The 55,447-nt window shown below is 63.4% G+C and carries 59 protein-coding genes and 1 tRNA gene (2 of these 60 running past the window's edge); 28 read left to right on the top strand and 32 right to left on the bottom strand.

The genetic code is table 11. The annotated features are described in order from the left end of the window. Window positions 1–1,456, bottom strand: the 5' portion of a protein-coding gene (locus NCR93_RS01690) for a monovalent cation:proton antiporter family protein (protein WP_008351676.1). Its footprint begins 542 nt before the window's first position; the window shows 1,456 of its 1,998 coding nt (coding positions 1–1,456); it begins with the start codon at window positions 1,454–1,456; its stop codon lies off the left edge, out of view. 160 nt (window positions 1,457–1,616) lie between these two features. Here NCR93_RS01690 and kdsD point away from each other — a divergent pair, with 160 nt between their 5' ends. The 11 genes from kdsD (at window position 1,617) to NCR93_RS01635 (ending at window position 11,095) form a co-directional block, all read left to right on the top strand. Continuing rightward, complete coding sequence (gene kdsD / locus NCR93_RS01685; protein WP_008351678.1) at window positions 1,617–2,600, top strand: arabinose 5-phosphate isomerase KdsD; 984 nt, start codon at window positions 1,617–1,619, stop codon at window positions 2,598–2,600. Continuing rightward, window positions 2,600–3,139: a KdsC family phosphatase gene (locus NCR93_RS01680; protein ID WP_034470545.1), complete on the top strand. Its 540-nt coding sequence runs from the start codon at window positions 2,600–2,602 to the stop codon at window positions 3,137–3,139. Before kdsD ends, NCR93_RS01680 begins: the two co-directional genes overlap by 1 nt. A 4-nt stretch (window positions 3,140–3,143) precedes the next feature. Beyond that, the gene (gene lptC / locus NCR93_RS01675) at window positions 3,144–3,746 is read left to right on the top strand and encodes an LPS export ABC transporter periplasmic protein LptC (protein WP_008351682.1); all 603 of its coding nucleotides are present in this window, start codon (window positions 3,144–3,146) and stop codon (window positions 3,744–3,746) included. Window positions 3,747–3,776: 30 nt separating this feature from the next. After that, on the top strand, window positions 3,777–4,463 hold the full coding sequence (lptA, locus tag NCR93_RS01670) for a lipopolysaccharide transport periplasmic protein LptA (protein WP_033536543.1): 687 nt from the start codon (window positions 3,777–3,779) through the stop codon (window positions 4,461–4,463). 11 nt (window positions 4,464–4,474) lie between these two features. Then, window positions 4,475–5,242 carry an LPS export ABC transporter ATP-binding protein gene (lptB, locus tag NCR93_RS01665; protein WP_085955336.1) on the top strand — a complete coding sequence of 256 codons (768 nt, stop codon included), beginning with the start codon at window positions 4,475–4,477 and terminating at the stop codon, window positions 5,240–5,242. Between the two features lie 153 nt (window positions 5,243–5,395). Continuing rightward, window positions 5,396–6,913, top strand: a complete 1,518-nt coding sequence (locus tag NCR93_RS01660) for an RNA polymerase factor sigma-54 (protein WP_034470542.1) — start codon at window positions 5,396–5,398, stop codon at window positions 6,911–6,913. A 184-nt stretch (window positions 6,914–7,097) separates the two neighbouring features. Further along, the gene (hpf, locus tag NCR93_RS01655) at window positions 7,098–7,457 is read left to right on the top strand and encodes a ribosome hibernation-promoting factor, HPF/YfiA family (RefSeq protein WP_008351690.1); all 360 of its coding nucleotides are present in this window, start codon (window positions 7,098–7,100) and stop codon (window positions 7,455–7,457) included. A gap of 414 nt (window positions 7,458–7,871) precedes the next feature. Then, window positions 7,872–8,327: a PTS IIA-like nitrogen regulatory protein PtsN gene (gene ptsN, locus NCR93_RS01650; RefSeq protein WP_008351691.1), complete on the top strand. Its 456-nt coding sequence runs from the start codon at window positions 7,872–7,874 to the stop codon at window positions 8,325–8,327. Window positions 8,328–8,501: 174 nt separating this feature from the next. Continuing rightward, a complete protein-coding gene (hprK, locus tag NCR93_RS01645; RefSeq protein WP_008351692.1) occupies window positions 8,502–9,470 on the top strand; it encodes an HPr(Ser) kinase/phosphatase in 969 nt (322 codons plus the stop codon). Between the two features lie 63 nt (window positions 9,471–9,533). Beyond that, the gene (rapZ, locus tag NCR93_RS01640; RefSeq protein ID WP_008351693.1) at window positions 9,534–10,406 is read left to right on the top strand and encodes an RNase adapter RapZ; all 873 of its coding nucleotides are present in this window, start codon (window positions 9,534–9,536) and stop codon (window positions 10,404–10,406) included. A gap of 56 nt (window positions 10,407–10,462) precedes the next feature. Continuing rightward, entirely contained in the window at window positions 10,463–11,095 is a 633-nt protein-coding gene (locus NCR93_RS01635; protein ID WP_008351694.1) for an LON peptidase substrate-binding domain-containing protein, read from the top strand. On the opposite strand, the gene mutY is transcribed toward NCR93_RS01635, so the two are convergent. Together mutY and mutM are read right to left on the bottom strand one after the other, a co-directional pair. Next, window positions 11,092–12,153: an A/G-specific adenine glycosylase gene (gene mutY, locus NCR93_RS01630; RefSeq protein ID WP_008351695.1), complete on the bottom strand. Its 1,062-nt coding sequence runs from the start codon at window positions 12,151–12,153 to the stop codon at window positions 11,092–11,094. The two genes, NCR93_RS01635 and mutY, sit on opposite strands and share 4 nt — an antisense overlap. Before the next feature lie 6 nt (window positions 12,154–12,159). Continuing rightward, window positions 12,160–12,990 (bottom strand): bifunctional DNA-formamidopyrimidine glycosylase/DNA-(apurinic or apyrimidinic site) lyase, encoded by an 831-nt coding sequence (gene mutM, locus NCR93_RS01625; RefSeq protein WP_250456616.1) that lies wholly within the window; start codon window positions 12,988–12,990, stop codon window positions 12,160–12,162. Window positions 12,991–13,075: 85 nt separating this feature from the next. Between mutM and NCR93_RS01620 the strand changes: the two genes are divergently transcribed. The 8 genes from NCR93_RS01620 (at window position 13,076) to hisC (ending at window position 20,165) form a co-directional block, all read left to right on the top strand. Next, the gene (locus NCR93_RS01620; protein WP_008351697.1) at window positions 13,076–14,935 is read left to right on the top strand and encodes a tetratricopeptide repeat protein; all 1,860 of its coding nucleotides are present in this window, start codon (window positions 13,076–13,078) and stop codon (window positions 14,933–14,935) included. Next, entirely contained in the window at window positions 14,932–15,561 is a 630-nt protein-coding gene (lolB, locus tag NCR93_RS01615; protein ID WP_008351698.1) for a lipoprotein insertase outer membrane protein LolB, read from the top strand. Before NCR93_RS01620 ends, lolB begins: the two co-directional genes overlap by 4 nt. 30 nt (window positions 15,562–15,591) lie before the next feature. Continuing rightward, window positions 15,592–16,473: a 4-(cytidine 5'-diphospho)-2-C-methyl-D-erythritol kinase gene (gene ispE, locus NCR93_RS01610; RefSeq protein WP_250532142.1), complete on the top strand. Its 882-nt coding sequence runs from the start codon at window positions 15,592–15,594 to the stop codon at window positions 16,471–16,473. Between the two features lie 53 nt (window positions 16,474–16,526). Continuing rightward, window positions 16,527–16,603, top strand: a tRNA-Gln gene (locus tag NCR93_RS01605). Window positions 16,604–16,653: 50 nt separating this feature from the next. Beyond that, window positions 16,654–17,607 (top strand): ribose-phosphate pyrophosphokinase, encoded by a 954-nt coding sequence (locus tag NCR93_RS01600; RefSeq protein WP_008351701.1) that lies wholly within the window; start codon window positions 16,654–16,656, stop codon window positions 17,605–17,607. A gap of 151 nt (window positions 17,608–17,758) precedes the next feature. After that, window positions 17,759–18,376: a 50S ribosomal protein L25/general stress protein Ctc gene (locus NCR93_RS01595; RefSeq protein ID WP_034470532.1), complete on the top strand. Its 618-nt coding sequence runs from the start codon at window positions 17,759–17,761 to the stop codon at window positions 18,374–18,376. Between the two features lie 105 nt (window positions 18,377–18,481). Beyond that, complete coding sequence (pth, locus tag NCR93_RS01590) at window positions 18,482–19,084, top strand: aminoacyl-tRNA hydrolase (protein WP_250481454.1); 603 nt, start codon at window positions 18,482–18,484, stop codon at window positions 19,082–19,084. 13 nt (window positions 19,085–19,097) lie between these two features. Then, window positions 19,098–20,165: a histidinol-phosphate transaminase gene (hisC, locus tag NCR93_RS01585; protein WP_250481453.1), complete on the top strand. Its 1,068-nt coding sequence runs from the start codon at window positions 19,098–19,100 to the stop codon at window positions 20,163–20,165. Here the strand turns inward: hisC and NCR93_RS01580 are convergent. The 3 genes from NCR93_RS01580 to rsmD form a co-directional block, all read right to left on the bottom strand. Then, window positions 20,162–20,422 (bottom strand): YfhL family 4Fe-4S dicluster ferredoxin, encoded by a 261-nt coding sequence (locus NCR93_RS01580; RefSeq protein WP_008351708.1) that lies wholly within the window; start codon window positions 20,420–20,422, stop codon window positions 20,162–20,164. The genes hisC and NCR93_RS01580 overlap by 4 nt on opposite strands. 77 nt (window positions 20,423–20,499) lie before the next feature. After that, a complete protein-coding gene (gene coaD / locus NCR93_RS01575) occupies window positions 20,500–21,006 on the bottom strand; it encodes a pantetheine-phosphate adenylyltransferase (protein ID WP_008351711.1) in 507 nt (168 codons plus the stop codon). Window positions 21,007–21,105: 99 nt separating this feature from the next. Continuing rightward, window positions 21,106–21,732: a 16S rRNA (guanine(966)-N(2))-methyltransferase RsmD gene (rsmD, locus tag NCR93_RS01570; RefSeq protein WP_250481452.1), complete on the bottom strand. Its 627-nt coding sequence runs from the start codon at window positions 21,730–21,732 to the stop codon at window positions 21,106–21,108. 232 nt (window positions 21,733–21,964) lie between these two features. Between rsmD and ftsY the strand changes: the two genes are divergently transcribed. Next, window positions 21,965–23,200 (top strand): signal recognition particle-docking protein FtsY, encoded by a 1,236-nt coding sequence (gene ftsY, locus NCR93_RS01565; RefSeq protein ID WP_034470527.1) that lies wholly within the window; start codon window positions 21,965–21,967, stop codon window positions 23,198–23,200. Window positions 23,201–23,232: 32 nt separating this feature from the next. Here the strand turns inward: ftsY and NCR93_RS01560 are convergent, their stop codons facing one another. The 3 genes from NCR93_RS01560 to NCR93_RS01550 are packed head-to-tail and all read right to left on the bottom strand — an operon-like array spanning window position 23,233 to window position 25,200. Continuing rightward, window positions 23,233–23,850, bottom strand: a complete 618-nt coding sequence (locus NCR93_RS01560) for a LysE/ArgO family amino acid transporter (protein ID WP_008351716.1) — start codon at window positions 23,848–23,850, stop codon at window positions 23,233–23,235. After that, window positions 23,847–24,491, bottom strand: a complete 645-nt coding sequence (maiA, locus tag NCR93_RS01555; protein WP_008351718.1) for a maleylacetoacetate isomerase — start codon at window positions 24,489–24,491, stop codon at window positions 23,847–23,849. The genes NCR93_RS01560 and maiA overlap by 4 nt, the downstream gene beginning before the upstream one ends. A 10-nt stretch (window positions 24,492–24,501) precedes the next feature. Continuing rightward, window positions 24,502–25,200 carry a fumarylacetoacetate hydrolase family protein gene (locus tag NCR93_RS01550; protein ID WP_239294308.1) on the bottom strand — a complete coding sequence of 233 codons (699 nt, stop codon included), beginning with the start codon at window positions 25,198–25,200 and terminating at the stop codon, window positions 24,502–24,504. A gap of 326 nt (window positions 25,201–25,526) precedes the next feature. Between NCR93_RS01550 and ybiB the strand changes: the two genes are divergently transcribed. Further along, the gene (ybiB, locus tag NCR93_RS01545) at window positions 25,527–26,519 is read left to right on the top strand and encodes a DNA-binding protein YbiB (protein ID WP_008351722.1); all 993 of its coding nucleotides are present in this window, start codon (window positions 25,527–25,529) and stop codon (window positions 26,517–26,519) included. Window positions 26,520–26,936: 417 nt separating this feature from the next. Beyond that, window positions 26,937–28,589, top strand: coding sequence for a 2-isopropylmalate synthase (gene leuA, locus NCR93_RS01540; RefSeq protein ID WP_008351725.1), 1,653 nt, complete (start codon window positions 26,937–26,939; stop codon window positions 28,587–28,589). Window positions 28,590–28,605: 16 nt separating this feature from the next. Here leuA and NCR93_RS01535 read toward each other — a convergent pair whose 3' ends face one another. After that, on the bottom strand, window positions 28,606–28,989 hold the full coding sequence (locus tag NCR93_RS01535; protein WP_008351729.1) for a nuclear transport factor 2 family protein: 384 nt from the start codon (window positions 28,987–28,989) through the stop codon (window positions 28,606–28,608). Window positions 28,990–29,034: 45 nt separating this feature from the next. After that, on the bottom strand, window positions 29,035–29,601 hold the full coding sequence (locus NCR93_RS01530) for an acyloxyacyl hydrolase (RefSeq protein WP_034470522.1): 567 nt from the start codon (window positions 29,599–29,601) through the stop codon (window positions 29,035–29,037). Between the two features lie 363 nt (window positions 29,602–29,964). Between NCR93_RS01530 and rpoH the strand changes: the two genes are divergently transcribed. Then, on the top strand, window positions 29,965–30,900 hold the full coding sequence (gene rpoH, locus NCR93_RS01525; protein ID WP_008351733.1) for an RNA polymerase sigma factor RpoH: 936 nt from the start codon (window positions 29,965–29,967) through the stop codon (window positions 30,898–30,900). A 131-nt stretch (window positions 30,901–31,031) separates the two neighbouring features. Here rpoH and nagE read toward each other — a convergent pair whose 3' ends face one another. From nagE to NCR93_RS01500, 5 genes are all read right to left on the bottom strand, one after another. Beyond that, complete coding sequence (gene nagE, locus NCR93_RS01520; protein WP_034470518.1) at window positions 31,032–32,822, bottom strand: N-acetylglucosamine-specific PTS transporter subunit IIBC; 1,791 nt, start codon at window positions 32,820–32,822, stop codon at window positions 31,032–31,034. Window positions 32,823–32,909: 87 nt separating this feature from the next. Beyond that, window positions 32,910–35,498, bottom strand: coding sequence for a phosphoenolpyruvate--protein phosphotransferase (gene ptsP, locus NCR93_RS01515; RefSeq protein WP_250481450.1), 2,589 nt, complete (start codon window positions 35,496–35,498; stop codon window positions 32,910–32,912). 12 nt (window positions 35,499–35,510) lie between these two features. Then, window positions 35,511–36,518, bottom strand: coding sequence for an SIS domain-containing protein (locus NCR93_RS01510; RefSeq protein ID WP_008351738.1), 1,008 nt, complete (start codon window positions 36,516–36,518; stop codon window positions 35,511–35,513). Beyond that, a complete protein-coding gene (gene nagA, locus NCR93_RS01505; protein WP_250532141.1) occupies window positions 36,511–37,614 on the bottom strand; it encodes an N-acetylglucosamine-6-phosphate deacetylase in 1,104 nt (367 codons plus the stop codon). The genes NCR93_RS01510 and nagA overlap by 8 nt, the downstream gene beginning before the upstream one ends. A gap of 162 nt (window positions 37,615–37,776) precedes the next feature. Next, the gene (locus NCR93_RS01500) at window positions 37,777–38,511 is read right to left on the bottom strand and encodes a GntR family transcriptional regulator (RefSeq protein WP_250532140.1); all 735 of its coding nucleotides are present in this window, start codon (window positions 38,509–38,511) and stop codon (window positions 37,777–37,779) included. 198 nt (window positions 38,512–38,709) lie between these two features. Between NCR93_RS01500 and NCR93_RS01495 the strand changes: the two genes are divergently transcribed. Continuing rightward, on the top strand, window positions 38,710–39,753 hold the full coding sequence (locus tag NCR93_RS01495) for a bifunctional helix-turn-helix transcriptional regulator/GNAT family N-acetyltransferase (RefSeq protein ID WP_250532139.1): 1,044 nt from the start codon (window positions 38,710–38,712) through the stop codon (window positions 39,751–39,753). 58 nt (window positions 39,754–39,811) lie between these two features. On the opposite strand, the gene NCR93_RS01490 is transcribed toward NCR93_RS01495, so the two are convergent. Then, the gene (locus NCR93_RS01490) at window positions 39,812–40,624 is read right to left on the bottom strand and encodes a MetQ/NlpA family ABC transporter substrate-binding protein (protein ID WP_034470515.1); all 813 of its coding nucleotides are present in this window, start codon (window positions 40,622–40,624) and stop codon (window positions 39,812–39,814) included. Window positions 40,625–40,825: 201 nt separating this feature from the next. Between NCR93_RS01490 and NCR93_RS01485 the strand changes: the two genes are divergently transcribed. After that, a complete protein-coding gene (locus tag NCR93_RS01485; protein WP_034470513.1) occupies window positions 40,826–41,125 on the top strand; it encodes a YciI family protein in 300 nt (99 codons plus the stop codon). Between the two features lie 34 nt (window positions 41,126–41,159). Here the strand turns inward: NCR93_RS01485 and NCR93_RS01480 are convergent, their stop codons facing one another. The 5 genes from NCR93_RS01480 to NCR93_RS01460 are packed head-to-tail and all read right to left on the bottom strand — an operon-like array spanning window position 41,160 to window position 45,263. Continuing rightward, window positions 41,160–41,750, bottom strand: coding sequence for an SCO family protein (locus NCR93_RS01480; protein WP_008351744.1), 591 nt, complete (start codon window positions 41,748–41,750; stop codon window positions 41,160–41,162). Next, complete coding sequence (cyoE, locus tag NCR93_RS01475) at window positions 41,747–42,652, bottom strand: heme o synthase (protein ID WP_008351745.1); 906 nt, start codon at window positions 42,650–42,652, stop codon at window positions 41,747–41,749. Before cyoE ends, NCR93_RS01480 begins: the two co-directional genes overlap by 4 nt. Window positions 42,653–42,661: 9 nt before the next feature. Further along, complete coding sequence (locus NCR93_RS01470) at window positions 42,662–43,786, bottom strand: COX15/CtaA family protein (RefSeq protein ID WP_250532138.1); 1,125 nt, start codon at window positions 43,784–43,786, stop codon at window positions 42,662–42,664. Between the two features lie 43 nt (window positions 43,787–43,829). Further along, entirely contained in the window at window positions 43,830–44,480 is a 651-nt protein-coding gene (locus NCR93_RS01465; RefSeq protein WP_250481448.1) for an SCO family protein, read from the bottom strand. A 30-nt stretch (window positions 44,481–44,510) separates the two neighbouring features. Beyond that, window positions 44,511–45,263, bottom strand: a complete 753-nt coding sequence (locus NCR93_RS01460) for an SURF1 family protein (RefSeq protein WP_250481447.1) — start codon at window positions 45,261–45,263, stop codon at window positions 44,511–44,513. A 125-nt stretch (window positions 45,264–45,388) separates the two neighbouring features. Between NCR93_RS01460 and NCR93_RS01455 the strand changes: the two genes are divergently transcribed. Beyond that, a complete protein-coding gene (locus tag NCR93_RS01455) occupies window positions 45,389–45,598 on the top strand; it encodes a twin transmembrane helix small protein (RefSeq protein ID WP_008351753.1) in 210 nt (69 codons plus the stop codon). Window positions 45,599–45,804: 206 nt separating this feature from the next. Here the strand turns inward: NCR93_RS01455 and NCR93_RS01450 are convergent, their stop codons facing one another. The 8 genes from NCR93_RS01450 to NCR93_RS01415 form a co-directional block, all read right to left on the bottom strand. After that, window positions 45,805–46,662 carry a cytochrome c oxidase subunit 3 gene (locus tag NCR93_RS01450; RefSeq protein WP_008351755.1) on the bottom strand — a complete coding sequence of 286 codons (858 nt, stop codon included), beginning with the start codon at window positions 46,660–46,662 and terminating at the stop codon, window positions 45,805–45,807. 85 nt (window positions 46,663–46,747) lie between these two features. Further along, window positions 46,748–46,951 (bottom strand): DUF2970 domain-containing protein, encoded by a 204-nt coding sequence (locus tag NCR93_RS01445; protein ID WP_008351758.1) that lies wholly within the window; start codon window positions 46,949–46,951, stop codon window positions 46,748–46,750. 5 nt (window positions 46,952–46,956) lie between these two features. After that, window positions 46,957–47,529, bottom strand: coding sequence for a cytochrome c oxidase assembly protein (locus NCR93_RS01440; RefSeq protein ID WP_008351760.1), 573 nt, complete (start codon window positions 47,527–47,529; stop codon window positions 46,957–46,959). A gap of 9 nt (window positions 47,530–47,538) precedes the next feature. Beyond that, complete coding sequence (locus tag NCR93_RS01435; protein ID WP_008351762.1) at window positions 47,539–47,679, bottom strand: cytochrome oxidase small assembly protein; 141 nt, start codon at window positions 47,677–47,679, stop codon at window positions 47,539–47,541. A gap of 63 nt (window positions 47,680–47,742) precedes the next feature. Then, window positions 47,743–49,353, bottom strand: a complete 1,611-nt coding sequence (gene ctaD / locus NCR93_RS01430; RefSeq protein ID WP_008351764.1) for a cytochrome c oxidase subunit I — start codon at window positions 49,351–49,353, stop codon at window positions 47,743–47,745. A gap of 97 nt (window positions 49,354–49,450) precedes the next feature. Continuing rightward, window positions 49,451–51,064: a cytochrome c oxidase subunit II gene (gene coxB / locus NCR93_RS01425; protein WP_008351767.1), complete on the bottom strand. Its 1,614-nt coding sequence runs from the start codon at window positions 51,062–51,064 to the stop codon at window positions 49,451–49,453. A 42-nt stretch (window positions 51,065–51,106) separates the two neighbouring features. Then, a complete protein-coding gene (locus NCR93_RS01420) occupies window positions 51,107–51,580 on the bottom strand; it encodes a DUF2244 domain-containing protein (RefSeq protein WP_008351769.1) in 474 nt (157 codons plus the stop codon). Window positions 51,581–51,812: 232 nt separating this feature from the next. After that, the gene (locus NCR93_RS01415) at window positions 51,813–52,793 is read right to left on the bottom strand and encodes a methyltransferase domain-containing protein (RefSeq protein ID WP_250519303.1); all 981 of its coding nucleotides are present in this window, start codon (window positions 52,791–52,793) and stop codon (window positions 51,813–51,815) included. 149 nt (window positions 52,794–52,942) lie between these two features. Here NCR93_RS01415 and NCR93_RS01410 point away from each other — a divergent pair, with 149 nt between their 5' ends. Next, window positions 52,943–53,728 carry a ComF family protein gene (locus tag NCR93_RS01410; protein WP_175979761.1) on the top strand — a complete coding sequence of 262 codons (786 nt, stop codon included), beginning with the start codon at window positions 52,943–52,945 and terminating at the stop codon, window positions 53,726–53,728. Window positions 53,729–53,750: 22 nt separating this feature from the next. After that, complete coding sequence (trmL, locus tag NCR93_RS01405; protein WP_008351775.1) at window positions 53,751–54,221, top strand: tRNA (uridine(34)/cytosine(34)/5-carboxymethylaminomethyluridine(34)-2'-O)-methyltransferase TrmL; 471 nt, start codon at window positions 53,751–53,753, stop codon at window positions 54,219–54,221. Here trmL and NCR93_RS01400 read toward each other — a convergent pair. Continuing rightward, window positions 54,194–54,739, bottom strand: coding sequence for an O-acetyl-ADP-ribose deacetylase (locus tag NCR93_RS01400; RefSeq protein WP_250532137.1), 546 nt, complete (start codon window positions 54,737–54,739; stop codon window positions 54,194–54,196). The genes trmL and NCR93_RS01400 overlap by 28 nt on opposite strands. A gap of 12 nt (window positions 54,740–54,751) precedes the next feature. Continuing rightward, a protein-coding gene (locus NCR93_RS01395; RefSeq protein ID WP_250519286.1) for an NAD(P)H-dependent glycerol-3-phosphate dehydrogenase crosses the window boundary here: on the bottom strand, window positions 54,752–55,447 show its 3' portion. Its footprint extends 303 nt past the window's final position; 696 of the gene's 999 nt are visible here — the last part of the coding sequence; the start codon falls outside the window, past its right edge; its stop codon occupies window positions 54,752–54,754.

Below are 55,447 nucleotides of genomic sequence, written 5' to 3'. Positions count from 1 at the left end.
TCGCGTACGTGATCGCGACCGTCGCCGCGCGATGCAGGCCCGCCGCGAGCAGCGACTCGCGCCGCCCGGCATCGCCGAACACGACCGATTCGCCCGCCGCCGCTGCCGCCGCCACGCGATCCGGGTCGAGATCGAGCGCGACATACGAAATGCCCTCTTGCTCCAGCATGCGCGCGAGGTTCTGTCCGGCGCGGCCGTATCCGCAGATGATGACGTGGCCGCTCTGCTTCAGGCTCTGCGTCGCGATTTTCGTCATTTGCAGCGATTGCAGCATCCATTCCGTCGACGAGAGCCGCAGCACGATCCGGTCCGCGTTCTGGATGATGAACGGGGCGGCGAGCATCGAGAGCAGCATCGCGGAAAGAATGGCTTGCAGGATCGTGGAATCGACGAGATGCGAATCCAGAATCAGATTCAGCAGCACGAAGCCGAACTCGCCCGCCTGCGCGAGACCGAGGCCCGTACGCATCGCGACGCCCGGCGTCGCACCGAAGGCGCGCGCGAGACCGGTGATCATCACCGCCTTGAGCAGGATCGGCACGACGAAAAAGCCGAGCACGAGAAACGGATGCTCCCAGATCACGCGCGGATTCAGCAGCATGCCGGTCGTCACGAAGAACAGACCGAGCAGCACGTCGCGGAAAGGCTTGATGTCCTCTTCCACCTGATGCCGATACGGCGTCTCCGCGATCAGCATGCCCGCGATGAACGCGCCGAGCGCAAGCGACAGACCGAACTTGTCGGTGATGAACGCCGCGCCCAGCGTCACGAGCAGCAGGTTCAGCATGAACAGCTCTTGCGAGCGGCGCCGCGCGACGAGGTCGAACCAGCGCGTCATGAACTTCTGGCCGATGAAAAGCAGCACCGTCAACGCGATGACGATCTTCACCGCGGCGATGCCGAGCCACATCGCGAGCTGCGACGACTGGCCGTTGCCGAACGCCGCGATGATGATGAGCAGCGGCACGACCGCCAGATCCTGAAACAGCAGCACGCCGAAGATGTTGCGGCCGTGCTCGGATTCGAGCTCGAGCCGCTCGGCGAGCAGCTTGCTGACGATGGCGGTCGAGGACATGGACATCGCGCCGCCGAGCGCGAAGCTCGCCTGCCACGACATGCCGATCCAGAAATTGGCGATCCAGCCGAAGATCATCGCGAGCGCGATGGTCGCACCGACCTGGCTCGCGCCGAGTCCGAACACGATGCGCCGCATCGAGCGCAGCTTCGAGAGCGAAAACTCGAGCCCGATGGAGAACATCAGGAACACGACGCCGAATTCGGCGAGATGCTGCGCGCGGTCGGTGTCCGGCGCGATGCCCGCCGCGTGCGGCCCGACGATGATGCCGACCGTCAAATAGCCGAGCATCGGCGGGAGGTTGAAATAGCGAAATACGACGACGCCTGCCACGGAGCAGAGCAGCAGCAACAGCGTCATTTCGAGCGGAGAAATCGGCATCCGACTAGCGTCCTCGTTCGTCAGCGTTCCGAGGCGCGTGAATCGGGCGCTCCGGCATCTTAAAAAGGCCCCTGACGACAGGGCTTGCGGGGGCGGATAGACGGCGGCGCACCGGGCTCCGTACGGGGCGGCCCGGAATCGCCTTTGCTATACTCCGCGCATGATAGCGAAAATCAATGGCGACCGGGCGCTGGCGCTGGCTCGCAACGTAATTCAGATCGAAGCCGACGCCGTTCGCGGGCTCTCCGAACTCCTCGACGACAACTTCACGAACGCGGTCGAAACGCTGCTCGGCTGCCGCGGCCGCGTGGTCGTCTCGGGCATCGGCAAGTCGGGCCACGTCGCGCGCAAGTTCGCCGCGACGCTCGCCTCCACCGGCACGCCGGCGTTCTTCGTGCATCCGGCCGAAGCGAGCCACGGCGACCTCGGCATGGTCACCGCCGACGACATCTTCATCGCGCTGTCGAACTCGGGCGAAACCGAGGAGCTCGTCGCCATTCTGCCGCTCATCAAGCGGCTTGGGGCAAAGCTGATCGCGATCACCGGCCGTCCCGAATCGAGTCTCGCGCAACTGGCGGACATGCATCTGAATGCACGCGTCGAAAAGGAAGCGTGTCCGATGAATCTCGCGCCGACGGCCAGCACGACCGCCGCCATGGCGCTCGGCGATGCGCTCGCCGTAGCCGTGCTCGACGCGCGCGGCTTCGGTCCCGACGACTTCGCGCGCTCGCATCCGGGCGGCGCGCTCGGGCGGCGCCTGCTCACCTATGTGCGCGACGTGATGCGCGTAGGCGACGAAGTGCCGGTCGTTTCGCTCGACGCAACCGTTGCGGACGCGCTCTTCCAGATCACCGACAAGCGCATGGGCATGACCGCGGTCATCGACGAAAATCGTCACGTCCACGGCATTTTCACCGATGGCGACCTGCGCCGCATCCTGCAGCGCGACGGCGATTTCCGCGCGTTGAAACTCGCCGATGTCATGACCCGTAATCCGCGCACGATTGCGCCGGATCATCTCGCGGTCGAAGCCGTGGAACTGATGGAGCGCTTTCGCATCAATCAGATGCTGGTCGTGGACGCCGATGCGACGCTGATCGGCGCACTGAACATGCACGACCTCTTCTCCAAGAAGGTAATCTGATGGCGCAGAAGCCTCTCACCGCCGCCGAACGCGCGAGCCGTCTGAAGCTGATGGTGTTCGACGTCGACGGCGTTTTCACCGACGGCAGTCTCTATTTCACCGCCGAAGGCGACGCGATGAAGTCGTTCAATTCGCTCGACGGCCACGGCGTGAAGATGCTGCAGTCGGTCGGCGTGCAGACGGCGATCATCACGGGACGGCAATCGGGCATCGTCGCGGCGCGCGCGCGCGAGCTGGGCATCACGCATCTCTATCAGGGCGTCGGCGATAAAACCGTCGCGCTCGCCGAACTTCTCGAAGCCACCGGCATCCCGGCCGACGAATGCGGCTACATGGGCGACGACTGGCCGGATCTCGCGGTGATGCGCCGCTGCGGCTTTGCGGCCGCGCCCGCGAACGCGCATCCCGAAGTAATTCAGCGCGTGCACTGGGTCGCGGAAGCGCGCGGCGGCCACGGCGCCGTGCGCGAAGTCTGCGACGCGATCCTGCGCGCGCAACATCGCTACGACGAACTGCTCGCCGCAGCGCTCGGAGGCTGAGGCCATGCCGCGCCCCGGAAAGCTCGCCTCGCTCCTGCCGCTTCTCGCGGTGGCGGCGCTGGCCGGCATCACCTACTGGCTGCTGCAGGCCACGCTGCCTCCAGCACAGCAGGCGCCCGCGCCCGAGAAGCGCCACACGCCCGACTACTTCGCCAACAACTTTTCGGTTTCCGAACTCGACGCCACCGGCACGACGCAATATCGTCTGACGGCGAAGTCGATGGTGCATTACGAAGACGACGAGATCAGCGAGCTCACGCTGCCCGCGATGCGAATGTTCCAGCCGATGAAGCCGACCGTCACGGCGACGGCCCAGCGCGGCACGGTCAATGGCGACGTCTCGATCGTCGATCTCTACGACGACGCGCGCATCGTGCGCGCGGCCGGTTACGGAGATCCGCAGATGCAGGCGGATTCCCAGCATTTTCGCGTGCTGGTGAACGACGATGTCATCGAAACGGAAAAACCGGTTAGACTTCAGCGCGGCCCGTCGGTGATGACGGCCTCTGGCATGAACTACAACAACGTGACCCGGGTGATGAAGCTGTTCGGTAACGTGCGCGGCGCGATCGCAGCCACGGATATCAACGGCGGTTCGTCCAAGTAATCCCGGCACTCCCATCCGAATTGTGACTGCATGAACGAAAGGTTCCCTCGTCCCGATGGCGGCCCTGCGCGCGCAATGCTCGCGCGCCGTGCCACGCACGCCGTGCGGGCCGGGCTCGCTGCCGCCCTGACCATCGCGGTCGCGCTGGCCGCGCTGCCGGCGCACGCCGAAAAGGCCGACCGCGACAAACCGCTCAACATCGAAGCGGACAACATGTCGTACGACGATCTCAATCAGAAGAACATCTTCACCGGTCACGTAGTCGCGACGAAAGGCACGATCGTGATCAAGGCCGACCGCGTCGAGGTGACGCAAGACCCGCAGGGTTATCAGTACGCGACCGGCACGTCTACCGGCAACAATCTCTCGTATTTCCGCCAGAAGCGTGACGGTCTGAACGAGTACATCGACGGCAACGCGGTGCGAATCGATTACGACGGCAAGAACGACTTCACGAAGCTCACTACGCGCGCCGTCGTGCGCCGCCTGCAAGGCCTGACGACCGTGCAGGACGAAGTGCACGGCAGCGTGATCACCTATGACGGCCAGAAGGACTTCTACACGGCAAGCGCGGGCAAGGACCAGGCCGGACCCGGCAATCCGAGCGGCCGCGTGCGCGCGATGCTCGCGCCGCGTTCAGGCGGCGCCGCGCCGCTGAACGGTTCGCCTGCCACGCTTTCTCCGTCGAATACCATTCAAGGAACGCCGCAGCAGTGAATTCGCCCGCCATGCCCCACCGTAAGCCGGAAGGCGAGTCGAGTTCGCTCGTCGTCCGCAATCTGAAGAAGCGTTACGGCTCGCGCACCGTGGTGAAGGACGTGTCGCTCGATGTGAAGAGCGGCGAAGTGGTCGGGTTGCTCGGCCCTAACGGCGCGGGCAAGACCACGTCGTTCTATATGATCGTCGGCCTCGTGCCGCTCGATGCCGGCGAAATCGATCTCGACGGCAACTCGATCAGCCTTCTGCCCATCCACCAGCGCGCGCACCTCGGCCTGTCGTATCTGCCGCAGGAAGCATCGGTGTTTCGCAAGCTCACCGTCGAGCAGAACATCCGCGCGGTGCTGGAACTGCAAACCGATGCGTCGGGCAAACGCCTGTCAAAAGACGCGATAACACAGCGCGCCGAAGCCTTGCTCGACGAGTTGCAGATCGCGCATCTTCGCGAGAATCCGGCGCTGTCGCTGTCGGGCGGAGAGCGCCGTCGCGTCGAGATCGCGCGGGCGCTCGCGACCAACCCGAGCTTCATCCTGCTCGACGAACCCTTCGCGGGCGTCGATCCTATCGCGGTGCTGGAAATCCAGAAAATCGTGAAGTTTCTGAAGCAGCGCAACATCGGCGTTTTGATTACCGACCATAACGTGCGCGAGACGCTCGGCATCTGCGATCACGCGTACATCATCAGCGACGGCACCGTGCTCGCGGCGGGCGCGCCGAGCGAAATCATCGAGAACGAAAGCGTGCGCCGCGTCTATCTCGGCGAGCATTTCCGCATGTGAGCGCACCGTCGCAAAGGCCGCATTGATAGTGCGCCGCATCATGCGAAAGTTGCAAAACTTACGTGCCGCCCCCGTGGGCGGCATGCGCTTTTTTGGAATCCCCGCGAGGTTTCGCGCGCGTGGCAAACTCTCTACAATGATTAAAACTTTGCCATGAAAGCCAGCCTCCAACTCCGCCTCTCGCAGCATCTTGCGCTGACCCCGCAACTTCAGCAGTCGATCCGGCTGCTGCAGTTGTCGACGCTCGAACTGCAGCAGGAAGTCGCGATGGCCATCGCTCAGAATCCGCTGCTCGAGAACGACGACGACTGGATTGCGAGCCCTTTGCGCGTCGCCGCGGACGGTTCGCTGATCGCGGCGCCGGCCACATCGAGCGCGCCGCCCGATTCGATGATGAGCAACGGCTCCACGTCGAGCAGTTCCAGTTCCGAGCGTTCGGAAAACAGCGAGCCGCAAGGCGTCGACGAGTACAACGGCCTGGGCTCGGACAGCGGTCAGGACTCGAGTTCATGGAATCTGGAAGACTACGGCCGTTCTAACAACGCTTCCGACGACGACGATCTGCCGCCGCTGCAAATCCACGAATCGACCACGACGCTGCGCGACCATCTGACGGCGCAGTTGCGCATGACCGCGGCGAATCAGCGCGATCGGGCGCTCGTCACGTTTCTGATCGAGTCGCTGGACGAGGACGGGTATCTCACGGCATCGCTCGACGAAGTCCAAACCGATCTTCCCGAAGAACTCGAAGTCGATCTCGACGAACTGAGCGCGGCACTCGCGTTGCTGCAGAGTTTCGATCCGCCCGGCGTGGGCGGACGCTCGGCATCGGAATGCTTGAAGCTGCAGTTGCTGCGGCTCGATGGCTCGCCAACGCGCACGCTTGCGCTCGAGATCGTCACGAATCATCTGGAATTGCTCGCCGCGCGCGACTTCACGCGCCTGCGCAAACAGTTGAAGGCAAGCGACGACGCCCTCCGGGACGCACATTTGCTCATCAAGTCGCTGGAGCCGTTTCCGGGCGCGGCGTATGGCAAGAGCGAAGCAGACTACGTCGTTCCGGACATTCTCGTGCGCAAGACGTCGGGCGGCTGGACGGCTGAACTCAACCCGGAGATCGTGCCGAAGCTGCGCATCAACCATTTGTACGCGAACATCCTGCGCAACAATCGCGGCGATCCGGGCAGCGGTTCGTTGCGTCAGCAGCTTCAGGAAGCGCGCTGGCTCATCAAGAACATTCAGCAGAGGTTTGAGACGATCCTGCGTGTCGCGCAGGCAATTGTCGAGCGTCAGAAGAACTTTTTTGCACATGGCGAAATCGCCATGCGCCCCTTGGTTTTGCGGGAGATTGCTGATACGCTGGGTTTACACGAGTCGACGGTTTCTCGTGTGACCACAGGCAAGTACATGCTCACCCCATTCGGGACGCTTGAATTTAAGTACTTCTTTGGATCGCACGTTTCGACCGACACAGGAGGCGCGGCATCGTCAACGGCGATCCGGGCCCTCATCAAGCAACTGATAGGAGCGGAAGACCCCAAAACTCCTCTTTCAGACAGCCGCATCGCCGAACTGCTGGCGGAACAAGGATTCGTGGTAGCGCGGCGCACCGTAGCCAAGTACCGCGAAGCCCTCAAGATCCCGGCAGTGAATCTGCGCAAGTCTCTATGACCCGTCTCTGTAGTCCATCGCGTGTTGCGATGGGCGTTTACCGGCCGCAACGCGAAAGCGCGGACGTGCCGGCCGATGCGCCCCGTTTGTCAAGCGCGCCAGGATGACGCGCCGGCGGGACACATTGCCGACCGGTATCGGACGAGCCGACGTGGCCTAGCGGCCATTAGCTTGGAGAGCAACTATGAATCTGAAGATCAGTGGACACCACCTCGAATTGACGCCTGCGTTGCGCGAGTATGTGATCACGAAACTGGACAGGGTGCTCCGTCATTTCGATCAAGTGATCGACGGCAACGTGGTCCTCTCGGTCGACAATCATAGGGAAAAGGAAAAGAGGCAGAAGGCGGAAATCAACCTGCACCTGAAGGGCAAGGACATTTTCATCGAGAGTTGTGACGCTGATATGTACGCGGCCATCGACCTGATGGTCGACAAGCTGGATCGGCAGGTCATCAAGCACAAGGACAAGATCCAGGGCCACGCCCATGAGTCCGTGAAGTACCGCGGCGAGTCGCATGAGATGGAAGCGCCGTCGCCGTGAGCATGAAGCACGGCATGCACGAAGTCTGATCGCCGGATGACAGCAAAACCCGCCGCCACAGGACGGCGGGACTGATTGGAGGGAGTCCTCGAATATCCGGAAACGATGGATCGGCGCATGCACCGAACCGAAGCCGCCCCGACTGGCGGCTTTTTTGTTGGATTTCTGCCGCTAGGTGATACAAGCCATTGATTTTCAGGGCTTTGTCCTGCACATTGAATTGAAAACCGTGCCATTGCGCGGCGCACCATCGGGCAGTGCCCTGTTCTATAATGGTCCGGTAATTTTCGGGGTCGCACGACAGGCACGCTGCAGGCAACGCCGCCAGCGCACTTTCCGTTTCACCATCGCCGTGAGCGCTTTCAGACAGCGGCCACGATGAGGAGCTATCAGGCCACGCTTTCGCCTGCCAACATGAATCGTTTAGCCAAATTTCTTCCCATCGAGAACGTGGTTCTCGGACTGTCCGTTACCAGCAAGAAACGCGTATTCGAGCAAGCGGGCCTGATTTTCGAGAACCAGAACGGCATCGCTCGCAGCACCGTCACCGACAATCTCTTCGCGCGTGAGCGCCTCGGCTCGACCGGCCTCGGCGAAGGCGTCGCCATTCCGCACGGCCGCATCAAGGGGCTGAAGCAACCGCTCGCCGCCTTCGTGCGTCTCGCCGAACCCGTCGCGTTCGAATCCCCCGACGGCCAGCCGGTCTCTCTGCTCATCTTCCTGCTTGTGCCCGAACAGGCGACGCAGCAGCATCTTGAAATTCTGTCGGAGATCGCCCAACTGCTCTCCGACACCGAGGCGCGCGAGCGTCTGCACAAGGAAGAAGATCGTGACGCGCTCTATCAGGTGCTCACGCAATGGCAACCGTAATAGCCACCCGAACATAGCGTTGCGCGTCCGTGCCGCCTCCGCGCCGGGCGCGCCTCGCTTACGCAAGGCTTCTGGGGCACAATCGGTCAAACGCAGCGCCATGCAGCGTATCGAAGCGACCCGCTTCGTCGTGACGCAAAGGCTGCTCCCGGCTTCCAACGGAGTTCCGGTCTCATGGATACGTCCAGCATCAACGCCCAAAGCATTTTCGACGACAACGCCGCCGCTCTTAAGCTCAGCTGGCTCACCGGGCATGAAGGCTGGGAACGCGGCTTTTCGAGCGAGACGGTCGCCAACGCGACGTCGAGCGCCGACCTCGTCGGTCACCTGAACCTGATTCACCCGAACCGTATCCAGGTGCTCGGCGACGCCGAGATCAACTACTACCAGCGCCAGTCCGACGAAGACCGATCGCGCCACATGGCCGAGCTGATCGCGCTCGAGCCGCCGTTTCTAGTCGTCGCGGGCGAAGTGGGCGCGCCGCCGGAGCTCGTTCTGCGCTGCACGCGCTCGTCGACGCCGCTCTTCACGACGCGCATGTCGGCGGCGGCCGTTATCGACAGCCTGCGCGCGTACATGTCGCGCATTCTCGCGCCGCGCGCGACGCTGCACGGCGTGTTCATCGACATCCTCGGGATGGGCGTGCTGCTCACCGGCGACTCCGGTCTCGGCAAGAGCGAGCTCGGTCTGGAGCTCATCAGCCGTGGCCACGGACTCGTCGCCGACGACGCCGTCGATTTCGTGCGCCTCGGCCCCGATTTCGTCGAAGGCCGCTGTCCGCCGCTGCTGCAAAATCTGCTCGAAGTGCGCGGCCTCGGACTGCTCGACATCAAGACGATCTTCGGTGAAACCGCCGTGCGCCGGAAGATGAAGCTCAAGTTGATCGTACAACTCGTGCGCCGGCCGGACGGCGAATTCCAGCGCCTGCCGCTGGAAAGCCAGACCGTCGACGTGCTCGGCCTGCCGATCAGCAAGGTGACGATTCAGGTCGCCGCGGGCCGCAACCTCGCCGTGCTGGTCGAGGCCGCGGTGCGCAACACGATTCTGCAACTGCGCGGCATCGATACCTTGCGCGACTTCATGGATCGCCAACGCCTTGCGATGCAGGATCCCGACAGCCAGTTTCCCGGCAAGCTGATCTGAGCGCGCGCCGAAACGAATCGGGCGCAGGTGCTAAGCTTAGGAAAAGCGAATTTCCCGAGACCCATGCGTATCATCCTGATCACCGGCATCTCCGGTTCCGGCAAGTCCGTTGCGCTGAACGCGCTTGAAGACGGCGGCTACTATTGCGTCGACAACCTGCCGCCGCGCTTTCTGCCCGAACTCGCCGACTATCTCGCGAAAGAAGGCCAGACGCGCCTCGCCGTCGCGATCGACGCGCGTTCGAGTCTCTCGCTCGATGAAGTGCCGTCCATCATCGACAAGCTCTCGAAGGACTTCGATCTGCGCGTGCTGTTCCTCAACGCGAGCACGCAGTCGCTGATCCAGCGTTTCTCCGAGACGCGCCGGCGTCATCCGCTGTCGGGCCCGCCGATGCGCGAAGCCGATGTCGGCGTGCTGAACTCGCTCGCCGAAGCGATCGAACGCGAGCGCGAACTGGTCGCGGGCCTCGCGGAATACGGCCATCAGATCGACACGAGCAATTTGCGCGCGAACGTTCTGCGCGCGTGGGTCAAGCGCTTCGTCGAAACCGACGCCGCCGACCTCACGCTGATGTTCGAATCGTTCGGCTTCAAGCGCGGCGTGCCGCTCGACGCCGATCTCGTCTTCGACGTCCGGACGCTGCCCAATCCGTACTACGACCGCGAATTGCGCCCGTTCACGGGCCTCGACAAACCGATCATCGATTTCCTCACCGCGCAGCCGCTGGTCGGCGAGATGATCGACGATATCGGCGCGTTCGTCGGCAAATGGCTGCCGCGTTTTCGCGACGACAACCGCAGCTATCTCACTGTCGCGATCGGCTGCACGGGCGGCCAGCATCGCTCGGTGTTCATCGCGGAGGCGCTCGCCGCGCGCTTTTGCGAGACGGCAAATGTGATCGTGCGGCATCGTGACGCGCCCATCCCCGCCGGGTAGCGCGATCCACACGCGAACCTGATCGCCGCGCCGGCGGTCCATCCTGGAGGGACGCGATGTCCGCGAATCCTGTTCTGGCCGACTTGCCGCTGTTTCCGCTTCACACCGTGCTTTTTCCCGGCGGCCTGCTGCCGCTCAAGATATTCGAGGCACGCTATCTGGACATGGCGCGCGAGTGTCTGCGCGAGCAGACGCCGTTCGGCGTGTGCCTGCTCAAGAGCGGGCACGAAGTCGCCTCGCCGGGCGATCCGTCGGTGCCGGAAAGCATCGGCTGCCTGGCCGAAATCGCGGAATGCGATGTCGATACCTTCGGTCTCCTGCTCGTGCAGGCACGCGGAACCGATCGTTTCCGGCTCACCGATCATCGTGTCGAGCCGAGCAATCTGATCGTCGGCACGGCCGAGTTGCTGGGTGAAGATCAGCCGCTGCAGGGCGCCGAGGCGCTCGCGAAATTCGGCGCGTGCGCAGAAGTGCTGGAGCGCATCATCGACACGATCAAGGAACGCGAGCCGCAGAATCTGCCCTTCGTCGAGCCCTTTCTATACGACGATCCCACCTGGGTCTCCAATCGCCTCGCCGAAATCCTGCCGATCCCGATGCGCGCACGCCAGAAGCTCATGGAGTTGATGGACGCCGGCGCGCGCATCGACGTCGTGCATCACTACATGCAGCATCATCAACTGCTTTAGAGAAGCGTGCCTGTCAGCGCGTCGAGCAGCTTGCGCACCGGCGCGGGCACGCCATAGGCGTCGATCTTCGCGAGCGACGCCCAGACGGTTTCGAGGTCCATCAAGTCGCGCGGCGCCTGGCGCGCCTCGCCGAGCCGCGGCTCGATATCCAGCTTGAAGTGCGTGAATGCGTGCGACATCGGCGCGAGTCGCTGCAGATGTTCATCGGCGCCGAGACGCTGCGCGACTTGCGCTAGCGCGGCTTCGTCCGCCGCTTCGGGCAGGCTCCACAATCCGCCCCATATTCCGATCGACGGACGCTTCTGCAGCAGGATCGAATCGCCGTCCCTCAGGACCAGCATCCATGTCTTGCGCGTCGGCACGGCTTTCTTCGGGCGCGCGGCGGGCAACTCGCGCTGACGCCCTTCGACCTTCGCCACGCAATCCGATGCGAACGGACAGCGCGCGCAGTCCGGCTTGCCGCGCACGCACAGCGTCGCGCCGAGGTCCATCAGGCCTTGCGTGTAAGCGGTCACATCGTTGTTGTTCGCGGCTTCCGGCAAGAGCGATTCCGCGAGCGTCCACATCGCCTTCTCGACTTTCTTCTCGCCCGGAAAACCTTCGACGCCGAATACGCGCGCGAGCACGCGCTTCACATTGCCGTCGAGGATCGTCGCGCGTGCGCCGAACGCGAACGACGCGATCGCCGCTGCCGTCGATCGTCCGATGCCCGGCAGCAGCGCGAGTTCGTCGACGGTCTGCGGAAACGCGCCACCGTGCTCGTACGCGACGGCCTGCGCGCAGCGGTGCAGATTGCGCGCGCGCGAGTAGTAACCGAGCCCGGCCCAGAGCGCCATGACGTCGTCGATGGGCGCATCGGCGAGCGCCGATACCGTCGGAAAGCGTTCGAGAAATCGCGCGTAGTACGGAATGACGGTGGAAACCTGCGTCTGCTGCAGCATGATCTCCGACAGCCAGATGCGGTAAGCATCGCGCGTGTTCTGCCACGGCAGGTCGTGACGGCCGTGAATGCGTTGCCACGCGATGAGGCGCGACGAAAAATCGGTGAGAGCGAGCATCGGATATTAGCGTTGGCAGCGCGGGCAGAAGTACGTCGAGCGCTGTCCCTGGACGATTTGCCTGATCGCCGTGCCGCAGACGTGGCACGGCAGGCCCGCGCGATCATAGACGAAATAGTCGAGCTGGAAGTAGCCCGACTCGCCGTTGCTGCCGACGAAATCGCGCAGCGTGCTGCCGCCCTTGTCGATGGCGGCCGCGAGCGTCACGCGCACGGCGTCCGCGAGCAGGTCGTAGCGCACGAGAGAGATGCGCCCGGCGGCGGTCGTCGGCCGGATGCCCGCGCGAAAGAGGCTCTCCGACGCGTAGATATTGCCGACGCCCACCACGATCCCGCCCGCGAGCAGCGCCTGTTTCACCGACACCTTGCGCCCGCGCGTCTCGCGGAACAGCAGCGCGCCCGAAAACTCCGGCGAAAACGGCTCGACGCCGAGGCTCGCGAGCAGCGGATGATCGAGCACGTCGCCGTCCGAGCGCGGATGCCAGAGAATCGCACCGAATCGGCGCGGATCGCGAAAACGGAGAATGAAATCGTCGAACACGATATCGACGTGATCGTGCTTCGCCGCCTCGGGCGGCTGCGGCACATGCCGCAGCACACGCAGCGTGCCGGTCATGCCGAGATGGACGATCAGCCAGCCTTCGACGGTTTCGAACAGCAGATACTTCCCGCGCCGCTCTACTTTGTCGATTTTCAGATGGCCGAGCGTCTTCGGAAGATGCTTCGGGATGGGCCAGCGCAGCGCGGGCGTACGCACGTCGACGTGCTCGACGCGCCGTCCGGCGACATAGGGTTCGATTCCGCGGCGAGTGACTTCGACTTCCGGCAGTTCGGGCATTTTTCTGGAGAGAGACTTGCTCTGGCGTTTGTGCCGGTATTTTAGCGACCGCGTTACAATCGACTGAAACATCGTCTGGATTTCCATGAACTCGTTCGTCATGAAGCTGTTTGCGAAGCGTCAGTCCAGTTCGACGCATTCGTTCGCCGTGCCAATGTCGCGAATCGCCGGCGCCGTTGCGCTCGCGATGGCCGCGCTCGCGTTCGCGCCCGCGCACGCCCAGGCGCAGAACGCCACGCCCGTTCCGAGCGCCGACGATCAGGCCGACGCGCAAAACGCCGCCGATCTGCTGACCGCGCCCGTCAGCGGCGCGGAGACACAGGATCTGCCGAATGTGACAATGTCGAGCCAGATCGTGTTCCAGGTTCTGGCGGCCGAAGTCGCATTGCAGCGCGGCCAGCCCGCGCCCGCATTCCAGACCTATCTCGCGCTCGCCCGCGACACGCACGATCCGCGTTTCGCGCAGCGCGCGACTGAAATCGCGATCGCCGCGCAAAGCCCGAACGACGCGCTCACGTCGGCGCAGCTCTGGCAGCAGTTCGCGCCGCATTCCGATCGCGCGGCGCAGTTGAGCGCATCGCTGCTAATCGTCGGCGGCAAGCCCGAAGACGCGAAGCCGACGCTCGAACGCGAACTCGCGAAGGTGGCGCCGGACCAGCGCGGCGACGCCATACTTTCTCTTCAGACCTTACTCGCGCGCGGGCCGAATCGTGTCGGTGGCCTGAACGTGCTCAAGGACCTGACGCAAAACGATCAGAACCGGCCCGAAGCGCAACTCGCGCTCGCACGTCAGCAGCTCGTCGCGGATGATCCGCCGGGCGCGAAGGCATCGCTCGAAAAGGCGTTGCAACTCAAGCCGGACTACCTGCCCGCCGCGCTGACGCTTGCGCGCATGGGTCCGGAAGAGCGCAAGGAAGGCATCGCGTCGTTCGAGAAATACGTCGACAAGAATCCGAAATCGCATGACGCGCGGCTCGCGCTCGCGCAGTTGTATCTGTCCGCCGACAGGCTCGACGACGCGCAGAAGCAGTTCGAGATCATGCGCAAGAACGACCCGAAGGACCTGACGCCGTTGATGGCGCTCGCGCTCATCAACATCCAGAAAAAGCAGTTCGACAAGGCGCAGGATTTCTTGAACCAATACGCGAAGGCGGCGGAAAACACGCCGGGCGCGGATCCCGGTCAGGCCTATATCTATCTCGCGCAACTGGCGCTGGAACAAAAGAACGACGACGCCGCGAGCCAGTGGCTCGACAAGATTCCGCGCACGAGCCAGCAGTATTTGCCTGCGCAGATCACGCGCGCGCAACTGCTCGCGAAGCAAGGCAAGGTCGACGATGCACGCGCGCTGATCGGCAATCTGCAAAGCTCGGATCCGCGCGATCTGGCGCTGCTCGCGCGCACCGATTCGGCGATTCTTTTCGAGGCGCATCGCTACAAGGAAGCGGAGGCGAATCTCGCGAAGGCGGTCGCCGCGTTCCCCGACGATCCCGATCTGACGTACGACTACGCAATGGCCGCCGAGAAGAACGGTCACTACGACGTCATGGAAACGCAGCTTCGCACTTTGATGCGGACGCAGCCGAACAACCCGCAAGCGTACAACGCGCTCGGCTATTCGCTCGTCGATCGCAATCAGCGGCTCGACGAAGCGGTGAAGCTGATCGAACGAGCGGTTTCGCTCGCCCCGAACGACGCGTTCATCATGGATAGTCTCGGCTGGGCGCGCTTCCGTCAGGGCAATGCGGCCGAGGCGGAGAAGATCCTCAAGAACGCCTACAACCTTCAGCCGAACGCCGAAATCGGCGCGCATCTGGGCGAGGTGCAGTGGAAGTCAGGGCAGCAGGATCAGGCGCGCGCCACATGGCGGCAAGCGCAGAAGCTCGAACCTGACAACGACACGCTCGTCAAAACGCTGAAACGACTTCAGGTGAACGACCTTTGATCGCATTCGATTCATTCGCCGGCGCATCGCTTCGACGCGGCGCGCTCGGCATCGCGGCGGCCGCCGCGCTGGTAATGTCCGGTTGCGCGCTGGAACCGCGCGTTCCCACGACGACGAACGCATCCACGTCGCTCGCGACGCAGACGAGCCGCATGTATCACGGACGCTTCGCCGTGCAGTACAACGACCAGAACGGCACGCCGCGCAACGCCTACGGCAATTTCGACTGGCAGGAGACGGGCGACACCGTCACGCTGCAGTTGCGCAATCCCCTCGGCCAGACGATGGCGATCGTGACCTCATCGCCCTCGCTCGCGACGCTCGAATTGCCGAACCGGCAACCCGTCAGCGCCGACAACGTATCTCAACTCATGCAGAACACGCTCGGCTTCGCGCTGCCGGTCGAAGGGTTGCGCTACTGGCTCCAGCCGTCGGCCGCGCCTAGCTCGCGTGCACAGACCACGCTCGATCCGGGCGCGGACAACGGCCGTCCGAAAGAAATCAAGCAGGACGGATGGACGATCGACTATCTCGCCTATGCCGACGCGCCGGGAACCGGCGTGAAGCGCGTGAATCTCACGCGCAGCGAACCGCCGCTCGACATCAAGCTCGTGCTCGATCAATAACTCAGCCGCTTTCGGTTCAAAGCATCACGCATGTCCTCATCGAACGAAACGCTTCGTGACTGCCTCGCGCCCGCGAAGCTGAATCTTTTCCTGCACATCACGGGCCGCCGTCCGGATGGCTACCACTCGCTGCAGACCGTTTTCCAGTTGCTCGACTGGGGCGACCATTTGCACTTCAGGCGTCGCGACGACGGCGTCATCATGCGCAAGACCGACGTGCCGGGCGTGCCCGAAGAACACGATCTCGTCGTGCGGGCCGCACGTTTGCTCCAGCAGCACACGCGGACGAAGTTCGGCGCGGAGATCGAGATCGACAAGCGTTTGCCAATGGGCGCGGGCCTCGGCGGAGGCAGTTCCGACGCGGCGACAACTCTTTTAGCGTTAAATCGTCTCTGGGGTGTTGATCTTTCGCGTGAGATTCTGCAGAATCTCGGCCTGCAACTCGGCGCGGACGTGCCGTTTTTTGTCTTCGGGCAAAATGCTTTCGCAGAAGGTGTAGGTGAGGCGCTCCAGGCAGTCGATCTGCCGAAACGTTTCTTCCTCGTAGTAACGCCTGATGCTCACGTCCCCACCGCGGCGATTTTCTCCGAAAAAAGCTTGACACGGGATACTAAAGTCGTCACAATGATGGACTTTCTTGCACGGCAAAGGTCAGACACAAACTGGCCAGACAGCTTCGGTCGAAACGACATGCAGGCTGTGGTTGCAGGAAAGTACGCGGAAGTTGCAAAGGTGCTCGAGTGGTTTTCCAATCTCGCACCGGCGCGAATGACCGGATCTGGAGCAAGCGTGTTTGCCGCTTTCGCCAGCCGAGCCGAAGCAGAAATGGCGCAAGCCAAATTGCCGGCAAGCTGGAAGAGTGTGGTAACGGCAAGTCTGGATTCTCATCCTCTCTTCGCTTTCGCGTCATAGGTTTCGTTTTGCCGGGTATGTCCTACACTTCCCGGCGAGACTCAGAGTTGTGTAGGGGAGTCGCCAAGTTGGTCAAGGCACCGGATTTTGATTCCGGCATGCGAGGGTTCGAGTCCTTCCTCCCCTGCCATTCCTTTTCTCGCGTTTTTCCTCTCGCCTCCAGCCGCAGACAGGTGCACGATGAGCAGTGACGGCCTGATGGTTTTTACTGGCAACGCTAATCCCGCGCTTGCACAGGAAGTCGTCAAAATCCTTGGTATTCCTCTCGGCAAAGCGATGGTCAGCCGCTTCTCAGACGGCGAGATCATGGTCGAGATTCAGGAAAACGTTCGGGGCAAAGACGTATTCGTTCTGCAGTCCACCTGCGCTCCCACGAACGACAACCTGATGGAACTGATGATCATGGTCGATGCGCTCAAGCGCGCATCCGCAGGCCGGATCACCGCAGCCATCCCCTACTTCGGCTATGCGCGCCAGGACCGCCGTCCGCGTTCCGCGCGAGTGGCCATCTCGGCGAAGGTCGTCGCGAACATGCTGGAAATTGCCGGCGTCGATCGCGTGATCACCATGGACCTTCACGCCGACCAGATTCAAGGCTTCTTCGACATCCCCGTCGACAACATCTACGCAACACCCGTTCTTCTCGGCGATCTGCGCAAGCAGAACCATGACCATCTGCTGGTCGTGTCGCCGGACGTCGGCGGCGTGGTGCGCGCGCGTGCGCTCGCCAAGCAGTTGAACACGGACCTCGCGATCATCGACAAGCGCCGTCCGAAGGCGAATGTCGCTGAAGTGATGAACATCATCGGTGAAGTGGAAGGCCGCACCTGCGTCATCATGGATGACATGGTCGACACCGCCGGCACGCTGTGCAAGGCCGCGCAAGTATTGAAGGATCGTGGCGCGAAACAGGTTTTCGCATACGCGACGCACCCCGTTCTGTCGGGCGGCGCGGCGGCGCGCATCACGGCGTCGGAGCTGGACGAACTCGTCGTCACGGACACGATTCCCCTTTCGGCCGAATCGCTCGCGTGCGCGAAGATCCGTCCGCTGTCGAGCGCGGGTTTGCTCGCGGAGACGTTCTCCCGAATCCGGCGCGGCGACTCGGTGATGTCGCTCTTCGCCGAAGGTTAATCAGAATCGAGCAAGGAACGCGAAGCAGAGGCTTCGCGTTTTTGCATGATCGGCGCGAACGGACGAAGGTTCGCGTCGCTTGTTGTGGGATCACCCGTTTTCGATGATCCCGGTTTCCCTGCCTGGTCGCGGGCAGATATAGGAGTCGAATATGAAAGTCGTCGCTTTCGAGCGTAGCAAGCAAGGTACGGGTGCGAGCCGCCGCCTGCGTAACTCGGGCAAGACCCCGGGTATCGTGTACGGCGGTGAAACGGACGTTCAACTGGTCGAACTCGACCACAACGCCCTGTGGCACGCCCTGAAGAAAGAAGTTTTCCACTCGTCGATTCTCGACCTGGAAGTGGCCGGCAAGTCGCAACAAGTTCTGCTGCGCGACGTGCAATACCACCCGTTCAAGCAGCTCGTGCTGCACGTGGACTTCCAGCGCGTCGACGCGAAGAAGAAGCTGCACACCAAGGTGCCGCTGCATTTCATGAACCAGGAAACCAACCCGGCCGTGAAGCTGTCGGGCGCGGTGATCTCGCACGTCGTGACGGAACTGGAAGTGGAATGCCTGCCGGCAGACCTGCCTGAGTTCCTGGAAATCGATCTGGCGAAGATCGAAGCCGGCCAGACGATGCACGCGAAGGACATCCCGCTGCCGAAGGGCGTGAGCCTGACGATCTCCGTCGAGGCGGAAAATCCGGTGGTGGCTTCGGCGACCATTCCGGCTGCCGTCGTGTCGGAAGGGACTGGCGAAGCTGAAGGCGACAAGCCGGCAGCCGAGTAAGCACGCGGAATATCGCTATCCTCTCGATCCGTTCGCAAGAACGGTCGACGTGACCCGCCGGCGCGCAAGCCCCGGCGGGTTTTTTTTCGTTCTACAAGACTCGACATGATCAAGCTGATCGTCGGCCTGGGCAATCCGGGCGCCGAATACACGGCGACGCGGCATAACGCGGGCTTCTGGTTCGTCGACCAGTTCGCACGCGACGCCGGCGCCACGTTGCGCGAAGAGCGCCGTTTCCACGGTTTCTACGGCAAGGGACGTCTGCACGGCCACGAAGTGCATCTGCTCGAACCGCAGACGTTCATGAATCGCTCAGGGCAATCGGTCGTTGCGCTCGCGCAGTTCTTCAAGATTCTCCCCGACGAAATTCTCGTCGCGCACGACGAACTCGATCTTCCGCCCGGCACCGTCAAGATGAAGCTCGGCGGCGGCAGCGGCGGCCACAACGGCCTCAAGGACATCTCCGCGCATCTTTCGTCGCAGCAGTACTGGCGGCTGCGCATCGGGATCGGGCATCCGCGTGATCTGATTCCCGAAGGCGCGCGCGCGGGCGCGAAACCCGATGTCGCGAACTTCGTCCTCAAGCCGCCGCGCCGCGAGGAACAGGACGCGATCGATCAGTCGATCGAGCGCGCGCTCGCCGTGATGCCGTTCGTCGTCGCAGGCGAAACCGAGCGTGCGATGATGAACCTGCACCGCAATTCTTGATTTGGAGCCGACAGTGAGCCGTTTCTGGAGCGATATCGTCCATCGTCTGACGCCGTATGTGCCGGGCGAGCAGCCCGCGCTGGCGCATCCCGTCAAGCTGAACACCAACGAGAATCCGTATCCGCCGTCGCCGCGCGTCGTCGATGCAATCCGCCACGAGCTCGGCGCGGACGGCGCGTCGCTGCGCAAATATCCGGATCCGACCGCGCGTGCATTGCGCGAGGCCGTCGCGAACCATCACGGATTGCGCATCGAGCAGGTTTTCGCGGGCAACGGTTCGGACGAAGTGCTCGCGCACGCGTTCCAGGCGCTGCTCAGGCACGACAAGCCGATCCGCTTTCCCGACATAACCTACAGCTTTTATCCCGTGTACGCGCAGCTTTACGGCGTCGAATACGAGACCGTGCCGCTGAACGCCGATTTCGCCATCGATGTCGACGATTACCGCGCGCCATCCGGCGGCGTGCTGCTGCCGAATCCGAATGCGCCGACGGGCCGCGCCCTGCCGCTGTCGGAAATCGAAGTGCTGCTGAAGGCGAATCCGGATGCACCCGTCATCATCGATGAAGCGTATGTGGACTTCGGCGCGGAATCGGCCGTGAATCTGATCGACGCCTATCCGAACCTGCTCGTCGTGCAGACGACGTCGAAAGCGCGTTCGCTGGCGGGTATGCGCGTCGGCTTTGCGTTCGGCGATCCGGCGCTCATCGAGGCGCTCACGCGCGTGAAGGACAGCTTCAATTCGTATCCGCTCGACCGCCTCGCGCAAGTCGCGGCAATCGCGTCGTACGAAGATCAGGCGTGGTTCGAGGAAGGTTGCGCGAAGGTGATCGCGAGCCGCGAGAAGTTGAGCGCGCAGCTACAGACGCTTGGATTCGATGTCGTTCCGTCCGCAGCCAACTTCGTCTTCGCGAAACATCCCGCGCACGATGCCGCGACGCTCGCCGCGGCGCTAAAGTCGAAGGAAATTTTCGTGCGCCACTTCAAACTGCCGCGCATCGATCAGCATCTGCGCATTTCCATCGGCACGCCGGCCGAATGCGATGCGCTCGTCGCTGCATTGACGGATATCGTCGCTTAGGAATTGCCCTTCGCGGCCATCAGCGCGTGGTACTTGGCCATCAACTGTTCGGGCGATTCGGCGTGCGCAGGATCGCGCGGAATGCATTCCACCGGGCACACTTGCTGGCACTGCGGCTCGTCGAAATGGCCGACGCATTCCGTGCATTTGTTCGGGTCGATGACGTAAATCTCGGGACCCATCGAAATTGCGTCGTTCGGGCACTCGGGCTCGCAAACGTCGCAGTTGATGCACTCGTCGGTAATGATCAGGGACATGCTTCACTCTCTTCTTGCCGGATGGCTTCCGGCATAAACCCGCGCACCTTCGCAGATAAGTGCGCGGGCCCGGCGTCTCAAGGCGCCGCCGGATCTTTCTGCGTCTGCTCGCCGACCTTGTCCATCAACCGCTTTTCCACCGACGGGAACACGAACTTGCTCACGTCGCCGCCAAGCTGCGCGATCTCGCGCACGATGGTGCCGGAGATGAACTGATATTGATCGGACGGCGTCATGAACATCGTCTCGACATCGGGCAGCAGATAGCGGTTCATCCCGGCCATCTGGAATTCATACTCGAAATCGGAGACGGCGCGCAATCCGCGCACGATCACGCGCGCGTTGTTCTTACGCACGAAATCCTTCAATAGCCCGGTGAAACTGCTCACCTGCACGTTCGGATAATGCCCGAGGACCTCGTGCGCGATATCGAGCCGTTCCTGCAGCGAGAAAAACGGCTTCTTCGCGCGGCTGTCCGCGACGCCCACGACGAGCTGATCGAAAATGCTCGATGCGCGCCGCACGATGTCTTCATGCCCGCGGGTGAGCGGGTCGAACGTACCCGGATACACGGCGACAACCATGAGCTTCTCCTCTTCTATTTACACTGGGCCGCGTGGCTGCGACGACCAGCTCTGCCTCGTTTCCCGCGAAATCGGCTGCGTCGAAATCGGGAACGCGCATTATTCCTCATTTTCGCGGCGCAGCAAATGATAGCGGACGGCGCCCGCCTTGCCCTCGCGCACGACGCTCCAGCCGGGGAGCGCATCGATGCCGGACATGTCCAGCGCATCGCCGCATTCGACGTAAATCGCGCCATCGGGCGAAGCGAGCGGCGCCGTCAGTTCGAGCGCGCGCAATAGCAACGCGTGATCGCCGAAAGGCGGATCGAGAAAGATCACGTCGAACGAACCGGGCGCGAGGCTCGCGACGAGCCGCAGCGCATCGGCCTCCGCGATCTCGATGTTGCGCGCGCCGAGCTTGGCCTGATTCGCGCGGATCTGAGCGGCCGCCTTCGCGCTTCGTTCGATCATCAGCACGCGCGCCGCGCCGCGCGACGCGGCTTCGAAACCGAGCGCGCCGCTACCGGCGAACATGTCGAGACAACGTTGTCCGGAGAGATCCTGGCCGAGCCAGTTGAAGAGGGTCTCACGCACGCGATCCGGCGTGGGCCGAAGGCCATCGAGATCGAGCACGGGCAGCGGCGTGCGCTTCCAGTCTCCGCCGATGATGCGGATCGTGTGCGGTTTGCCGCCGCGCGATGGCGTGTGGCTGGTCAGGGCGGAGCGGGTAGCGGACGAGCGAGGCATAAAAGGAAGGTGGGAATCGGGCGCGCCGGGCGTGTTTTTGCTTGAGATCGGATGGCGCGAGCAATGAAAGCCAACGTTACCACACGCACGCCATGACGGGAGCCGCACGGGCGCGCACGGCAGCGCCTGATAAAATATGCCGCTTCCATCCCATCGCGCGGGCCTCGCGCAAAAACGACTCGAAAGCGCGCACAGGGCCATCGGATCACGCGCGCATCATCGTCACACATCCATGTTCAGCTTCTTCAAGAAATTCAAAAAGCCGGCTGATGCGCCGCTCGACGCGCCTCAGGACGAATCCGTCGAGGCGGCCGAAGACGAAGAAATCTCCGACGCCGAGCTGGAACGTCAGGCGCTTTCCGCCGAAACGCCGTCGGAGGAAGTGCAGCCGGAGGAACCGGCGCCCGCGGAACCCGTCGCTCCCGCTGCGCCCACGCCGCCCGCCGCACCGCCCTCGGAGGAATCGAAGGAATACTGGCAAGGGCGCACGCAATCGCAATGGGCGCGCGGCCCAGAGACGGATCAGGCGAGCGAGGAAGTCGTGCCGCCGCCGACGCTCGATGCGGCCGCGAAAAAATCGTGGATCTCGCGTCTGCGGCACGGTCTTTCGAAGACGAGCTCCAATCTGACGGGGATTTTCGTCAGCGCGAAGATCGACGAGGATCTCTACGAAGAGCTCGAAACCGCGCTGCTCATGTCCGACGCCGGCGTCGATGCAACGGAATTCCTGCTCGAATCACTGCGCGAGAAGGTGCGCGCGGAACGCCTGACGGACGCCTCGCAGGTCAAGAAGGCGCTGCGCGAACTGCTCGTCGATCTGCTGCGCCCGCTCGAGAAATCGCTGATGCTCGGACGCGCGCAACCGCTCGTCATCATGATCGCGGGCGTGAACGGCGTCGGCAAGACGACGAGCATCGGCAAGCTGGCGAAGCATTTGCAGCGCTTCAATCAGTCGGTGATGCTCGCCGCCGGCGACACGTTCCGCGCCGCCGCGCGCGAACAGCTGACGGTCTGGGGCGAGCGCAACAACGTGACGGTGATCGCGCAGGAAAGCGGCGACGCCGCCGCCGTGATCTACGACGCGGTCGGCGCGGCGCGCGCACGCAAGATCGACGTGATGATGGCCGACACCGCCGGACGTCTGCCGACGCAATTGCATCTGATGGAAGAGCTGCGCAAGGTGCGCCGCGTGATCGCGAAGGCAATGCCCGATGCGCCGCACGAAGTGCTGCTCGTCATCGACGCGAACACGGGTCAGAACGCGCTCACGCAGGTCAAGGCGTTCGACGACGCGCTCGGTCTCACCGGCCTCGTCGTCACGAAACTCGACGGCACCGCGAAGGGCGGCATTCTCGCGGCCATCGCGCGTCAGCGGCCGGTGCCGGTGTATTTCATCGGCGTGGGAGAGAAAGTCGAGGACTTGCAGCCGTTCAGCGCCGAAGAATTCGCCGACGCGTTGCTCGGCTGAACGTGAAACGAGCGCCCGCGTGGCGCTCTTTTTTATCGCGCGAAGAGCAAGGAAGCCGCGATCCACCACATCACGCAGCCGACGATCACATCGAGCACGCGCCACGACACGTCTTTCTCGAACCACGGTTCCAGAAGACGCGCGCCGTAGCCGAGCGCCGTGAACCAGACGATCGACGAAGACATCGCGCCGGCCGCGAACCACGCGTCGCCCGGCCAGCCGCGTTGCGCGCCGATGCCGCCGAGCAGCACGACGGTATCGAGATAAACGTGCGGATTGAGCAGCGACAAGGCGAGCACCGTGGATGCCGCGCCCACCGCCGTCTGCGAATCGCCATCCGATGCGTCCAGATGCCCCGGCCCGCGCCACGCCGCGATGAACGCGCGCAAGCCGTACAGGAACACGAAGATCGCGCCGGCCCAGCGGATCACGTCGAGCAGGACGGGCGCACGCGAAATGAGCGCCCCCATGCCGCCGACGCCGAGCCCGATCAACATCACGTCGATGAACGCGCAGATCGACACGACGATTCCTACGTGACGTCGCTTCAAACCCTGCCGCAACACGAAGGCGTTCTGCGCGCCGATCGCGACGATCAGGCTCGCGCCCAATCCCGCCCCCGACAGAAAGCTCGGGAAATCGGCCGTCATTCGGCGTCCGGTTGCTGCGCGGGAGCGGCCCGCGCGAAGGCGTCGATCGTGCTGGCGTGATCGGCGATGCGCGAAATCGTCGGATAAGCGCTCACGTCGATGCCGAAGCGCCGCGCGTTGAACACCTGCGGCACGATGCACAGATCGGCAACGGTCGGCGTGTCGCCGAACGTGAGCGCGCCGACGCGCCTGTCGGCGGCCAGCCGCGTTTCGAGCGACGTGAAACCCATCTCGACCCAATGCCGATACCACGCGTCCTTCACGTCATCCGGCACCTTCACCTGATGCTTCAGGTACTTGAGCACGCGCAAATTGTCGAGCGGATGAATCTCGCACGCGACCTGCATCGCGACCGAACGCACGAAGGCGCGATCGGACGGATTCTTCGGCAGGAGCGCCGGCTCGGGATGCGTCTCCTCGAGATACTCGATGATCGCGAGCGACTGCGTGAGAACGTCGTCGCCATCGACGAGCGCCGGCACAATGCCGTCCGGATTCACCGCGCGATATTCGGGCTTCAACTGCTGGCCGCCGTCGCGCAGCAAATGCACGCCCTCGTACTCGTAATCGAGCCCCTTCAGATTCAGCGCGATACGCACGCGATACGCCGCCGAGCTGCGGAAATAGCTGTAGAGCTTCATGGTCGCGGACTCAGACGACGCGCACGGAGAATTCGCCGATGCCGTCGACGCCGCCCTTCAGCACGTCCCCCTTCACGACCGCGCCGACGCCTTCGGGCGTGCCGGTGAAGATGAGATCGCCGGGGAAGAGTTCGAAGAGCGTCGACAGATACGCGACCGTCTCGCCGACCGACCAGATCAGTTGCGAGATGTCCGAGCGCTGCTTTTCCTCGCCGTTGACCGTCAGCCAGATCGCGCTCTTTTCCAGATGCCCGACCTTCGATACGGGATGAATCGGGCCGATCGGCGCGGAGCGGTCGAAACCCTTCGCCGTGTCCCACGGACGGCCGAGCTTCTTCGCTTCGGCTTGCAGGTCACGGCGCGTCATGTCGAGCCCGAGCGCGTAGCCGTAGACGTAGTCCAGCGCCTTATCGGCGGGAATGTTCTTGCCCTGCTTGCCGATCGCGGCGACGAGTTCCATCTCGAAGTGCAGATTCTTCGTCTGCGACGGATACGGGAATTCCGCCGTCGAGCCCGGCGCAACGTTCAGCACGGCATCGGCGGGCTTGCTGAAGAAGAACGGCGGCTCGCGATCCGGATCGTGGCCCATTTCGCGCGCATGGGCTTCGTAGTTTCGCCCGACGCAGTAGATGCGGCGCACGGGAAACTGCTCGTTCGAACCATCGACGGGCACGGCTGCTGCCGGCGCCGGAGGAAACACATAACTCATCCCGCTCTCCTGATGCTGTTTTGATTCGCAGATTTCCGGACGAATGCGTCGGCGTTCACGGCCGGCGAGAACAAGGAGTGTAACGTGCGCGCACAAATCGTGGCGAAGCTTGTCGGGCTTGGCTCTGCGAGCTTTCGACCGGCCTTCGGAGCTGCGGCTGGCGCGGTGGTTTTAGTAAGCATCGGCGGAAAAGCGCGCGAAACGTTCGATGGGCAAACCTTGCCAGCGCTCCTCAAATGCGGTACTCAATAGCATTCCTGCACCTTAAAAAGCGCAACGGCATCGCTCAGATTACGGAATTGAGCGCCCGATCGCGCACCTCTCCGATGACCGACTCCGCTTCCCCCACTTTCGCCTGCGCACGCTACATCAAGGAAATCGGCCGCGGGCCGAATGGCGCGCGCGCACTTTCGCACGAGGATACTTACGCGCTCTACGAAGCGATGCTCGACGATCGCGTGCCCGAACTCGAACTGGGCGCGGTGCTGCTGGCCTATCGCGTCAAGGGCGAAACCGCCGCCGAGCTTGCCGCGATGCTTTCCGCCGCGCATCGCTCGTTCGAGCCGCTGCATGTCCAGGATGGCCGCGAGCACGCACGGCCCGTCTCGATCCCGAGCTACAACGGCGCACGCAAGACGCCCAATCTCGTGCCGCTCCTGTCGCTGCTGCTCGCGCGCGAAGGCGTACCGGTCCTGGTGCACGGCGTCACCGGCGATCCCGGCCGCGTGACGAGCGCCGAAATCTTCGCCGAACTGGGCATCGCGCACGCGGCTTCGCACGATGAAATCGAAGACAGCCTCGCCTCGCGCCGCCTCTCCTTCGCGCCGATCACCGTGCTCGCGCCGAAGCTCGCGCGATTGCTCGCGCTCAGACGCCGCATGGGCGTGCGCAATTCGACACATACGCTCGTGAAGATCCTTCAACCGTTCGCGGACCCGGGCCTGCGGCTCGTCAACTACACGCATCCCGAATATCGCGAGAGTCTCACCGGGCTTTTCACCGCGCATCCGGACGCGGCGGCGGGCGGCGCACTGCTCGCGCGCGGCACGGAAGGCGAAGCCGTCGCGGACACGCGCCGCCAGGTGCAGGTCGACTGGTTTCACGACGGCCACGCCGAAACGCTGATCGCGCCCGAGCATTCGCAGCCGGACGCCCCGCGTGTCGAGCTGCCCGAGACGCTCGACGCCGCGACCACCGCGCGCTGGATCGAATCCGTGCTGCGCGGCGATGTGCCGGTGCCGCCCGCGGTCGCGCGCCAGGTTGAAGTCATCGCCAATGTGGTGCGCAAGCCGGTCGCCGGTCAGGAAAATCCCGTTTGACACACTATTCAACGCTGGTTTAAAGTCGAACGCATGCGCTTGACCCAGTTTTCCTCCCTCCGAATTATTTCGGGCCGCCTAGCGCGGCCCCTATCGCTACGTCTAGCGTAAGTCGCCAGACGTAGCGCCGTGCGTTCGCAAGTCGCGCGGTCCTCCAGAAGTTTCCCGCAGTACCTTTTCTTACCAACCTGTAGTCGTCAGCTTTTCGTTCGCGCATCCCGCGAAACGGAAACGCGAGGGTCACATGCACGCTGCTTCGCGCACGTTCACGTTGGTCGCAGGCGTCACCATCGCCGGTGATTCGTGTGAACGCGCGCGCCGCCCGGTCTTACGTGCATGCCGCCACGCCCGGCCAGCCGCCGGACACGGCCTCTCTCGCAGACGCTACGCAAACCGTCCGAAGAGAGATCGACGATCATGATGCCGAACCCCGCCGAGAAATACCGTCCGTTTCCGCAAGTCCGTCTGAATGGCCGCCGCTGGCCGAACCGCACGATCGAAAAAGCGCCCGTCTGGATGAGCACCGATCTGCGCGACGGCAACCAGTCGCTCATCGAGCCGATGAGCATCGCAGCGAAGCTCGAGTTCTTCGAGATGCTGGTGAAAATCGGGTTCAAGGAAATCGAGGTGGGCTTCCCGTCGGCATCGCAGACGGATTTCGACTTCGTGCGCAAGCTGATCGACGAAAAGCGCATTCCGGACGACGTGACCATCGAAGTGCTCGTGCAGTCGCGCCGCGAACTGATCGAGCGCACGTTCGAAGCGGTGGAAGGTGCGAGCAAGGTGATCGTGCATCTCTATAACGCGATCGCGCCGTCGTTCCGCAAGATCGTGTTCAACCAGTCGAAGGACGAAGTGAAGGCGCTGGCGGTCGAAGGCACGCGCATCATCAAGGAATGCGCGGCGGCGCGGCCGGACACGCACTGGATCTATCAGTACTCGCCCGAAACCTTCAGCATGACGGAGCTGTCGTTCGCGCGCGAAGTCTGCGATGCCGTCGCGCAAATGTGGCGTCCGACGCCCGATCACAAAATGATCGTGAATCTGCCCGCGACCGTCGAAGCGGCAACGCCCAACGTCTTCGCCGATCAGATCGAGTGGATGGACCGCAACATGGGCTTTCGCGACAGCATCGTGCTGTCGGTGCATCCGCATAACGATCGCGGCACGGCCGTCGCGGCGGCGGAAATGGCGTTGCTCGCTGGCGCGGATCGCATCGAAGGCTGCCTCTTCGGCAACGGCGAGCGCACCGGCAATGTCGATCTCGTGACGCTCGCGATGAATCTTTACACGCAAGGCGTCGATCCGGGCCTCGATTTTTCCGATATCGACGCCGTGCGCCGCGTCGTCGAGCGCTGCAATCAGATTCCGGTGCATCCACGCCATCCGTACGCGGGCGATCTCGTGTTCACCGCGTTTTCGGGTTCGCATCAGGACGCGATCCGCAAGGGCTTCGCGCAGCGCGTGCCGGGCACGGTGTGGGAAGTGCCCTATCTGCCGATCGATCCGGCCGATCTCGGCCGCAGCTACGACGCCGTGATCCGCGTGAACAGCCAGTCCGGAAAGGGCGGTTCGACGTATCTGCTCGAACGCGGTCTCGGCTTCACGCCGCCGCGCCGCGTGCAGATCGAATTCAGCCACGCCGTCCAGAAAGTCACCGATGCATCCGGCGCGGAAATCAGCGGCGAAGCGATCTGCGAGCTCTTCAAGCGCGAGTATTTCGATGCGGGCGGGCCGGTATCGCGCATCGACGTTTCGACGCTTACGGTATTCGAAAGGCGCGTCGCATTACCGGCCGTAGTGGCTGCGACGAGCGGCGACGCTCACGCGCAGGCGGTCGCCGCCGCGCTCGGCGTGGACGCGAGCGTGAACTGGTTCGAGACGTCCGTGACGGCGAACGGCGACACGGCGGCGTTCGTCGGCTGTCGTGTCGGAGACGGGCCGACGCGCTTCGGCGTCGCGGTGCATGCGAATCCGGCGCTCGCGGTCGCCGATGCCGTCGTGAGCGCGGTCAACCGCTCCGGGCGCGTCGTGGACAACCTGCGGCAAGACGAAGCCGTGGAAGCGTGATGGGCGGCGCGCGTGGCTATTCGAGCGCCACGCGCGTCGCCTGCAGGGCGAGCAGCTGCCATTGGCCTTCGGTCTGCACATGGACGGCGGTGTAGGCGATCGGAAACAGCAGCGCGCCGTTCTTCGATTCCATCTCGATCAGCGCACGGCCCGACACGAGGCACGTATCGCGGCCGGCGGGCAGCACATCCTGCGACTGAATTTCGATCTGCCGATAGCGGCGGCGGCCCGCGGTGATCGCGTCGATGAACTGGCGCTTCGTCTCCCGCTTGCCGTTCGTGTGGACGTAGCTGACGTTCTCGGCCAGCAGCGCGTCCAGCGCCGGGCCGTCGCCCTCGACCATGGCACGGAAGCGATCGCGCTCGAGGCCGCGGATGGCCTCAATGGTTTTTGCCGGCATCTGTCGATTCCCCTTGTGTCGAGGAACCGATGCGCCGGCGCCTCGTCAGAAGTTGTATTGCAGATATAGCTGGCTGAAATTTATACCAGGATTCGGCTCTTTGATACCGCCGTTCGACAGATGCTGAAAGCGAAATCCCGCTTGATAGCTCTGCTTCGACCCGAAGATCATGCCGACGCCCACCATGTCCGCGAACTGGAACGCCGACCCGACGCTGAAATCCTCGGTGATGCGCGTGTGCGAGAGCAGCCGCACGCCGACGCCCGCCTCGATGAACGGCCGGAAGTAGCCCGAGCTCTTCACGAAGCGCAGCACTGGCGTAATGCCGAATTCCCATATGTTCGGATGCACGGCGTTGTCCTCGGTCGTGTGCCAGTAGGACACGTGACCTTCGCCGATGAGCGTGAAGTGAAAACCGCCGATCTCCCACCAGGTGAGGCCCGGATCCCAGGACAGGCCGAGATCGGCCTTCTTGATGTCGTGGTCGGCGACGCCGCCGGCGATCTGGACACCGAATCGGTCGGCATGAGCCGCCGCCGACGCGAGACCCAATGCGGTACAAACCGCCACGCGCGCTAGCGGGCGGGGCCACGAACTCTTGTTTTTATGCATTTGCACCCCAATTTGCTCGGATAGCGGGTGTGTTTCGTAAATTGCTGTCGCTTGGCGATTCTAGTGACGTTTTAAAACATTTGCAGAAATCGCATCAGCGCGCCCCCGTTTGTAGAATTTCTGATCGCGACAGTGGGCAAGTAAGGTAAATCATGCGAAAACGTTTCAGCCTCCGGTAGTTTCTTCCGCTGCTCGCGCAACAGTCCGTCCTATTGGACCCGCAAATTCGATAGTTTTTGTGGGAACTCCCACATTCCCCTCTGCTCTAACACTTAGCACTCGATGGACTGGAGTGCTAATATCGTGTCTGACTTGCCGCGGTCGTTAAGCGGCACGTGAATTGTTGATAAGGAGCTTATGAGCGTGACCAATGCGATGACCCTTCCGAATGTTGTGAGCTCGGCACCTGCCAAGGCATCTTCGGCAGGCGCGCTGACGTACGCACAGTCGTCGATGCTGACCGGCCAGATCGGCAACATCGATTCATACATACAAGCAGTGAACCGTATTCCGATGCTTTCGCAGGCGGAGGAACGACAGTACGCCACCGAATTCCGCGAGCAGGGCAACCTGAACGCCGCGCGCCAGCTGGTGCTTTCGCACCTGCGCCTCGTCGTGTCGATCGCCCGTAACTATCTCGGTTACGGCTTGCCGCACGCCGACCTGATCCAGGAAGGCAACATCGGTCTGATGAAAGCGGTGAAGCGCTTCGACCCAGAGCAAAACGTGCGCCTGGTGTCGTATGCGATGCACTGGATCAAGGCCGAGATTCACGAGTACATCCTGCGCAACTGGCGCATGGTGAAGGTCGCGACGACCAAGGCGCAGCGCAAGCTGTTCTTCAATCTGCGCAGTCACAAGACCAGCCATTCGGCGTTCACGCCGGACGAGATCGAAGGTCTCGCGAGCGAGCTGAACGTAAAGCGCGAGGAAGTCGCGGAGATGGAAACGCGCTTGTCGGGCGGCGATATCGCGCTCGAAGGCCAGGTCGAGGATGGCGAGGAAGCGTACGCGCCCATCGCCTATCTGGCCGACTCGCACAACGAGCCGACTAACGTCATCGCCGCGCGGCAGCACGACAGGCTGCAAAGCGACGGCCTCGCCGATGCACTCGAATCGCTCGACGAACGCAGCCGCCGCATCATCAAGGCGCGCTGGCTCGACGTGCAGGACGACGGCTCGGGCGGCAAGACGCTGCATGAACTGGCCGACGAGTTCGGCGTCTCGGCGGAGCGCATTCGCCAGATCGAGGCGAGCGCGATGAAGAAGATGCGCTCGGCGTTGCATGACTACGCGTAACAATTGACTGTGCCATTGCAGAAATTGCAAAGCCCGCCGTCGACGAGACGGCGGGCTTTTTCTTTGGCACTTCGCTGAAAACACAAACGGCGCCCGCGGGCGCCGTTTGTTATCGAGCTTCGATTACCGCTTCAGGCAGGCATCGGTGCAGCGCCGCCGCCGTTGCCGGACAAGCGCGTGGACAGTTGCGCCGCATAGCGCTGCGCCGCCGCGCCCACGACGATGTGGAACGTATCCGCCGACACCCACGCCACATCCAGCGACGACAAACGCTGACGATCCACCGACGACGGATCGCGCACGACCACGCGCAGGCGCGTCTGCGCAACCGCGTCGAGCGATACCACGTTGGTCGCGCCGCCGAACACCGCGAGCCAGCGGAACGGGTCCGGATCGAGCGGGCCGGGCGTCTGGTCGCCGCTCACCGCTGCCGCGACCGGTTGCGCCGGCGTCGACGATGCGGGCGTTGCGCCGCGCGTCGACGAATGCTCGAGTTCGCTGCGGATTTCATCGGCGATCAGATCGGCTTCCGGCCCGATGATCACCTGGACGTTGGTCGCGCCGCGCTTCAACACGCCGCGCGCGCCGATGCTCTTCAACTGCGGCTCCGACACCTTCTCCGAATCCACGACCGACAGACGCAGACGCGTCGTGCAGGCATCGACGAGCGTCAGATTGGATGCGCCGCCGAGCGCCGCGACGTACTTCGCAGCGCGCGTGTTCGACACGGCTGCTGCCGCGCCGGGCACGGGCGGAATCAGGCCGCCATCGACGGTTTGCGCCACGTCGGTTTCGGCGTCGGTCGTGGCCGGCTCGCGGCCCGGTGTCGCCATGTTGAACTTGCGGATAAAGAAGCGGAACAGGCCGTAATAGATGACGAAGTACACCGCACCGACCACGAGCGCCAGCCAGCCGCGCTGCGACAGACCGTAGTTCAGCACGTAGTCGATCGCGCCCGCCGAGAACGTGAAGCCCAGGTGGATGCCGAGCGCCGAGCAGATGGCGAGCGACAGGCCCGTCAGCACTGCGTGGATGCCGTAGAGCACCGGAGCCAGGAACATGAACGAGTATTCGATCGGCTCGGTCACGCCCGTCAGGAATGCGGTCAGGGCCATGGAGAACAGCAGGCCGCCGACGATCGCGCGGCGCTCCTTCGGCGCTTCATGGAACATCGCGAGGCACGCGGCCGGGAGACCGAACATCATCACCGGGAAGAAGCCCGTCATGAAGCCGCCCGCCGTCTTGTCGCCCGCGAAGAAGCGATGCAGGTCGCCGTGCACGATCGCGCCGCCGTCGGGCGGCGTGAACGAGCCGAACACGAACCACGCGAGCGAGTTGATGATGTGATGCAGACCCGTAACCAGCAGGATGCGGTTCAGCACGCCGAACACGAAGGTGCCGAGCGCGCCGGCGGTCGTCAGCCAGTTGCCCGCGCCGTCGATGGCCGCCTGCACCGGCTGCCAGATGTAGCCGAAGACGATGCCGAGCACCAGACACGCGACGCCTGTCACGATCGGCACGAAGCGCTTGCCGCCGAAGAATGCCAGATACTCGGGCAGCTTGATGTCCTTGTATCGGTTATACAGATAGCCGGCCACCATACCGGCGATGATCCCCGACAGCACGCCCATGTTGAGCTTGTCGTTGATGTCCTTCATCACGGCCACTTCGATGAGGTAGCCGATCGCGCCGGCGAGACCCGCCGTGCCGTTGTTGTCCTTCGCGAAGCCCACCGCCACGCCGATCGCGAACAAGAGCGGCAGATTGGTGAAGATCGCGTCGCCGGCGTCCGCGATCATCTTGATGTTGAAGACATCGGGCTGGCCGAGACGCAAAAGCAGGCCGGCCACCGGTAGTACGGCGATCGGCAGCATCAGCGCGCGGCCTAGTCGCTGCATCTTTGCAAACGGGTTGGCGTCCATCGGGTTCTCCAAAAAATATAGGTCTTGTCTTTGCTGCTTCGAGGATTGCTGAAAAGGCATCCGTGAAGCTGGCTGCAGGGAAGACGTTCAGTCCTGCGGCCAGATTTCGCGGCTTGCCGCTCTTACTGCCTGAGCCGATTCGAGCGCGAGGCAATCCTCGGCGCGCTGACGGCACAGTTGGTAATCGAGATTGCGCACGCGTGCCTTGATGCCGGGCACCGACACCGGATCGACCGACAATTCCGTCACGCCGAGTCCGATGAGCAAGGGCGCCGCGACCGGATCGCCGCCGAGCGCGCCGCACACGCCGACCCACTTGCCGTGCTTCTCCGCGCCCTGCACCGCCGCCTTGATGAGACGCAGCACGGCCGGATGCAGGCCGTCGGATTGCGCGGCGAGATCGGGCTGGCAACGGTCCATCGCGAGCGTGTACTGCGTGAGATCGTTGGTGCCGATCGAGAGGAAATCGGCGTATTTCGCCAGTTGGTCGGCAAGCAGCGCCGCCGACGGCACTTCGATCATCACACCCACTTCGACCGGATCGGTGCGGCCCGCTTCGCGCGCCAGTTCGTCGATGCGCGCACGCAAGCGCTGCAGTTCGCCGGAATCGGTGACCATCGGCAACAGGATTCGCAGCGCGCCCGCCGGCTTCACGGCGAGCAGGCCGCGCAACTGGTCATCGAGCAGATCGGGGCGCACTTGCGCGAGCCGGATGCCGCGCAGCCCGAGCGCCGGATTTTCCTCGGGCGGCAGCGTCAGATAATCGACTTCCTTGTCCGCGCCGACATCGAGCGTGCGGATGATCGCGGTGCGGCCCTGCAAGGCATCGACGATGCCCTGATAGCTTTGCGCGTGCTCCGCGACCGTCGGCGCCGACTGGCGATGAATGAACAGCAGTTCGGTGCGCAACAGGCCGACCGCATCGGCGCCGTTTTCGACGGCGGCTTTGGCGTCGTCGAGCGTCGCGATGTTCGCGGCGACTTCGATCGCGCGGCCATCCTTCGTCGATGCCGCTTCGCGCGACAGCTTGCGGTTCGCTTCACGCACGCCCGCGAGCCGCTCGCGCTCGCTGCGTGCGCGCTCGACGTCGAGCGCGGTCGGCGCATGCTCGATGCGTCCCGCCGATGCATCGACGACGACTTGCGTGCCTTCGGGAATCGCGTGCAGCGCATCGCCGATCGCGACGAGCGCCGGAATGCCGATCTGCCGCGCGATGATCGCCGCGTGCGAGGTCGCGCCGCCGCGCGCCATCACGAGCGCGGTGACGCGGGTGCGGTCGAGCGACGACAGATCCGACGGCGTGAATTCCGTGGCGGCGAGCACGGCTTCCTGAGGCAACTCGAGCGCCGCCGTGTTGTTGAGGCCGAGCGCGCGCAACACGCGCTTTTCGATGTCGCGAAGATCGGCCGCGCGCTCGGCGAGCAGTTCGTCCTGCACGTTCGAGAGCAGCGCGATCTGCGCGCGGATCGCCTCGCGCCATGCGAAGCCCGCGCTCTTGCCGAGGCTGATGAGATCGCGCGCGGCGTCGAGAAGCGTCGGATCTTCGAGCAGCACGCGATGCACCGCGAAAATGCCCGCTTCGCCGACCGCGCCGCGCTGCGACGCGGTACGCACGGTTTCGCCGAGTTCGGCATCGACCTGGGCGATGGCTTTATCGAGCGCGCGGCTTTCCGCCGCCGATGCGCCGCTCGCCTGTTCCGGCGGCACGATTTCCTGATCGTCCCAGCGCACCAGCTTGCCGATCGCGATGCCCGGCGCCGCGCACACGCCCGCGAGCGTGTTCGGCGGCAACGGCTCGCCCGTTCGCGTGGCTTGGACGACCGGCGCGGGCGACTTCTCGCGCGCGGGCGATTCTTCGACTTCGCCTTGCGCCGCGCGCAGCAATTCCACCGCGACCGCTTCGACCGCCTGTTGCGCCTGCACGCCGATGCCGACGAGCTCGATGGTCGCGCCCTCGCCCGCACCGAGGCCGAGCAGGCCGACGACGCTTTCCACCGGCGCCTTCTTGCCTTCGTAGCGCACTTCGACCTTCGCGTCGAAACCGCGGGAAGCTTCGCGTGCCCGCGCCGCCGGACGCGCATGGAGGCCGCCCGCATGGGAGAGCGTCAGGCTGCGGCGCGCTTCGTCGAGAACGACCGCGCCCGCGCGCGCCGTCTCGGCTTTCTCGCCGTCCTTGGCGCGCAGAACCAGCAGGCGCGAGCCCGCTTTCAGCACGCCGCGGCCGGCGCGATCGATGATATCGAAGGCATCGCCGTTGGCGATCGCGATTACCGAAACGAGGCTCGGCGCGTGCTGCGCGACGAAATCCGCATCGAACTCGATCAGCGGCTCGCCCGCGCGCACCGTCGCGCCTTGCTGGATCTTCGGCGTGAAGCCCTTGCCGCCCAGCTCGACCGTGTCGATGCCGATATGCACGAGAATCTCGGCGCCTTCCTTCGTGCGCAGCGTCACGGCGTGATGCGTGCGCGCCAGATGCGTGATGGTGCCGTCGCAGGGCGAGACGAGCACGTTATCGAGCGGATCGATGCCGATGCCGTCGCCGAACATGCCCTCGGCGAACACGGGATCCGGCACGTCGGCGAGCGGCACGACGGGACCGGTGAACGGCGCGAGCAGCACGACGTCGTTCGGGTTATCGATGGAATGGTTCAACAGTGACTCCTCGGCACGGCGCATCGGCTATCTCACTCAATGGGTTTCGGTGACCTTGTTCAGGTGGCGCGGCGCGTCGGGATTGCGCCCGCGCGCGGCGGCCAGACCCGCGGCCATCACGTAGAACGAAAGAATCGCGGCGATCGGATCGAGCGCGGGATGGTCCGTGGCGACGAGCGGCAGTTCCGCTTCGGCGACGTCGGCTGGGGCTGCGAGCAGCACGCGCGCGCCGCGGGCACGCATATCGGCGGCAAGCTGGATGAGACCCGCCTGCTCCGGCCCGCGCGGCGCGAATACGAGCAGCGGATAGTCGCGGTCGATGATCTCCATCGGACCGTGACGCACTTCCGCGCTGGAAAACGCTTCGGCCTGAATGCCCGACGTTTCCTTCAGCTTGAGCGCGGCTTCCTGCGCGATGGCGAGGCCGAGGCCGCGCCCGATCACGATCATGCGATCGACGCTCTTCAGTTCGTCGACGGCGCGCGTCCAGTCGAGCTTGCCGGCGGCGCGCAGCTTCTCGGGCAGCGAATCGAGCGCCTTCAGCAATTCGACGTCGCGCTGAACGTGCGCGATCACGATCGCGGAAAGCGACAGCATCGCGATATAGCTCTTGGTCGCGGCAACCGACAGTTCGGGACCGGCGAGCAGCGGCAGGAAGTATTCGCACGCGCTTTCGAGCGGCGAACCGGAGACGTTGACGGCCGCGACGGTGAACGCCCCCGCGTCGCGCAGCGCCTGCATGGTGCCGACGAGATCGGGGCTCTTGCCCGACTGCGAGAACGCGACGGCCAGTTGGCCCGAGACACGCAGCGGCGCCTGCTGCAACGTCGCGACGGACATCGGCAGCGATGCGACCGGCACGCCGATGCGGCTCATCGTCAGGCTTGCGAAATAACTGGCGGCGTGGTCGGAACTGCCACGCGCGACCGTGAGCGCGACATTGCGCGGCTGTTCCTTGAGCTTTTCCGCGAGTTCTTCGATGCGCGAGGTATCGGCGAGCTGGGCCGCGACGACGTCGGCGGACTCGAGCGCCTCATTAAGCATATTCGACAATTGATTCTCCTTCGACGTACGTGGCGGTCAGCGCGTGCTCCCGGTCGAGCACGACGAGATCGGCCCAAGCGCCGCGCGCGATGCGGCCGCGGTCTTTGAGTCCGAGATAGTCGGCGGGGAAACGCGACAGGCGATTCGAGACGTCCGCGAGCGGAATGCCCAGCGAGACGAGATTGCGCAGCGCCTGATCCATCGTCAGGGTGCTGCCGGCGAGCGTGCCGTCCGCGAGGCGCACGCCGCCCATGCATTTGGTGACGTGCTGGCTGCCGAGGCGATATTCGCCGTCGGGCATACCGGCCGCCGAGGTGCTGTCGGTCACGACGTAGAGACGCGGAATCGCGCGCATCGCGGCCCGAATCGCGCCCGGATGAACGTGCAGCAGATCAGGAATCAGTTCCGCGTATTCGGCATGCGCGAGCGCCGCGCCGACCATGCCCGGGTCACGGTGATGCAGCGGCGACATTGCGTTGAACAGATGCGTGAAGCCGCGCGCGCCGTGCTTGAGCGCGTTCACGGCGTCGTCGTATGTGCCGAGCGAATGGCCGAGCTGCACACGCACGCCGCGCGCCGCGAGGTCCGAAATAATGTCGAGATGACCGGAGATTTCCGGCGCGATCGTGACGACGCGGATCGGCGCGAGATCGAGATACTTCAGCACTTCGTCGCGCACCGCGACGGCGGCCGCGTCCGGCTGCGCGCCGAGCTTGCCGGGATTGATGTACGGACCTTCCAGGTGCACGCCGAGCATGCGCGCGCCGCCCGCCGCGCGGTGTTTGGCCTGTTCGCCGAGACCCGCGACGACGCTCATGAGTTCGTCGCGCGGCGCAGTCATCGTGGTGGCGAGCAGGCTCGTCGTGCCGTGCTGCGCGTGCTGGCGGGCAACGGTGTCCGCCGCGTCGCCGCCTTCCATGATGTCGCGGCCGCCGCCGCCGTGAACGTGCAGATCGATAAAGCCCGGCAGGATGTAGGGCGCGTCGTTGGCGAGCGGATCGGCGATATGTCCTTCGAGCGCCGTCACGCGGCCGTTCTCGAAGCGGACCGTGCCGTGGATCCAGCCATCGGTCGTGAGTATGTTTCCTTTCAGCATGAATTTCTCTGGAAGTACGCGATGCATGGATGAGGTTCAGTGCCGTCCGCGCCGTGCTGCGAGCAGGCTTTCGTCGCGAAAGAAGCGAACGGCGTCCTTGGGTCCTCTCGTTCTCTGTTTGCTCTCTTGATGCGTCCGGATTAAGCGCGTCTGTGCCGACGCTTATCGATGCAGTTCCGCGACGAAGTCGTAGTAGTCGTCGCGACAGTAGGTGTCCGTCAATTCGATCGCGCGTTGATCCGCCGAATAGCCGATGCGCGTGATCACGAGCAGCGCTGCACGCGGCGCGACGCCCATGAGCCGGGCGATCTCCGCGCCGGCGTTCACCGCGCGAAAGTGCTGCAACGCGCGCACCACCGACAGCCCGCGCGCCTCCAGATACCGGTAGAGCGAAGCGCCGATCGCGAGTGGATCGGGCACCGCGGCGACCGGCAACGTTGAATGCTCGACCGCCATCACGATGCCGTCCGCGCGCCGCAACGGCTTCAGGCTTGCAACAGCCGCGCCCGGCGCCAGACCGAGGCGCACGGTTTCATCGCGATTCGCTGCGCGCAGTCCGCGTTCTAGCCAGATCGAATCGGGCGTGAAGCCGCGCTGCTCCATCTTTCGCGTGAAACCGGTGAGACGGGAAAGCGGATCTTCGACGCGCGGCGTGATGAAACTGCCCGCGCCTCGTACGCGCCGGATCAGGCCTTGCTCGACCAGCAGCGCGATGGCCTTTCTCGCGGTTATCCGCGACACGCCCACACCTTCCGACAACGTGCGCTCGGACGGCAGCGCCTCGCCAGCCGACCAGTTGCCCGCGTGGATCGCCGTGGCGAGGCGCGACGCCAACTGAAGATAGAGCGGCGTGTCGCTCCGCGCGTCGGGTGTCAGGTCCTGCCAGCGATGCTCCATCGAAAGCTCTCACCTCAAAAGTGGAGCCCATTATATAACCAACATAATACCAGTCAACGCTAAAGCGGCGTCTCAGGACGAACGTCAAATTTCTCGCTAAATCAATGAGTTAAAAAATGTTTAGCGGCTCGATTCGGAACATATCTGCTATTGGGACTTACCCGTACACGTAGTCCACTTGCCGAATTGGTTCCTTAATTGCCTGATAACCCATTTTTCGGGCATTTTCGTATTCGCACGGTCGTTCTTCTTTGGCACAATGCATGTATTAATTCGGATTCACAATTAATTTCAACAAAACGAGAGACTAGAGCGATGGGCAGTTCCGATCCGAGCCGGGCCGTCGACGCGGTGCGCCGTTTCAACCGTTTTTATGCACGCCATACCGGCGCACTCCACGAGCGGCTCCATAAAAGCTGCTTTTCGTTAACTGAAGTTCGCATCCTGCATGAGTTGGCGCAGGACCGGGCTGCCACGGCGGCCGATTTATCGCGCAACCTTGGACTTGATACGGGCTATCTCAGTCGCCTGATCAACAATTTCCAGAAGAACGGCCTCGTGGTACGGCGAAAGAACGAATCGGACGGCAGAGCGCATCTGCTTCATATCACGCCCGAAGCGAAAGCCCAGGTCGATGAGATCGATCTGCACGTATCGGCCGAGGCCGCCGCGCTGCTCAAGCGGCTGACCGCTGCCGAAATCGATCAGCTCTGCACGGCAATGGCGGACGTCGAGCGTCTGCTCTCGCCGCCGAACGCCGAAGGAGAAACGCGACTGCGCGGCCCGCGCGCCGGAGACTTCGGCTGGATGATCGAGCGCCAGGCGCATCTATATAGCGGCGAGCGGCCGAAGCTGGTCAGCGAGGCATGGGCGGCGAACATGGTCGCGAACTTTCTCGCGGAGATGCAGGCGAACACCCCGCGCATCGCGTGTTGGGTGGCGGAGCAGAACAACGCGACGCGCGTCGGTGCCGCGATACTTACCGCGGACTCCGAAAGCCGCGCACGCATCGACATGTTGTTCGTCGAACCGGGCGCGCGGCGTCGCGGACTCGGCGAGCGGCTCGTCGCGGCGTGCACGAACTTCGCGCACGGCGCTCGCTACGAACAGGTGATCTGCCGGCTGGACGAGCCCTACGAAGATTTCTGCGGACTCTTCATGCGAACCGGTTTCACGCCGGTGCAGGAGGGGAGCACGGGCATTCTTTGGCAGCGGCAGTTGCAGCAGATTTGCGTCGACTGATTGCGCCAAGGAAAACGGCGTCCCGCAGAACGCCGTTTCGAAAATCAAGCGATGACATTCAGAACGAAGGCACGACCGAGCCTTTGAACTCGCTCTTCAGGAACTGGCGGACATCTTCCGACTGGTAAGCCGCAACCAGCTTCTTCACCCACGGCTGATCCTTGTCCTTCGCGCGCACCGCGATCAGGTTCGCGTACGGGCTATGCACGTCTTCGAGCGCGATTGCGTCCTTCGTCGGCTGCAGGCCCGCGGCAAGCGCGAAGTTCGTGTTGATCGCGGCGGCATCGACGTCGGCGAGCGTGCGCGGCAATTGCGCGGCGTCGAGTTCGACGAGCTTGATCTTCTTCGGATTCTCCGCCACGTCGAGCGCCGTCGCGTTGTTGCCGTTCGCGCCCGCGCCCGCCTTCAGCTTGATGACGCCTTGCGCTTGCAGCAGCAACAGCGCGCGATTCTCGTTCGACGGATCGTTCGGCACCGCGACCTTCGCGCCTTGCTGCAGATCCTTCAGCGACTTCAGTTTCTTCGAATAGACCCCGAGCGGCGAGATATACGTCAGCCCCGCGTTGACGATCTTGTAGCCGCGCTGCTTGATCTGACTGTCGAGATACGGCTGATGCTGGAAACTGTTTGCGTCGAGATCGCCGGCGTCGAGCGCTGCGTTCGGCTGCACGTAGTCGTTGAACTCGATCACTTTCACGTTGAGCCCTTCGCGCTTCGCGACCTTCTGCACGACTTGCCAGATTTGCGCGTCCGGGCCGCTGATGGTGCCGACCTTGATCACCTTGTCGTCGGCGTGAGCGGCGAGGCTCGTGAACAACGCGGCGGAGGCCGCGACTGCGGTAATGGCTTTAAGCAAATTTCTGCGCTGCATGGTGTTCCTGTTTCGATGATGCGTGCTTGCTGGATTGCCTGATTCGTCTCCGATCGATGATCAGACCGGGTGACGGATGTTCGCACAGCATTGGTGCGACGTGAAATACAGATTGCTCATGTGAATATCCGCTGCCACGGGGTACGGCTAGAATCGACAACAGAACATCACAAATCTCGCGAGCCGGAGGCGCATCTCACCATGTACGTCATCAATCTTCGCTACACAGGCGCGCTTGCCGAGATCGACGACGCGCTCGACGCGCATCGCGCCTATCTCGAGCGCTATTTCGCGGCGGGCGTCTTCGTGATGGCGGGACCGAAGGTGCCGCGGGATGGCGGCGTCATCGTGGCGTCAGGCATCGAGCGCGATCGGCTAGATGCGATCGTCGCGGAGGATCCGTTCGCGCAGCAAGGGCTCGCGCACTACGACATCATCGAATTCAAGGCGACGCGGCTCGCGCCGGGTCTGAATCTGCCTGAGCCGTCGCTGGACGGCTGATAAAAGAAGTGGCCCGTTCGGGCCACTTTCGCGATCAGTCGATCAAGATCTTCAGGTCGTGAACCCACGGCTCGACGCCCTGCCCGTCGCGCGCGAAGAGACGCAGCTTGCCGTCCTTGTCGAACACGTAGCTCGCGGCGGTGTGATCCATCGTGTAGTCGTCGGGCGTCTTGCCCTGCGACTTCGCATAGTAGACGCGGAAGTCCTTGGCGAGCTTCGCGAGTTGCGCATCGTCGGCGGGCCGCAGACCGACATACGACGAGTTGAACGCCGCCACGTACTGACCGAGCAGATCGGGCGTGTCGCGCGCCGGGTCGACGGTGACCATCAGCACCTGCACGTCTTTCGCTTTGTCGCCGAGTTGCTGCATCGCTTGGGAGAGCTCGGCGAGCGTCGTCGGGCACACGTCGGGGCAATGCGTATAGCCGAAGAACAGCACCACGGCCTTGCCCTTGAAGTCCGCGAGCGTGCGCGTCTTGCCGTGCGTATCGGGCAAGGCGAAATCGCTGCCGAATTGCTTGTTCCCGGTGATGTCGAGATTCTTGAAATCCGGGGCTTTCTCGCACGCCGAAAGCAGCGCCGCGAAAAACAGCAGCGCGAAGATGCGACGAAGAATGGCCGTCATGCGCCGATCACCGTACGCACGTAGTGATCGACGAGCAGCGCGCCGAACAGCAGCGACAGGTACACGATCGAATAGCGGAAGGTCTTGCGCGCGAGCGCATCGGAATAGTCGCGATACATCTTCCACGCGTAGCCGATGAAACCCGCGCCGAGTGCGATCGCGCTCGCCAGATACACGACGCCGCTCATGCCGGAGATATACGGCATCAGCGTCACGGCGAACAGCACGAGCGTGTAGAGGAAGATGTTGAGCAGCGTGTACTTCTCGCCGTGGGTGATCGGCAACATCGGCAGGCCGGCGTTCTCGTAATCCTTGCGGCGATACAGCGCGAGCGCCCAGAAATGCGGCGGCGTCCACACGAAGATGATCAGCACGAGAATCCATGCGTCGCCGGGCACGTGTCCCGTGACCGCGGCCCAGCCGAGCGCCGGCGGCATTGCGCCCGACGCACCGCCGATCACGATGTTCTGCGGCGTGTAAGGCTTGAGCAGCAGCGTGTAGATGACCGCGTAGCCGACGAACGTGGCAATGGTGAGCCACATCGTGAGCGGATTGGTGAACGTGTAGAGCGTCCACATGCCGATGCCGCCGAGCAATGCTGAGAACGTCAAAATCTGCGTGGACGTGATCTGGCCGCGCGCGGACGGTCGCCACGCGGTGCGGCGCATTTTTGCATCGACTTTTTGCTCGACGAGACAATTGATTGCAAATGCCGCGCCGGCCAGCAACCAGATGCCGACGGCGCCGCCGATCAGCTTGTCCCACGGCACCATGCCGGGCGTGGACAGAAACATGCCGATGACGGCACAGAAAACGGCGAGCTGCGTGACGCGCGGCTTGGTCAGCGCGAGATACTGCGATGCGCGGCTGCCGAGTGGGGAGTTGAGTGTCGTGCTATCCATGATGTGGAGTCACGCTGAAACGACGTCGCGCGCGGGAACTGCGGCGCGGCCGGGACGGCTGGAAGAGATTCGAAAGTTTAGCATAACGAGTAGCAGCAACAGGATCGCGGCTCCGCCGTTGTGCGCCACCGCGACCGGCAACGGCCACTGCAGCACGATGTTCGACATGCCCGTCAGGAACTGAAGGACGATCATCAACAATACGCCGTTTGCGGGCTTTCGCAGCGATTCGAAACGTCGCAGTCTCAGCGCGAGCCACAGCAGATAAATCACGACGACGACCGCGAACGTGCGATGCGTCCAGTGAATCGCCACCAACGCGTCCTGCGAGATCACGTCACCGTCGCCGGTCATGCCGAGCGCGCGCCAGAGATGAAAGCCGTGCTCAAAATTCATTGGCGGAACCCACTGGCCGTTGCACAGCGGAAAGTCCGTGCACGCGAGCACCGCGTAATTCGTGCTGACCCAGCCGCCGAGCGCGATCTGCACGACGAGCACCAGCAAGCCGAATGCCGCGGCCGGCATCCAGCGCGCGGCGGCGGCATTCGAAACCGAGTCGAGCGATGGAATCGGCGTCATGCGCGCCGCCAGCCAGCCGAGCACGCCGAGCAGCGCGAGTCCGAGCAGCAGGTGCGTCGTGACGATCACCGGTTGCAGCTTCAGTGTGACGGTCCACGCGCCGAACGCGCCTTGCAGCAGGATAAGCAGCAGAATGCCCGTCGGCCACCACGGCGACACGTGCAGCGGACGCTTCTTGATGCGCGCCGTCCACGCGATGATCACCTGCGCGATGATGAGCACGCCGATCGCCATTGCGAAATAGCGATGCAGCATCTCGATCCACGCCTTCACCATGCTGACGGGACCGGTCGGCATCGCCTGATACGCGGCTGAAATCTGCGCATGGGCGACGAACGGCGACGACGTGCCGTAGCAGCCGGGCCAGTCCGGGCAGCCGAGGCCGGAATCGGTCAGACGCGTGAAGCCGCCGAACATGATGAGATCGAGCGTCAGGAAAGTGGTCAGCCAGACGAGTTTCCTGAACTTGTCGTCATCGGCCTTCACCCATACGTACGAGAGCGGCAGCAGCGCGATGCAGATGCCGATCAGGCCCAGTTGCAATACATAACTCATGTTTAACCTTCAAACCGCGTATTAGCCGCGTTTTAGCCGCGCTTTAGCCGATGCGCGACCACTTCAGGAGCTTTGCCACATCCCCGTTGATCTTCTTCGGATCGGGATTTTTCGGGAAGCGCATCATCAGATTGCCGTTCGGATCGACGAGAAAGATGTGATCCGTGAGCTTTGTGCCGTCATTCACCGGCAGCCACGCCGCGATCGACTTCTCGTCGGCGACGAGCATGCGCGTGTCCGGCTGCGGATACGCGGACTTGATGACGTCGGCGACCGGCTTGTCATCGGTGCGCAGCCACACGTTCACGACGCGCTCGCGCTCGGCGTTCTGCAACACGCGCACTTGCCGCATGAAATAGAGGCGCGTCGCGCATTGCTCGTCGCAGTCGCTGCCGTTGACGGTGATCATCAGCCATTTGCCTTCGAGCGACTTGAACGGCAGGGTCTGCCCTTTTTCATCGGTGACGACGAGCTGCGCCGGAATCGGGCGCTGCGGATCGATCAGCGTGCCGTAGCTCGATGTGCCGCCCGCGGGCTTGAACACGTAGTACATCAGATACGACGCGATCACCGGCGCCGCGCACACGAGCGCGAGCAGCAAAAGCATCCAGCGGCCGCTGATCCAGGAGCCTTTCTTCGCGTTTCCTTGCTGCGTGCGTGTCTTGTCGGTGGCAGCGGAGCGTTGTGATTGCATCGGTGAAAATGTGTCTCTGTTCGTCAGTGTTCAGGCGTGATGCTCGGCTTCATCGTCGGATTCGCTGCCTATGTCGGTTGCATCGCGCTTCTTCGCGGCGCGGCGCGCGGCGTACAGGCCAAACCCGATGGCCGCCGCCGCCATGCCCCACCACTGGAACATGTAGCCGTAATTGCGCTCGACGCCGAGCGTCGGCGCGGGCCAGTCGCGCACGAGCCTGTCGCCGGTATCGTTCGTCTGCTGAATCACGAACGGCTGAAACGCCAGCCCGGTTTCGGCCGCGTACGATCTGATGTCCAGGTTCTGGCGGATCTCCTTGTGCGCAGCCGATCCGCCGCTGCCCAGTTCGAACGCCTGCGACGCATTCGCGCGCGCGATCCCCTTCACCTCGACCACGCCTTTCGGCGTCTCATACGGCTCGATGCCCGTGCGGTCCGCCATGTTGCGCGGCAGCCATCCGCGATTGACGAGCACATAGCCGCCGCCCTCGAGTTTAAGCGGCATCACGACATAAAAGCCTGGCTGGTCGTTATAGGGACGATTGTCCAGATACACGACGCGCTCCGGCATGAACTCGCCGCGCGCCTCCACGCGATGGAACTCGATCGACTTGAGCGGCATCGGCTCGACGCCGACTTCGCGCGCGGGCGCATTCTCGAACGCGACGATCTGCGCGTTGAGCGCTTCCTTCTGATGCGCGCGGTCGCGCTGCCAGAAGCCGAGGCGCACCGTGATCGCGACGACGATCAGAATCAGGAGCGCGGGCCAGAACCGGATCTTCATGCCGAACGCCTAACCGTCGGCATCCGGCCGGCCGCTACACGCCGGGTTCCGTCGAGTGAGATAATGAGATAGTCCAAATTCATACTGCTCACCGTCGTTCCTGAGCAAAATCGCTGGCTGGTTTCATGCACATCTTCGTTGCTATCGCATTCATCCTTATCATCGGCAGCCTCGGCTCGGCGCTCTATTTCATGATGACCGACCGGGGCAGGACGAAGCGGATGGTGTGGTCGCTCGCCGCGCGCGTCGGGCTATCCATCTCGCTCTTCCTTTTCATCCTGTTCGCTCACTGGATGGGCTGGATTCAAACGTCGGGCGTTCCCATCGGACGCTGATCGCGACGATACGCGCAACGCGCGCCTCGCCCCGCGAGGCGAATTGTCGCGCGCGGCGCTAAAACGCACCGCCTCTTCAAACGACAACGCCGCCCCTTGAGACATCGAGGGCGGCGTGTTGATCACTGCTTCTATGCTCTCGGACCGGCGTCGCCGCCGGCCTTGCATCGCCGACGGCGCATCGCGCGCGCCCGCGTCGATATTCCTTACAGCCAGTAGACGACGACGTACAGACCCAGCCACACGACGTCGACGAAGTGCCAGTACCACGCGGCGCCCTCGAACGCGAAGTGGTGCTCCGCCGTGAAGTGACCGCGAATCAGCCGGAACATCACCACTGCCAGCATCGTGCCGCCGAGGAACACGTGGAAACCGTGGAAGCCCGTCAGCAGGAAGAACGTCGAGCCGTACACGCCGGAGTTGAGCGTCAGGTTGAGTTCGTTGTACGCGTGGAAATACTCGTAGCCCTGGCAGAACAGGAAGATGATACCGAGCAGAACAGTCGCGCCCAGCCAGATGATCGCCTTCTTGCGATGATCTTCGCGCAGCGCGTGGTGCGCCACCGTCAGCGTCGCGCCGGAAGACAGCAGAAGCGCCGTGTTGATGGTCGGCAGGGGCCACGGCACCATCGCGCGGAAATGCGGCACGAGCGCGGCGGGGCCGTTGTTCGGCCACACGGCGGTGAAGTCCGGCCAGATCAGCTTGTAGTCGAGGCTGCCGAGTTCGTGCATCGCGATGGCGCGCGCGTAGAACAGCGCGCCGAAGAACGCCGCGAAGAACATCACTTCGGAGAAGATGAACCAGCTCATGCTCCAGCGGTACGACACATCGACACGCTTGCCGTACATGCCGCCTTCGGATTCGGAGATGGCGTCGCCGAACCAGTGCCACAGCACGAACAGCACGAACAGCAAGCCGATAAACGTGCCGGCGGGCCCGAAGCTATGGCCGTTCACCCACGACGCCAGCGAGGCGAGCATGATCAGCAAGCCAGTTGCAGCCATCACCGGATGCCGCGACGGATGCGGCACGAAATAGTACGGGCTCTCGTTTTGACCGCTCATTGTTGATTCTCCACTTCGATCCAGTTGCTTGAATTTTCTTTTGCCGCCGGCAGCAGCGCTTCGCGCGACGCCCGGCGTTTTCCGTCTATCCCACTACCGCGCGCACGATCAGCAACAACACGACGATGAACAGCACCGCCCCGATGATGCCCGCCGCGATCAGATGCAGCGGATTCAACTGCGCGGCGTCGCTCTCCAGGTCGGCCCGGCGGCGCACGCCGAAAAACGACCAGCACACCGCCTTGATGAGCTTGAAGAAACCGCCCTTTTTCGGCGTATCCGCGCTCATGGCCGTCACGAGCCCTTCGCCACCGACTTCGGCGTGTTCAGCTCGAAGAACGTGTACGACAGCGTGATCGTCTTCACATCCTTCGGCAGCTTCGGATCGACGACGAACACGACCGGCATGCGCTTGGTCTCGTTCGGCGCGAGCGTCTGCTGCGTGAAACAGAAGCATTCGATCTTCTTGAAATACTCGGTGGCCTGCTTCGGCGCATAGCTCGGAATCGCCTGCGCGTTCACCGTGCGATTCTGTTCGTTGGTCACGTCGTACATGACCGTCATCACTTCGCCGGGATGGATGTCCAGCGAGTTCTGCTCCGGCTTGAACTTCAGCGGGCCGCGCGCGTTCGCATCGAATTCGATCGAGATCGAGCGGCTCATGTCCACTTGCGTGTTCTTCGCCTCGCGCGCGCCGACGTCCTTCTGCACGAGGTTGTTGATGCCGGTGATCTGGCAGATCGCGCGGTACATCGGCACGAGTGCAAAGCCGAAGCCGAACATCAGCGCGGCGACGACGAAGAGCTTGACCAGCATCGACCGGTTGAACGACCGGTCGACATGCGAATTTTCCTGCTGAGTGGACACGTTGCTTTCCTACCCTCGCGACAACAGGTATTGCCTGACGACGATACCCAGAAAGAAGACGGCGGCAACCAACACCATGATGATTCCGAGCCGCTTGTTACCCGCGCGTATTTCCTCGGGCGTGCGTCTTTTTTGTGGATTCGGGGCCATGCTTTCTCTTGCTTGCCGGCTGCAAGACTTCCGTGGCGGAAGCCTTGCAAACCTCGATGCTATTTATTCGACCGTCGGCGGATTTTCAAATGTATGGAACGGCGCCGGGCTCGGCACGGTCCATTCGAGGCCTTCCGCGCCATCCCACGGCTTGTCGGATGCCTTCTCCAGCTCGCCGCCGCCACGATACGTCGGCAGCGCGACCGCGAACAGGAAGTACACCTGTGCGAGGCCGAAGCCGAATGCGCCGATCGTCGCGACCTGGTTGAAGTCCGTGAACTGCGCCGGGTAGTCCGCATAACGGCGCGGCATGCCGGCGAGACCCAGGAAGTGCATCGGGAAGAACGTGATGTTGAAGAAGATCATCGACGCCCAGAAGTGGATCTTCCCGCGCATCTCGTTGTACATCCAGCCGGTCCACTTCGGCGCCCAGTAGTACCAGCCTGCGAACAACGCGAAGAGCGAACCCGCCACCAGCACGTAGTGGAAGTGCGCCACGACGTAATAGGTGCCGTGCATCTGGATGTCGAGCGGCGCCATCGACAGGATCAGGCCCGTGAAGCCGCCCATCGTGAACACAAACAGGAAGCCGATCGCGAACAGCATCGGGGTTTCGAACGACAGCGCGCCGCGCCACATCGTCGCCACCCAGTTGAACACCTTCACGCCCGTCGGGACCGCGATCAGCATCGTCGCGTACATGAAGAAGAGCTGGCCCGTCACCGGCATGCCGGTCGCGAACATGTGGTGCGCCCACACCATGAACGACAGGATCGCGATCGATGCCGTCGCGTACACCATCGAGCTATAGCCGAACAGCGGCTTGCGCGAGAACGCCGGAATCACCTGCGACACGATCCCGAACGCCGGCAAGATCATGATGTACACCTCGGGGTGACCGAAGAACCAGAAGATGTGCTGGTACATCACCGGATCGCCGCCGCCCGCCGCGTTGAAGAACGACGTGCCGAAGTGACGGTCGAACAGCACCATCGTGATCGCGCCCGCCAGGACCGGCATCACGGCGATCAGCAGGTACGCGGTGATGAGCCACGTCCACGCGAACATCGGCATCTTCATGAGCGTCATGCCCGGCGCGCGCATGTTCAAAATCGTCACGACGATGTTGATGCCGCCCATGATCGACGACGCGCCCATGATGTGGACCGCGAAAATCGCGAAGTCCATGCCGGGGCCCATTTGCGTGGAGAGCGGCGCGTACAGCGTCCAGCCCGCGGCGGTTGCGCCGCCCGGCACGAAGAACGAGCCGACGAGCAGCACCGCGGCGGCCGGCAGCAGCCAGAAGCTGAAGTTGTTCATCCGCGCGAACGCCATGTCCGATGCGCCGATCTGCAGCGGCACCATCCAGTTCGCGAAACCGACGAACGCCGGCATGATCGCGCCGAACACCATGATGAGGCCGTGCATGGTGGTCAGCTGATTGAAGAACTCGGGACGCATGATCTGCAGGCCCGGCTCGAACAGCTCGGCACGGATGCCGAGCGCCATCACGCCTCCGGAGAGGAACATGATGAAGGAGAACAACAGGTACAGCGTACCGATGTCCTTGTGGTTGGTAGCGAAGAGCCACCGGCGCCAGCCATGCGGCGTCTCGTGCGCATGGTCGTGCGCGTGGTCGTGACCTGCGCCTACATCGTGTCCGATGCTAGACATGACAATCATCTCCTAAAGCGAATACTCGGGGCACTTGGCAATGACGCGTGGGACTTTCCGTTGCCGTCCGGCGAAGGAAAGCGCCACGCTCGGCACGTCAAGCAGCCGGACTGATTTCCACGCGACGGGCTTCCTTGTTATCGGCGCCGCCCGTGATGGTTTCCGGTTTCTTCAACACGATGCGGTCTTCCGACACGCCCGCTGCCTTCAGCGCGTCGCGCACGGCTTGCGCGCGGCGCTTGGCGAGATCGGCGTTCTGGTCGGCGTTGCCGGTCGCATCGGTGAATCCCGACAACGCGATCTTCGCGTCCGGATGCGCCTTTGCGTAGGCCGCCGCGGCGTCCACCGCACTCTTCGCGTCGGCGGGCAGCGAATCCTTGCCCGTCTCGAAATAGATGCTGGCGGGCAGACCGGCGGCTTGCGACGCCTGCGCACCCGATGCAGCCGGCGCGCTCGCTTCGGCCGCCGCGGGCGCGGCACTCGCCGCTTCCGGCGCCGATGCCGCCGCCGCATTGCCGCCGCCTTCGGGCATCTTGCCCGCCTTGGCATCGATGACCTGCTTCGGTTGCAGCAGATCGCCGGTGTGGTTGCTCCAGCTATTACGCTCGAACGTGACGACCGACGCGATCTCGACGTCGTTCAACACACCTTGCCACGGCGGCATCGCGGCCTTGCCGTGCAGCACGATATTCAGATGCTCGGCGATGGAACCGTTCGCGATCTTCGAGCCGTCGAGCGCCGGGAACTGGCCCGCGCCCTTGCCGGTCGGCTGGTGGCAGACCGCGCAGTTCGACGTGTAAACCTGCTGGCCGCGCGCCATCAGTTCGTCCTTCGTGTACGTCTTGAGCGGATCGTCCTGGCCGGCGGCCATCTTCTTCTTTTGCCCATCGACCCACTTTGCGTAGTCATCGGCCGACAGCACTTCGACGACCACCGGCATGTACGCGTGCTCCTTGCCGCACAGTTCCGTACAGAATCCGCGATACGTGCCCACCTTCTCGGCCTTGAACCAGGTGTCGCGCACGAAGCCCGGAATCGCATCCTGCTTCACGCCGAATGCCGGGACGTACCACGAGTGAACGACATCGTTCGCCGTCGTGATGATGCGGATCTTCTTGTCGACCGGCACGACGAGCGGGTTGTCGACTTCCTGCAGATACAGCGTCGAGATCGGCTTCTGACCGTTCACTTCGCTGCGCGGCGTGGAGAGCGTCGAGAGGAAGCTGATGCCTTCGCCCGGACCCTTCACGTAGTCGTAGCCCCACTTCCACTGATAGCCCGTGACCTTGACGGTGAGATCGGCGTTGGACGTGTCCTTCATCGCGACGACGGCCTTGGTTGCCGGCAGCGCCATCAGAATGACGATGATGAACGGCACGATCGTCCAGATGATTTCGACCGTGGTGCTTTCGTGGAAGTTGGCCGGCTTGAAGCCTTTCGACTTGCGATGCTTGAAGAGCGAATAGAACATCACCCCGAACACGCCGATGAAGATGACGGTGCAGATGATGAGCATGAAGATATGGAGGCCGTAGAGCTCCTCGGCGATCTTCGTCACAGGCTGCTGGAAGTTGATCTCGTTGACAGCGGGACCGCCTGGACTGTTTTCGACCGCCAGGGCTGCACCGGCGGAAAGCAGTGCGCCTGCCGCCAGCACGCCCGAGAGGGCTCGCTTGATTGTTTTCATAGCATCCTTACCCAAATTTTCCATTCAAACCCTCGACCCCCGTGGCATCGCACCCGCCGGCTCCTCTCATAGACGTCTCAGCGACGCCTGTAACTCGGCAGCAAATTGTTTGCGACGATGCTGTGCAAGGTGTTGTCCGATTTTCACCGATTGACCGCGCGATACGATCGTGAGCGGCTCTCTCGGCGTCGCGCCCGCTTCGACCCGCACCCAACGCGGATTGAACTCGAACTGCGTCAGCTCTTCGGCGTTCATCTGTTCGATCAACAACCGGTTTTGATACAGCCGGATCCGTTCGTAGTCGACCGCATGGCGCGCGTAGATCAGAAACGCGATGCCCACGACCGCCAACTCGATTCCGGTGAACGGCAGCACCAGCCAGGCGCCGTTCAGAAACAGCGGCGTTGCGATTGCCAGCGAAAACAGCGCAAGCGACACATAGAAGCCCACGAACTGACGCGGCGAGACCGAGCAGTTTCGCTTCATCAGCCAGTCCTTGATGACCGGCTCGGACTCCGTCAGCGTCTGGCTGGCTTGCATCGCTGCCTCCATCAATCCGCACGCAATCACACACATTTGCTCGGATTTCGCCCAAATTTGTGTCGGTCCGGGCGACAAACTGACGCATTATAGGCGTCTTGGGTGGCATCCACAAGCAAGGGTCGTAACCTCGCAAAGCCAAGCGCCACAAGCTTCTGCGCCTTTTTGACGCACCTTTTTGCGCGCTTTTCTTGCGCAAATTTCAGACATAACAACTGTGCTCTTTACCGATTCAGCGTTTCGGTCTCGAGCCTCGTCCAATGTCTTCAAGACGGACGATGCCGTGCCCGTCCGCTGTCGTGCGCGGCACCGCCTTCCACGCATGCCCGTAGATCACTTCGAAGGTCAGCGGGATCGTGCCGTCGTCGCGGCGCAGCGCTTCGAGCGCCTGATGCACCGCGCCGCGCACGGCCTTGGCGTCCGCATGGCCTTCGTCGAACGCGCGCTCGAACGGATACGCGCCCCAGCGCGTCACGTCCGCGAACAGCGATTCAGGCGATTTGTACGTGATCGTCAGCACTTCCTGATCCATCACCGGAATTTCGAAGCCGCTTTCGACGAGCATGTCGCCGAGATCGTGCATGTCGACGAAATCGATCGTATGCGCTTGCGGCGCGAGCCCGAGCGTCCGCTCCGCTTCGCGATACGCGGCGCGAAGCTCGCGCAGCGTATCGGGGCCGAACGTGCTGAACATCAGCAAGCCGTTCACCTTGAGCACGCGCTGCCATTCGGGAAAAACGAGGTCGGGCCGCGCATGCCAGTGCAGCGCGAGATTCGACCACAATAGTTCGAACGCGCCCGATGCGAACGGCAGCGCGGAAAAATCCGCCTGCGCGAGTTGCGGGCCGCGTGCGCCGAACGCCTTGGCGAGCGTCGAAGGAAGAAAGCGGCGCCATCCCGCGCCGTTGTCCGCGTCCGTGGCTTCGGCGGCGCGCGCGCGCGAGAGCATCGCGGACGAGATGTCGATGCCGGTCACCGACGCCTCTGCAAAGCGTTTCCGCAAACCGGCCAGGTCCGCCCCGGCGCCGCACGCCGCATCGAGGACGCGCATCGGCGCAACCTTGATGTATTCGAGCCGCTCGCGCATGCGCTCCGCGATCTCGCGTGGCAGGAACGCGACCTCGTCGAAGGCGGCGGCGCGACCGTCGAAGATCGCGCGCAAACGGCGCGGATCATAGGCCGGACGGCTAGTTTTAGGGGATGTCGGGGACATGTCGATCTTTTTGCGGAGAGTGCGAAGTATACTCGGTCGTCTCGAAAACGACCCATGCGAAGTGCTGATACGAGGCATAAACGCTTCGTGAGGCGCAATGAATGCGCGTGTTTAGCGCATCGAGCCGCGATTTTTCCGATTCAGCAGTCATGAAAGCCGACAGCATTCGCCTTCCCTTCCGGACGCCCGTCACGGCACGCGCTCGCGGATTCGCGTCGGCGGCAAAACGGCTCGTCGCGTGCGCGCTGCCGAGCCAGTGCGCGTTATGCGGCAATTTGTCGCAAGCACTGCTGTGCGATGGTTGCGACGCGCAGTACTGGAACGAGCCGCGCTTGCGCTGTGCGACGTGCGCGCTGCCGTTGGCGGCATCCGCGATGCGACGCGAGCGCGAAGACCTGCGCGTGCACTGCGCCGCGTGCCTCGAAGCGCCGCCCGCGTTCAACGACACGCTCGCGCTCGCCGACTATCGCGCGCCCCTCGACACGCTCGCCGTCGAGTTGAAGTTTCGTGCGCGGCTCGCCGCGGGCGAGGCATTCGCGCGGCATCTGCATGCGCGTTTCGAGGACAGCGATCTGCCCGCGCCGGATGTGATCGTGCCGATGCCTCTCTCGCGCGAACGGCTCATCGCGCGTGGCTACAACCAGGCGTGGGCCATCGCGCGTCCGCTCGCACGCATGATGCGCGTGCCCGCCCACGCATCGATGATCGCGCGGGTCCGGCATACGTCGGCGCAATCGCGGCTCGATCGGGAAACGCGCCGCCGCAATGTCGCGAGCGCGTTCGCCGTCTCGGGCGATGTGCGCGGCACGCATGTCGGCGTCGTCGACGATGTGATGACATCGGGCGCGACGCTCGACGCGCTTGCTCGCACGCTGAAGCTCGCCGGCGCGCGGCGTGTCAGCAATTTCGTGGCGCTGCGCACGCCTAAAGATTAATCACCTTTATTAGAAGCAATCCATGTTCAACGTCGTACTCGTCGAACCTGAAATCCCGCCGAACACCGGCAACGTGATCCGCCTGTGCGCGAACACGGGCGCGCGTCTGCATCTGATCGAGCCGCTCGGCTTTCCGCTCGACGACGCGAAGATGCGCCGCGCCGGCCTCGACTATCACGAGTACGCCGAAATGAACGTGCATGCGGACTGGGATGCCTTCATCGCGAAGGAAACACCCGACGCCACGCGCATGTTCGCGTTCACGACGCGCGGCTCGACGCCGTTCTTCGATCACGCGTTCAGGCCGGGCGACTGGTTCGTGTTCGGCGCGGAGACGCGCGGCCTCGCGCCCGAACTGCTGGCGCACTTTGCGACGGAACAGCGCGTGCGCCTGCCGATGCGGCCGGGTAATCGCAGCCTGAATTTGTCGAATACGGTGGCGATCGTGACGTTCGAGGCGTGGCGTCAGGCGGGATTCGAAGGCGGCGCTTGAGCCTTTGCCGCTTCGAGTTCGGCTCGATAGAGCGCGAGCATGTCGTCCTGAAAGCATGCAAAGACGACACGCTGAACGGCGGGCGTGGAAGGCAAGGTGTCGATGACCGTGCGCACCGCGATCTTCACGGCTTCATCGTGAGGAAAGTGATAGATGCCGCAACTGATGGCCGGGAACGCAATCGACTCGCAGCCCGCTTCCTGAGCGAGTTCGAGCGAGCGCCGGTAACAGCTCGCGAGCAATTCGGGCTCGTTCTTCTTGCCGCCGCTCCAGCGCGGCCCGACCGCATGAATGACGTGCTTCGCGGGAAGATCGTAGCCGCGCGTGATTTTCGCGTCGCCGGTTTCGCAGCCGCCGAGCGTCTCGCACTCGCGCAGCAGGCCTTTGCCGGCCTTGCGATGAATCGCCCCGTCGACTCCGCCGCCGCCGAGCAGCGATTTGTTCGCCGCGTTGACGATGGCATCGACTTCGAGCGTGGTGATATCGACTTTCAGCGCTTCGAGCTTGGGCCTACGCACACACGCCTCCGATTACTCTGCTTTTGCGTCCCGACTGAGCAGCGCCTGCACGGCATCGCGCGGCGTCACGTTATCGAAGAGCACGCGGCATACCGCCTGCGTGATCGGCATCTCGATTCCGCGCGAATGCGCGAGCCCGAGCACGGCGCGCGCGCATCGCACGCCTTCCGCGACATGGCCGAGCGCCGCGAGAATCTCCTCGAGCGTGCGTCCGCTGGCGAGTTGCATGCCGACAGTGCGATTGCGCGACAGATCGCCCGTCGCGGTGAGGATGAGATCGCCGAGGCCGGTTAGCCCGGTGAAAGTCTCCGCGCGGCCGCCGAGCGCGACGCCTAAGCGCGACATCTCCGCGAGCCCGCGCGTGATGAGCGCGGCGCGGGCGTTCAGGCCGAGACCGAGGCCGTCGGAAATGCCCGTCGCGATTGCGAGCACGTTTTTCACCGCGCCGCCGACTTCGACGCCGATGACATCGTCGCCGGTATAAATACGCATCGCGCCATGATGGAACGCCGCGACGGTGCGCGCGCCCAGTTCCGCCGATGCGCTCGCGACCGTCAGCGCGACCGGCAAGCCTTGTCCCACTTCGCGCGCGAAGCTCGGTCCGGACAGCGTTCCGTTGCTGCGATGCTCGGGCAATTCGGCCGCGACGACCTCGTTGGGCAGACACTGCGTATCCGCCTCGAAGCCTTTGCACAGCCAGACGATATG

It is taken from the genome of Caballeronia sp. ATUFL_F1_KS39 (genome assembly GCF_023630985.1).
Classification (GTDB): domain Bacteria; phylum Pseudomonadota; class Gammaproteobacteria; order Burkholderiales; family Burkholderiaceae; genus Caballeronia; species Caballeronia zhejiangensis.
Note: the sequence above shows the minus strand (reverse complement) of the source record. Positions and strands in the feature narration are given on the sequence as shown.

Coding starts and splice junctions, on each gene's coding strand:
- ftsY (WP_034470527.1), top strand. CDS start 21,965: ATGTTCAGCTTCTTCAAGAAATTCAAAAAGCCGGCTGATGCGCCGCTC.
- NCR93_RS01535 (WP_008351729.1), bottom strand. CDS start 28,989: ATGCCGGCAAAAACCATTGAGGCCATCCGCGGCCTCGAGCGCGATCGC.
- NCR93_RS01455 (WP_008351753.1), top strand. CDS start 45,389: ATGCACATCTTCGTTGCTATCGCATTCATCCTTATCATCGGCAGCCTC.
- nagE (WP_034470518.1), bottom strand. CDS start 32,822: ATGGACGCCAACCCGTTTGCAAAGATGCAGCGACTAGGCCGCGCGCTG.
- pth (WP_250481454.1), top strand. CDS start 18,482: ATGATCAAGCTGATCGTCGGCCTGGGCAATCCGGGCGCCGAATACACG.
- NCR93_RS01635 (WP_008351694.1), top strand. CDS start 10,463: ATGTCCGCGAATCCTGTTCTGGCCGACTTGCCGCTGTTTCCGCTTCAC.
- NCR93_RS01680 (WP_034470545.1), top strand. CDS start 2,600: ATGGCGCAGAAGCCTCTCACCGCCGCCGAACGCGCGAGCCGTCTGAAG.
- NCR93_RS01470 (WP_250532138.1), bottom strand. CDS start 43,786: ATGAGTTATGTATTGCAACTGGGCCTGATCGGCATCTGCATCGCGCTG.
- NCR93_RS01600 (WP_008351701.1), top strand. CDS start 16,654: ATGAGCAGTGACGGCCTGATGGTTTTTACTGGCAACGCTAATCCCGCG.
- NCR93_RS01550 (WP_239294308.1), bottom strand. CDS start 25,200: ATGAGTTATGTGTTTCCTCCGGCGCCGGCAGCAGCCGTGCCCGTCGAT.
- NCR93_RS01460 (WP_250481447.1), bottom strand. CDS start 45,263: ATGAAGATCCGGTTCTGGCCCGCGCTCCTGATTCTGATCGTCGTCGCG.
- lptA (WP_033536543.1), top strand. CDS start 3,777: ATGAACGAAAGGTTCCCTCGTCCCGATGGCGGCCCTGCGCGCGCAATG.
- NCR93_RS01420 (WP_008351769.1), bottom strand. CDS start 51,580: ATGCAAGCCAGCCAGACGCTGACGGAGTCCGAGCCGGTCATCAAGGAC.
- leuA (WP_008351725.1), top strand. CDS start 26,937: ATGATGCCGAACCCCGCCGAGAAATACCGTCCGTTTCCGCAAGTCCGT.
- ispE (WP_250532142.1), top strand. CDS start 15,592: ATGTCCTCATCGAACGAAACGCTTCGTGACTGCCTCGCGCCCGCGAAG.
- NCR93_RS01580 (WP_008351708.1), bottom strand. CDS start 20,422: ATGTCCCTGATCATTACCGACGAGTGCATCAACTGCGACGTTTGCGAG.
- nagA (WP_250532141.1), bottom strand. CDS start 37,614: ATGCTGAAAGGAAACATACTCACGACCGATGGCTGGATCCACGGCACG.
- ptsP (WP_250481450.1), bottom strand. CDS start 35,498: ATGCGCCGTGCCGAGGAGTCACTGTTGAACCATTCCATCGATAACCCG.
- NCR93_RS01490 (WP_034470515.1), bottom strand. CDS start 40,624: ATGCAGCGCAGAAATTTGCTTAAAGCCATTACCGCAGTCGCGGCCTCC.
- cyoE (WP_008351745.1), bottom strand. CDS start 42,652: ATGGATAGCACGACACTCAACTCCCCACTCGGCAGCCGCGCATCGCAG.
- NCR93_RS01660 (WP_034470542.1), top strand. CDS start 5,396: ATGAAAGCCAGCCTCCAACTCCGCCTCTCGCAGCATCTTGCGCTGACC.
- kdsD (WP_008351678.1), top strand. CDS start 1,617: ATGATAGCGAAAATCAATGGCGACCGGGCGCTGGCGCTGGCTCGCAAC.
- mutM (WP_250456616.1), bottom strand. CDS start 12,990: ATGCCCGAACTGCCGGAAGTCGAAGTCACTCGCCGCGGAATCGAACCC.
- NCR93_RS01445 (WP_008351758.1), bottom strand. CDS start 46,951: ATGAGCGCGGATACGCCGAAAAAGGGCGGTTTCTTCAAGCTCATCAAG.
- NCR93_RS01500 (WP_250532140.1), bottom strand. CDS start 38,511: ATGGAGCATCGCTGGCAGGACCTGACACCCGACGCGCGGAGCGACACG.
- NCR93_RS01435 (WP_008351762.1), bottom strand. CDS start 47,679: ATGGCCCCGAATCCACAAAAAAGACGCACGCCCGAGGAAATACGCGCG.
- ybiB (WP_008351722.1), top strand. CDS start 25,527: ATGACCGACTCCGCTTCCCCCACTTTCGCCTGCGCACGCTACATCAAG.
- NCR93_RS01530 (WP_034470522.1), bottom strand. CDS start 29,601: ATGCATAAAAACAAGAGTTCGTGGCCCCGCCCGCTAGCGCGCGTGGCG.
- NCR93_RS01410 (WP_175979761.1), top strand. CDS start 52,943: ATGAAAGCCGACAGCATTCGCCTTCCCTTCCGGACGCCCGTCACGGCA.
- NCR93_RS01485 (WP_034470513.1), top strand. CDS start 40,826: ATGTACGTCATCAATCTTCGCTACACAGGCGCGCTTGCCGAGATCGAC.
- mutY (WP_008351695.1), bottom strand. CDS start 12,153: ATGCTCGCTCTCACCGATTTTTCGTCGCGCCTCATCGCGTGGCAACGC.
- NCR93_RS01620 (WP_008351697.1), top strand. CDS start 13,076: ATGAACTCGTTCGTCATGAAGCTGTTTGCGAAGCGTCAGTCCAGTTCG.
- NCR93_RS01415 (WP_250519303.1), bottom strand. CDS start 52,793: ATGTCCCCGACATCCCCTAAAACTAGCCGTCCGGCCTATGATCCGCGC.
- hprK (WP_008351692.1), top strand. CDS start 8,502: ATGGATACGTCCAGCATCAACGCCCAAAGCATTTTCGACGACAACGCC.
- lptC (WP_008351682.1), top strand. CDS start 3,144: ATGCCGCGCCCCGGAAAGCTCGCCTCGCTCCTGCCGCTTCTCGCGGTG.
- lptB (WP_085955336.1), top strand. CDS start 4,475: ATGCCCCACCGTAAGCCGGAAGGCGAGTCGAGTTCGCTCGTCGTCCGC.
- NCR93_RS01450 (WP_008351755.1), bottom strand. CDS start 46,662: ATGAGCGGTCAAAACGAGAGCCCGTACTATTTCGTGCCGCATCCGTCG.
- rapZ (WP_008351693.1), top strand. CDS start 9,534: ATGCGTATCATCCTGATCACCGGCATCTCCGGTTCCGGCAAGTCCGTT.
- ctaD (WP_008351764.1), bottom strand. CDS start 49,353: ATGTCTAGCATCGGACACGATGTAGGCGCAGGTCACGACCACGCGCAC.
- ptsN (WP_008351691.1), top strand. CDS start 7,872: ATGAATCGTTTAGCCAAATTTCTTCCCATCGAGAACGTGGTTCTCGGA.
- rsmD (WP_250481452.1), bottom strand. CDS start 21,732: ATGCCTCGCTCGTCCGCTACCCGCTCCGCCCTGACCAGCCACACGCCA.
- NCR93_RS01465 (WP_250481448.1), bottom strand. CDS start 44,480: ATGCAATCACAACGCTCCGCTGCCACCGACAAGACACGCACGCAGCAA.
- maiA (WP_008351718.1), bottom strand. CDS start 24,491: ATGAAGCTCTACAGCTATTTCCGCAGCTCGGCGGCGTATCGCGTGCGT.
- NCR93_RS01560 (WP_008351716.1), bottom strand. CDS start 23,850: ATGACGGCCGATTTCCCGAGCTTTCTGTCGGGGGCGGGATTGGGCGCG.
- NCR93_RS01510 (WP_008351738.1), bottom strand. CDS start 36,518: ATGCTTAATGAGGCGCTCGAGTCCGCCGACGTCGTCGCGGCCCAGCTC.
- NCR93_RS01595 (WP_034470532.1), top strand. CDS start 17,759: ATGAAAGTCGTCGCTTTCGAGCGTAGCAAGCAAGGTACGGGTGCGAGC.
- NCR93_RS01480 (WP_008351744.1), bottom strand. CDS start 41,750: ATGACGGCCATTCTTCGTCGCATCTTCGCGCTGCTGTTTTTCGCGGCG.
- hpf (WP_008351690.1), top strand. CDS start 7,098: ATGAATCTGAAGATCAGTGGACACCACCTCGAATTGACGCCTGCGTTG.
- coaD (WP_008351711.1), bottom strand. CDS start 21,006: ATGGTTGTCGCCGTGTATCCGGGTACGTTCGACCCGCTCACCCGCGGG.
- coxB (WP_008351767.1), bottom strand. CDS start 51,064: ATGGAAAATTTGGGTAAGGATGCTATGAAAACAATCAAGCGAGCCCTC.
- trmL (WP_008351775.1), top strand. CDS start 53,751: ATGTTCAACGTCGTACTCGTCGAACCTGAAATCCCGCCGAACACCGGC.